At 72.7% G+C, this 55,789-nt stretch carries 54 protein-coding genes, 1 tRNA gene, 2 pseudogenes and 1 riboswitch (1 of these 58 cut by a window edge); of the genes and pseudogenes, 35 read left to right on the top strand and 22 right to left on the bottom strand.

Annotation, left to right across the window (positions count from 1 at the left end; translation table 11 throughout):
* The 7 genes from ACIRNI_RS09900 to ACIRNI_RS09870 form a co-directional block, all read left to right on the top strand.
* Positions 1–173: the final stretch of a hypothetical protein gene (locus tag ACIRNI_RS09900; protein WP_403550003.1), read on the top strand. The gene continues 703 nt to the left of window position 1, outside the view; 173 of the gene's 876 nt are visible here — the last part of the coding sequence; its start codon lies beyond the left edge, outside the window; its stop codon occupies positions 171–173.
* A gap of 88 nt (positions 174–261) precedes the next feature.
* On the top strand, positions 262–555 hold the full coding sequence (locus ACIRNI_RS09895; RefSeq protein ID WP_403550001.1) for a hypothetical protein: 294 nt from the start codon (positions 262–264) through the stop codon (positions 553–555).
* A 155-nt stretch (positions 556–710) separates the two neighbouring features.
* Positions 711–5,444: a DUF6531 domain-containing protein gene (locus ACIRNI_RS09890; protein ID WP_403549999.1), complete on the top strand. Its 4,734-nt coding sequence runs from the start codon at positions 711–713 to the stop codon at positions 5,442–5,444.
* 9 nt (positions 5,445–5,453) lie between these two features.
* Positions 5,454–6,458, top strand: a complete 1,005-nt coding sequence (locus ACIRNI_RS09885) for a hypothetical protein (RefSeq protein ID WP_403549997.1) — start codon at positions 5,454–5,456, stop codon at positions 6,456–6,458.
* A gap of 21 nt (positions 6,459–6,479) precedes the next feature.
* Positions 6,480–7,010, top strand: a complete 531-nt coding sequence (locus ACIRNI_RS09880; RefSeq protein ID WP_403549995.1) for a hypothetical protein — start codon at positions 6,480–6,482, stop codon at positions 7,008–7,010.
* A gap of 21 nt (positions 7,011–7,031) precedes the next feature.
* Complete coding sequence (locus ACIRNI_RS09875) at positions 7,032–7,505, top strand: hypothetical protein (protein WP_403549993.1); 474 nt, start codon at positions 7,032–7,034, stop codon at positions 7,503–7,505.
* Positions 7,502–8,092 (top strand): hypothetical protein, encoded by a 591-nt coding sequence (locus ACIRNI_RS09870; RefSeq protein WP_403549991.1) that lies wholly within the window; start codon positions 7,502–7,504, stop codon positions 8,090–8,092. The genes ACIRNI_RS09875 and ACIRNI_RS09870 overlap by 4 nt, the downstream gene beginning before the upstream one ends.
* 19 nt (positions 8,093–8,111) lie before the next feature.
* On the opposite strand, the gene ACIRNI_RS09865 is transcribed toward ACIRNI_RS09870, so the two are convergent.
* From ACIRNI_RS09865 to ACIRNI_RS09855, 3 genes are all read right to left on the bottom strand, one after another.
* Positions 8,112–9,188, bottom strand: coding sequence for a prenyltransferase (locus ACIRNI_RS09865; RefSeq protein WP_403549989.1), 1,077 nt, complete (start codon positions 9,186–9,188; stop codon positions 8,112–8,114).
* Positions 9,185–9,919 carry a class I SAM-dependent methyltransferase gene (locus ACIRNI_RS09860; RefSeq protein ID WP_403549987.1) on the bottom strand — a complete coding sequence of 245 codons (735 nt, stop codon included), beginning with the start codon at positions 9,917–9,919 and terminating at the stop codon, positions 9,185–9,187. The genes ACIRNI_RS09865 and ACIRNI_RS09860 overlap by 4 nt, the downstream gene beginning before the upstream one ends.
* 73 nt (positions 9,920–9,992) lie before the next feature.
* Entirely contained in the window at positions 9,993–11,336 is a 1,344-nt protein-coding gene (locus ACIRNI_RS09855) for a glycosyltransferase family 4 protein (RefSeq protein WP_403549985.1), read from the bottom strand.
* 203 nt (positions 11,337–11,539) lie between these two features.
* Between ACIRNI_RS09855 and ACIRNI_RS09850 the strand changes: the two genes are divergently transcribed.
* Positions 11,540–12,172 carry a TetR family transcriptional regulator gene (locus tag ACIRNI_RS09850; RefSeq protein ID WP_403549984.1) on the top strand — a complete coding sequence of 211 codons (633 nt, stop codon included), beginning with the start codon at positions 11,540–11,542 and terminating at the stop codon, positions 12,170–12,172.
* A gap of 27 nt (positions 12,173–12,199) precedes the next feature.
* On the opposite strand, the gene ACIRNI_RS09845 is transcribed toward ACIRNI_RS09850, so the two are convergent.
* Both ACIRNI_RS09845 and ACIRNI_RS09840 read right to left on the bottom strand, forming a co-directional pair.
* Positions 12,200–12,739 (bottom strand): hypothetical protein, encoded by a 540-nt coding sequence (locus tag ACIRNI_RS09845; RefSeq protein ID WP_403549982.1) that lies wholly within the window; start codon positions 12,737–12,739, stop codon positions 12,200–12,202.
* A gap of 8 nt (positions 12,740–12,747) precedes the next feature.
* Positions 12,748–13,017: pseudogene (locus ACIRNI_RS09840) on the bottom strand (VOC family protein); the annotation flags it as partial.
* A gap of 83 nt (positions 13,018–13,100) precedes the next feature.
* A riboswitch (cobalamin riboswitch) is annotated at positions 13,101–13,173 on the top strand.
* Between the two features lie 157 nt (positions 13,174–13,330).
* On the opposite strand from ACIRNI_RS09840, the gene ACIRNI_RS09835 reads away from it, so the two are divergent.
* The 9 genes from ACIRNI_RS09835 (at position 13,331) to ACIRNI_RS09795 (ending at position 22,078) form a co-directional block, all read left to right on the top strand.
* Positions 13,331–14,641 carry a prenyltransferase/squalene oxidase repeat-containing protein gene (locus ACIRNI_RS09835; RefSeq protein ID WP_403549980.1) on the top strand — a complete coding sequence of 437 codons (1,311 nt, stop codon included), beginning with the start codon at positions 13,331–13,333 and terminating at the stop codon, positions 14,639–14,641.
* Complete coding sequence (locus ACIRNI_RS09830; RefSeq protein ID WP_403549978.1) at positions 14,641–15,339, top strand: SCO2322 family protein; 699 nt, start codon at positions 14,641–14,643, stop codon at positions 15,337–15,339. The genes ACIRNI_RS09835 and ACIRNI_RS09830 overlap by 1 nt, the downstream gene beginning before the upstream one ends.
* Positions 15,340–15,349: 10 nt before the next feature.
* On the top strand, positions 15,350–16,435 hold the full coding sequence (locus ACIRNI_RS09825; RefSeq protein WP_403549977.1) for an energy-coupling factor transporter transmembrane protein EcfT: 1,086 nt from the start codon (positions 15,350–15,352) through the stop codon (positions 16,433–16,435).
* 7 nt (positions 16,436–16,442) lie between these two features.
* Positions 16,443–18,161: an ABC transporter ATP-binding protein gene (locus tag ACIRNI_RS09820; RefSeq protein ID WP_403549975.1), complete on the top strand. Its 1,719-nt coding sequence runs from the start codon at positions 16,443–16,445 to the stop codon at positions 18,159–18,161.
* On the top strand, positions 18,158–18,973 hold the full coding sequence (locus tag ACIRNI_RS09815) for an ECF transporter S component (protein WP_403549973.1): 816 nt from the start codon (positions 18,158–18,160) through the stop codon (positions 18,971–18,973). Before ACIRNI_RS09820 ends, ACIRNI_RS09815 begins: the two co-directional genes overlap by 4 nt.
* Before the next feature lie 356 nt (positions 18,974–19,329).
* Positions 19,330–19,731, top strand: coding sequence for a transglycosylase SLT domain-containing protein (locus tag ACIRNI_RS09810; RefSeq protein WP_403549971.1), 402 nt, complete (start codon positions 19,330–19,332; stop codon positions 19,729–19,731).
* A gap of 70 nt (positions 19,732–19,801) precedes the next feature.
* A complete protein-coding gene (locus tag ACIRNI_RS09805) occupies positions 19,802–20,488 on the top strand; it encodes an O-methyltransferase (protein WP_403549970.1) in 687 nt (228 codons plus the stop codon).
* Positions 20,489–20,490: 2 nt separating this feature from the next.
* Positions 20,491–20,982, top strand: a complete 492-nt coding sequence (locus ACIRNI_RS09800; RefSeq protein ID WP_403549968.1) for a GNAT family N-acetyltransferase — start codon at positions 20,491–20,493, stop codon at positions 20,980–20,982.
* Positions 20,983–21,049: 67 nt separating this feature from the next.
* The gene (locus ACIRNI_RS09795; RefSeq protein ID WP_403549966.1) at positions 21,050–22,078 is read left to right on the top strand and encodes an NAD-dependent epimerase/dehydratase family protein; all 1,029 of its coding nucleotides are present in this window, start codon (positions 21,050–21,052) and stop codon (positions 22,076–22,078) included.
* 15 nt (positions 22,079–22,093) lie between these two features.
* Here the strand turns inward: ACIRNI_RS09795 and ACIRNI_RS09790 are convergent.
* Positions 22,094–24,178: pseudogene (locus ACIRNI_RS09790) on the bottom strand (MFS transporter); the annotation flags it as partial.
* A 237-nt stretch (positions 24,179–24,415) separates the two neighbouring features.
* On the opposite strand from ACIRNI_RS09790, the gene ACIRNI_RS09785 reads away from it, so the two are divergent.
* Together ACIRNI_RS09785 and ACIRNI_RS09780 are read left to right on the top strand one after the other, a co-directional pair.
* Positions 24,416–25,351: a peptidoglycan-binding protein gene (locus ACIRNI_RS09785; RefSeq protein WP_403549963.1), complete on the top strand. Its 936-nt coding sequence runs from the start codon at positions 24,416–24,418 to the stop codon at positions 25,349–25,351.
* 147 nt (positions 25,352–25,498) lie between these two features.
* Positions 25,499–26,170 carry an HAD-IA family hydrolase gene (locus ACIRNI_RS09780; protein ID WP_403549961.1) on the top strand — a complete coding sequence of 224 codons (672 nt, stop codon included), beginning with the start codon at positions 25,499–25,501 and terminating at the stop codon, positions 26,168–26,170.
* 19 nt (positions 26,171–26,189) lie between these two features.
* Here the strand turns inward: ACIRNI_RS09780 and ACIRNI_RS09775 are convergent, their stop codons facing one another.
* Positions 26,190–26,774: a TMEM165/GDT1 family protein gene (locus ACIRNI_RS09775; RefSeq protein WP_403549960.1), complete on the bottom strand. Its 585-nt coding sequence runs from the start codon at positions 26,772–26,774 to the stop codon at positions 26,190–26,192.
* A 245-nt stretch (positions 26,775–27,019) separates the two neighbouring features.
* Positions 27,020–27,760 (bottom strand): ABC transporter permease, encoded by a 741-nt coding sequence (locus ACIRNI_RS09770; RefSeq protein ID WP_403549958.1) that lies wholly within the window; start codon positions 27,758–27,760, stop codon positions 27,020–27,022.
* A 188-nt stretch (positions 27,761–27,948) separates the two neighbouring features.
* On the opposite strand from ACIRNI_RS09770, the gene ACIRNI_RS09765 reads away from it, so the two are divergent.
* The 5 genes from ACIRNI_RS09765 to ACIRNI_RS09745 all read left to right on the top strand — a co-directional run bounded on the left by ACIRNI_RS09765 (position 27,949) and on the right by ACIRNI_RS09745 (position 33,760).
* A complete protein-coding gene (locus tag ACIRNI_RS09765; RefSeq protein WP_403549956.1) occupies positions 27,949–28,605 on the top strand; it encodes an HNH endonuclease family protein in 657 nt (218 codons plus the stop codon).
* A 91-nt stretch (positions 28,606–28,696) separates the two neighbouring features.
* Positions 28,697–30,364 carry an alkaline phosphatase D family protein gene (locus ACIRNI_RS09760; protein ID WP_403549954.1) on the top strand — a complete coding sequence of 556 codons (1,668 nt, stop codon included), beginning with the start codon at positions 28,697–28,699 and terminating at the stop codon, positions 30,362–30,364.
* A 270-nt stretch (positions 30,365–30,634) separates the two neighbouring features.
* The gene (locus ACIRNI_RS09755) at positions 30,635–32,527 is read left to right on the top strand and encodes an FAD/NAD(P)-binding protein (RefSeq protein ID WP_403549952.1); all 1,893 of its coding nucleotides are present in this window, start codon (positions 30,635–30,637) and stop codon (positions 32,525–32,527) included.
* 43 nt (positions 32,528–32,570) lie between these two features.
* Complete coding sequence (locus ACIRNI_RS09750) at positions 32,571–33,110, top strand: DoxX family protein (RefSeq protein ID WP_403549950.1); 540 nt, start codon at positions 32,571–32,573, stop codon at positions 33,108–33,110.
* 65 nt (positions 33,111–33,175) lie between these two features.
* Positions 33,176–33,760, top strand: coding sequence for a DedA family protein (locus ACIRNI_RS09745; RefSeq protein WP_403549949.1), 585 nt, complete (start codon positions 33,176–33,178; stop codon positions 33,758–33,760).
* On the opposite strand, the gene ACIRNI_RS09740 is transcribed toward ACIRNI_RS09745, so the two are convergent.
* Both ACIRNI_RS09740 and ACIRNI_RS09735 read right to left on the bottom strand, forming a co-directional pair.
* A complete protein-coding gene (locus ACIRNI_RS09740) occupies positions 33,732–33,977 on the bottom strand; it encodes a DUF2277 domain-containing protein (RefSeq protein ID WP_403549947.1) in 246 nt (81 codons plus the stop codon). The two genes, ACIRNI_RS09745 and ACIRNI_RS09740, sit on opposite strands and share 29 nt — an antisense overlap.
* A 22-nt stretch (positions 33,978–33,999) precedes the next feature.
* Positions 34,000–34,200 (bottom strand): hypothetical protein, encoded by a 201-nt coding sequence (locus ACIRNI_RS09735; protein ID WP_403549945.1) that lies wholly within the window; start codon positions 34,198–34,200, stop codon positions 34,000–34,002.
* Positions 34,201–34,439: 239 nt separating this feature from the next.
* On the opposite strand from ACIRNI_RS09735, the gene ACIRNI_RS09730 reads away from it, so the two are divergent.
* The 4 genes from ACIRNI_RS09730 (at position 34,440) to ACIRNI_RS09715 (ending at position 36,427) form a co-directional block, all read left to right on the top strand.
* On the top strand, positions 34,440–34,763 hold the full coding sequence (locus ACIRNI_RS09730) for a hypothetical protein (RefSeq protein WP_403549943.1): 324 nt from the start codon (positions 34,440–34,442) through the stop codon (positions 34,761–34,763).
* Between the two features lie 108 nt (positions 34,764–34,871).
* A complete protein-coding gene (locus tag ACIRNI_RS09725) occupies positions 34,872–34,946 on the top strand; it encodes a 50S ribosomal protein bL37 (protein WP_403550818.1) in 75 nt (24 codons plus the stop codon).
* A 43-nt stretch (positions 34,947–34,989) separates the two neighbouring features.
* Positions 34,990–35,637 carry a hypothetical protein gene (locus ACIRNI_RS09720; RefSeq protein WP_403549941.1) on the top strand — a complete coding sequence of 216 codons (648 nt, stop codon included), beginning with the start codon at positions 34,990–34,992 and terminating at the stop codon, positions 35,635–35,637.
* A gap of 73 nt (positions 35,638–35,710) precedes the next feature.
* Complete coding sequence (locus ACIRNI_RS09715; protein WP_403549939.1) at positions 35,711–36,427, top strand: pentapeptide repeat-containing protein; 717 nt, start codon at positions 35,711–35,713, stop codon at positions 36,425–36,427.
* Positions 36,428–36,481: 54 nt separating this feature from the next.
* Here ACIRNI_RS09715 and ACIRNI_RS09710 read toward each other — a convergent pair whose 3' ends face one another.
* Both ACIRNI_RS09710 and ACIRNI_RS09705 read right to left on the bottom strand, forming a co-directional pair.
* Positions 36,482–37,018, bottom strand: coding sequence for a DUF6584 family protein (locus ACIRNI_RS09710; protein ID WP_403549937.1), 537 nt, complete (start codon positions 37,016–37,018; stop codon positions 36,482–36,484).
* Positions 37,019–37,089: 71 nt separating this feature from the next.
* The gene (locus ACIRNI_RS09705; protein WP_403549935.1) at positions 37,090–38,367 is read right to left on the bottom strand and encodes a WS/DGAT domain-containing protein; all 1,278 of its coding nucleotides are present in this window, start codon (positions 38,365–38,367) and stop codon (positions 37,090–37,092) included.
* Between the two features lie 193 nt (positions 38,368–38,560).
* Between ACIRNI_RS09705 and ACIRNI_RS09700 the strand changes: the two genes are divergently transcribed.
* Entirely contained in the window at positions 38,561–38,653 is a 93-nt protein-coding gene (locus ACIRNI_RS09700) for an integrase (protein WP_403549933.1), read from the top strand.
* Positions 38,654–38,721: 68 nt separating this feature from the next.
* Here the strand turns inward: ACIRNI_RS09700 and ACIRNI_RS09695 are convergent.
* Positions 38,722–38,796 (bottom strand) — tRNA-Val (locus ACIRNI_RS09695).
* A 220-nt stretch (positions 38,797–39,016) separates the two neighbouring features.
* Between ACIRNI_RS09695 and ACIRNI_RS09690 the strand changes: the two genes are divergently transcribed.
* The 4 genes from ACIRNI_RS09690 to ACIRNI_RS09675 all read left to right on the top strand — a co-directional run bounded on the left by ACIRNI_RS09690 (position 39,017) and on the right by ACIRNI_RS09675 (position 42,209).
* Positions 39,017–39,805, top strand: coding sequence for a DUF4097 family beta strand repeat-containing protein (locus ACIRNI_RS09690; protein ID WP_403549932.1), 789 nt, complete (start codon positions 39,017–39,019; stop codon positions 39,803–39,805).
* A gap of 72 nt (positions 39,806–39,877) precedes the next feature.
* Positions 39,878–41,254: a hypothetical protein gene (locus ACIRNI_RS09685; protein WP_403549930.1), complete on the top strand. Its 1,377-nt coding sequence runs from the start codon at positions 39,878–39,880 to the stop codon at positions 41,252–41,254.
* 45 nt (positions 41,255–41,299) lie between these two features.
* The gene (locus ACIRNI_RS09680) at positions 41,300–41,527 is read left to right on the top strand and encodes a zinc ribbon domain-containing protein (RefSeq protein WP_403549928.1); all 228 of its coding nucleotides are present in this window, start codon (positions 41,300–41,302) and stop codon (positions 41,525–41,527) included.
* 67 nt (positions 41,528–41,594) lie between these two features.
* The gene (locus tag ACIRNI_RS09675) at positions 41,595–42,209 is read left to right on the top strand and encodes a DedA family protein (RefSeq protein WP_403549926.1); all 615 of its coding nucleotides are present in this window, start codon (positions 41,595–41,597) and stop codon (positions 42,207–42,209) included.
* Here the strand turns inward: ACIRNI_RS09675 and ACIRNI_RS09670 are convergent.
* From ACIRNI_RS09670 to ACIRNI_RS09660, 3 genes are read right to left on the bottom strand one after another with little or no spacing between them, the layout of a single operon-like run.
* Positions 42,175–42,996, bottom strand: a complete 822-nt coding sequence (locus tag ACIRNI_RS09670; RefSeq protein ID WP_403549925.1) for an HAD family hydrolase — start codon at positions 42,994–42,996, stop codon at positions 42,175–42,177. The genes ACIRNI_RS09675 and ACIRNI_RS09670 overlap by 35 nt on opposite strands.
* On the bottom strand, positions 42,993–45,536 hold the full coding sequence (locus ACIRNI_RS09665) for a phosphoribosyltransferase (RefSeq protein WP_403549923.1): 2,544 nt from the start codon (positions 45,534–45,536) through the stop codon (positions 42,993–42,995). Before ACIRNI_RS09665 ends, ACIRNI_RS09670 begins: the two co-directional genes overlap by 4 nt.
* Positions 45,537–45,541: 5 nt before the next feature.
* Complete coding sequence (locus ACIRNI_RS09660; protein WP_403549921.1) at positions 45,542–46,705, bottom strand: HpcH/HpaI aldolase/citrate lyase family protein; 1,164 nt, start codon at positions 46,703–46,705, stop codon at positions 45,542–45,544.
* A 178-nt stretch (positions 46,706–46,883) separates the two neighbouring features.
* Between ACIRNI_RS09660 and ACIRNI_RS09655 the strand changes: the two genes are divergently transcribed.
* Positions 46,884–47,816, top strand: coding sequence for a TerD family protein (locus ACIRNI_RS09655; protein WP_403549919.1), 933 nt, complete (start codon positions 46,884–46,886; stop codon positions 47,814–47,816).
* A gap of 27 nt (positions 47,817–47,843) precedes the next feature.
* Here the strand turns inward: ACIRNI_RS09655 and ACIRNI_RS09650 are convergent, their stop codons facing one another.
* The 6 genes from ACIRNI_RS09650 to ACIRNI_RS09625 form a co-directional block, all read right to left on the bottom strand.
* On the bottom strand, positions 47,844–48,584 hold the full coding sequence (locus ACIRNI_RS09650; protein ID WP_403549917.1) for a Tellurium resistance: 741 nt from the start codon (positions 48,582–48,584) through the stop codon (positions 47,844–47,846).
* A gap of 106 nt (positions 48,585–48,690) precedes the next feature.
* Positions 48,691–49,833: a DUF475 domain-containing protein gene (locus ACIRNI_RS09645; protein ID WP_403549915.1), complete on the bottom strand. Its 1,143-nt coding sequence runs from the start codon at positions 49,831–49,833 to the stop codon at positions 48,691–48,693.
* Positions 49,834–49,918: 85 nt separating this feature from the next.
* Entirely contained in the window at positions 49,919–50,494 is a 576-nt protein-coding gene (locus tag ACIRNI_RS09640; RefSeq protein WP_403549913.1) for a TerD family protein, read from the bottom strand.
* 127 nt (positions 50,495–50,621) lie between these two features.
* Positions 50,622–51,197 (bottom strand): TerD family protein, encoded by a 576-nt coding sequence (locus tag ACIRNI_RS09635; protein ID WP_361414016.1) that lies wholly within the window; start codon positions 51,195–51,197, stop codon positions 50,622–50,624.
* Between the two features lie 112 nt (positions 51,198–51,309).
* Complete coding sequence (locus tag ACIRNI_RS09630) at positions 51,310–51,795, bottom strand: peroxiredoxin (protein ID WP_355355693.1); 486 nt, start codon at positions 51,793–51,795, stop codon at positions 51,310–51,312.
* Between the two features lie 174 nt (positions 51,796–51,969).
* Complete coding sequence (locus ACIRNI_RS09625; protein WP_403549910.1) at positions 51,970–52,413, bottom strand: DUF3052 domain-containing protein; 444 nt, start codon at positions 52,411–52,413, stop codon at positions 51,970–51,972.
* A 431-nt stretch (positions 52,414–52,844) separates the two neighbouring features.
* On the opposite strand from ACIRNI_RS09625, the gene aceE reads away from it, so the two are divergent.
* Positions 52,845–55,577, top strand: coding sequence for a pyruvate dehydrogenase (acetyl-transferring), homodimeric type (aceE, locus tag ACIRNI_RS09620; RefSeq protein WP_403549908.1), 2,733 nt, complete (start codon positions 52,845–52,847; stop codon positions 55,575–55,577).
* Positions 55,578–55,789: the final 212 nt, after the last annotated feature.

Below are 55,789 nucleotides of genomic sequence, written 5' to 3'. Positions count from 1 at the left end.
TCCCGGTCGCGCGCCCGCTGTACGCGGAGGACGGCTCGCCCACGCCGATCGCCGAACTGGCGCCCGGCACCTGGTACCTGGCGGTGGAGCAGCGCGGCCAGGGCCTGGTGGCCCAGACGCAGGACGGCCGTCGCGGCGTGCTCCAGGACACGACGGGCATCCAGCGCGGCTGACCGGCCCGATCCGTACGTGAACGGCCCTCGCCCTTGCGGGCGGGGGCCGTTCACGTTTGGGGCGGGGCCGAGCGGCAACCCGTACCGCATGTCTCCCCGTCATCGGAACGGAAGCACGCAGGCGGCGACCGCCATAGCGGTCCTCGCGGATGTCCTGGCCGCCATCATCGCCCTGTGGATCCTGATGTACCTGCTGGAGGCCAACCGGGCCAACGACCTGGTGCAGTTCGTCCAGGGCGCGGCCCGCTGGCTCGCCGGCTGGTCCCATGACCTGTTCACCTTCGACGCGGCCTGGCTGCGCGTCGTCACGGGGTACGGCCTCGCGGCGATCGTGTACGTCTTCGCCGGGCACCTGCTGGCGGGCCGGCTACGCCGGTACTAGGTCGTGTCCGGCTCCGCCGAACTCTTCACTTTAGGGAACCGCTTCGAGTCCCTTGCACGTCACATGGCATGCTGAAACGATCTGCCGCGGCATGACAGTGCGTGAAACGGGGGCTTTGCGCTGTGGGTTACACCATTCCCGAAGGCGTCGACACGATGCTCGACATCGTTGGCGTGGGCTGGCCGAACGTCGACGAGGACGCCTACCGCGACATGGCCACGGCGCTGCGGGAGTTCGCCGAGGACGCGGACGACGACGGCCACGCGGCCCACCAGCACATCCAGCGACTGCTGTCCACCGGGCAGAGCGAGTCGCTGACCGCCCTCGACAAACACTGGTCCAAGGTGCAGGGCAAGCACGCGGACCTGGCGAAGGCCGCCCGGCTCGTCGCGGACGCCCTGGACCGGGTCGCCGACATCATCGTCGCCCGCAAGATCGCCGCGGTCGGCGAACTGGCCGACCTGTGCGCCACCGTCGGCATCACCCTCGCCTTCGCCCCGGTCACCGCCGGCCTGTCCACCCTGCTCGCCGGTGCGAAGATCGCCGCCACCCGCATCGCCTTCAAGAAGATCCTCAAGGAGATGGCCGAGGCGGCCGTCGCCGAGATCGTCGCGGTGCTCACCCAGCCCGCGGTCGCCGCGATCGAGAACGTCGTGGCGGACCTGGCCATCCAGACCGCGCTGAACGTCACCGGCGTCCAGGACGGCTACAACACCGGCCAGACCGTCCAGGCCGGCAAGGACGGCCTGCAGATCAACTCCGCCGGCGGCGCGGGCGGCGGACGCGGCGGCGGCCCGGTGATCGACCACGACGCCCACGGCAAGGCCGGCGGCAACCTCACCGACGTACAGATCGCCATGCAGGGCAAGACGCGCGGCAAGCTCGGCAAGGCCAAGTCCCACCACGGCCGCGCCAAGGGCAAGGACTCCCTCACCGCCGTCCTGGACACCACCATCGAGGGCGTGACCGAGAAGCTCGGCAAAGCCCTCGACGACCTCGGCGACCACATCGGCAAGAAACTCCCCGACGCCATCAGGGGCGGCTCCAAGACACACCGGGACACCGACCAGGGCGTCCACGACGCCGCCAAGCGCGTCAAGTCACCCACCGGCAAGGACGACGGCGGGCTGGACGGCAAGCGGGGCACGTCGGGGCCAGCACGCCGCAACCAGGGGCCCGAGTCGATGCGCAAGGCGCAGGACAGCCCCCGCGAGGCGGGCATCTCCCTGGCCGCGCGCCGCTGCGCGACCGACCCCGTCGACGTCGCGAGCGGCGAGATGGTGCTGCCGCAGACGGACCTGGAACTCGCGGCGGTGCTGCCGCTGGTGCTGCGGCGGACGCACATCTCGGGTTACCGCCACGGCCACTGCTTCGGGCCCAGCTGGGCGTCGACGCTGGACGAGCGTCTGGAACCGACCGGCACCGGTGTCGCCTGGGCGCGCGAGGACGGCTCGGTGCTCGTCTATCCGCGCTTGCCGGGTGACGACGGCACGGAGGTCCTGCCCCTCGAGGGCGACCGCGCGCCGCTCGCCTTCGTCGACCGGAACGAACTGGGCCGCGTCACCTACGCCGTCAGCGACCCCGCGTCGGGCCTGACGCGGCACTTCACCGGCAGCCCGTACTCCGGTGGTGGCCTGTACTGGCTGTCGGAGGTGGAGGACCGCAACGGCAACGCCTTCCACATCGGGCGCATGGAGGACGGCCTGCCCTCCGCGGTGGTCCACGAGGGCGGCTACCGCGTCCTGGTGTCCTCGGACCCCGAGCTGGGCCGCGTGACGGGGCTCGCCCTGCAGGCCCCCGGAGGCCCGGTGCCGATCGTCTCCTTCGGCTACGACGCCGACGGGAACCTGGACGCCGTCACGAACTCCTCCGGCCTCCCCCTGCGGTTCACCTACGAGAGCGAGGGCCGCATCACCTCCTGGACCGACCGGAACGACTCCACCTACCGGTACGTCTACGACGACGCCGGCCGGGTCGTCCGCACGATCGGTCCCGACGGCTTCCTCTCCTCGACCTTCGCCTACGAGACGGAGCCGCGCCTCACCCGCTTCACCGACTCCACCGGGGCCACCACCGTCTTCCACCTCAACGCGCTGCTCCAGGTGGTCGCCGAGACCGACCCCCTGGGCCGCACGGTCACGCAGAGCTGGGACCGGTACGACCGCCTCCTCAGCCGTACGGACGCCGAGGGCGGGACCACCACGTGGACCTGGGACGACCGGGGCAACCTCATCGCCGTACAGGAGGCGGACGGCACCGTCTCCACCGCCGAGTACGACGAGTCCGGCATGCCCGTCGTCGTCACCGGCTACGACGGCGCCGTGTGGAGGCGCGAGTACGACGCCGCGGGCAACAACACTGCACTCATCGCTCCGGACGGCAGCACGACCCGCTACGAGCACAACGCCCGCGGCGGCATCGTGGCGATCACGGACTCCGCCGGCGCCACCGAGACGTTCGAGCCCGATCGGGCGGGGCTGCCCATGGCGTGCACCGACGCCCTGGGCAACACGCACACGTTCACCCGGGACGCCTTCGGCCGGCCCGTCACCATGACCGACCCCCTGGGCGCCGTCACCACGTTCGAGTGGAGTGTCGAGGGACGGCTGCTGCGACGCGTCGCCCCGGACGGGACCGAACAGACGTGGACGTACGACGGGGAAGGCAACTGCCTCACCGAGACGGACGCCAACGGCGGGGAGACCCGCTTCGCCTACACGCACTTCGACCTGGTGGCGGCCCGCACCGACCCCGGGGGCGCCCGCTACGAGTTCGGCTACGACACCGAGCGGCGCCTGACGGAGGTGCGCAACTCGGCCGGCCTCACCTGGCGGTACACCTACGACAGTGCCGGCCGGGTCGTGCGCGAGACGGACTTCGACGGCAGGGTCCTCACCTACACGCACGACGACGCCGGCCGGCGCCTGAGCCGTACGAACCCGCTGGGCCAGACCGTCACGCACCACATGGACGCCATGGGCCGACTGGTGGCGAAGGAGGTGGACGGAACCGTCACCACCTTCACCTACGACCGCGCGGGGCGGCTCACCGGCGCCCGTTCGCCGCAGTCCACCATGACGATGGAGTGGGACGTCCTGGGCCGCCTCGTCGCCGAGACCGTCGACGGCCGCACCACCCGCTACACGTACGACGCCGTCGGGCGCCGCACCGGGCGCGTCACCCCGAGCGGTGCGACGACCTCCGAGGTGTACGACGCGGCGGGCAACCGCACCCGCCTGGACCTCGCCGGCCATGCGCTGACCTTCGGCCATGACGCCCGGGGGCAGGAAGTGGCTCGCGTCTTCGGCCTGCCGGACCGCCCCGTCACGCTGACCACGTCCCGCGACGCGCTCGGCAGGATCAGCGAACAGTCGCTCGTCGCCCAGAGCCGGACGCTGCGCTCCAGGGCGTACACCTACCGGGCCGACGACCACCTCCAGGCCGTCACCGACCGGCTGACGGGCCGGACGCGGCAGTTCAGGCTGGACCCGGACGGGCGACCGCTCGGCGTGGAGGCACGGGGCTGGAGCGAGCGGTACCTCTACGACAGCGAGGGGAACCAGACCGAGGCGGCGTGGCCCGACGCGTCACCGCACCCCGAGTCCCGTGGCGCACGCGCCTACGGCGGGACGCGCCTGCACTCCGCCGGTGGCCTGACGTACACCTACGACGCGGCCGGTCGCGTCGTCGAGCGCCGCAAGAAGCGACTGTCCCGCAAGCCCGACGTATGGCGCTACGACTGGGACGCGGAGGACAGGCTGGTCTCGTGCACCACACCCGACGGGGTGCTGTGGACGTACGTGTACGACGCCTTCGCCCGGCGCACCGCCAAGCGCAGGCACGCACCCGACGGGCAGGTCGTCGAGGAGACGGTCTTCAGCTGGGACGGCGGGCAGCTGGCCGAACAGACGGACCGGCACACGGGCATCACGCTGACGTGGGAGTACGACGGGTACCGGCCGTTGGCGCAGGCCGAGAAGCGCACGCGCACGCCCTCGGTGCCGCCGCCGGGCCAAGGCGATGGTGGCGCGAGCGGGGTGGGCGGTGTCGGCGGCGCGGGCGGCGACAGTGGCGGTGAGGGCGACCAGCGGGACATCGACGCGCGCTTCTTCGCCATCGTCACCGACCTGATCGGCACTCCCACCGAGCTCGTCGACGAGACCGGCGACATCGCCTGGCACAGCCGCGCCACCCAGTGGGGCGCCACCACCTGGAACCGCGACGCGACCGCCTACACACCGCTGCGCTTCCCCGGCCAGTACGCCGACCCGGAGACCGGGCTCCACTACAACCACTTCCGCCACTACGACCCCGAGCCGGGCCGCTACGTCACCCCCGACCCGCTGGGGCTGGCCCCGGCGCCCAACCCGGCCGGGTACGTGACCAACCCGGCGACCGTCTCCGATCCCATGGGGCTGGCGCCGTGCATGCAGCAGCTCCAGGACCTGGCCACCCAGATCAACAACCTCAAGCAGGGAATCGCCCGGGAGAAGCAGACCGTCGCCGTCATCCACGCGATGACGCCGGAAGGCCCCGCGACGTTCGTCGCAGGAACGAGCAAGTCGAAGCTCACCAAGGAGCAGGTGAAGCTCGCCCAGTCCCTGGGCCTCACTCCCCTGCCCAACGACGAGTACATGAAGGTTCCCAAGGGCGACAAGGGCGGTCACGCCGAGCAGAACATCCTTGCCTTCCTTTCCCGCATGAACAGCGGGAAGGAGGTGCCCACCTGGCTTCCCACGCACGGCGCGGCCTCGAACGTCGTGTGCGACAAGTTCTGTTCACCCGTCATCCGCGGCAGTGGCGGAGCCATGTTCGGCAAGATGGAACCAGGCACCCAGGGGACGCAGCAGAAGATGTTCTATTGGCCCGCGCGGCACTCACCGTTGTAAACAAGACGCATGGACTACACACCCCTTGCCGCCGAACTCGTCGCCGAAGAGGAATTCCCCGGAATCGACCTCTACGCCCATGACGCCTGGCTGGTGCGCCACGGCGCGATCTGGCTGGTGGCGGAGGCCGACGGCGAGATCGTCGTGGGACGTGTCGACGGGGGCCCGGCCCGCGTCTTCGCCGAGCGGCGCCGCTGGCCGGTTCCCCGTCCGGGGCGGGGTCATGGTTTCGCCTCCCCGCTGCCGGACGGCGGTCTCGCGGTGAGCGGCAGCGACGCCATCACGGTGTACGAGGCGGACGGGCAGGTGCGCTGGACGTACGAGCACCAGCCCTGGGCGGATCAGCGCAACGCCTCCGCCGCCTGCACCGCCGACGCGTCGGGGCACCGGCTCGTCGCCACCGTGCCCGGTCCCATGGAGGCGGGTTCGCCCTACGGCGGCGACCTGTGCATGGCCCTGGACCTGTCCGACGGCCGACGGCTGAGGGAGACCGTGCTGCCGTCGGCCTCGGCGGGCTACGTCTTCCAGCAGTCCCTCACCGATCCGGGACACCTCCTGCTGAACGCGGCGCAAGGGGACACGTTCTTCTCGCTCGTGGTCACCTCCACCCAGGACGACCTGCGCGCGGAGCCGCTGGGCCTGGACGACGAACTGTTCGCCGGAGTCGGCATGAACGGGGCCGTTCTCAAGCTCGACGTGGGCGGGACGTGGCTCAGTCGCTACGAGCCGGGCCGGGCCGACGTCAGCGTCGATGCCGAGGACGTACTTCCCGAGGACCTGATCTTCGTCGGTTACCGTCCCGGATTCCTCGACAAGGACCGCGTCCTCGTAGCCGTCGCCGAGGAACAGGATTCCGACGAGAACCGGCACCTGGTCCTGGACGGCCACACCCTGCAGCCGGCCGCCGAACTGGACTACCCCGGCACGGAGTGCTTCGACCCGCTGGCGCTGGGCGACGGCACGTGGCTGACGGTGGAGGACGGAACCGTCCGGCGCTGGCGTTCCGGTGCCTGAACTCCTTGTCCGGGGTGAGCTGTGAACCCGCACGTCGAGCACCTCGCCAGGGTCATCCCGCCACCCGACACACCGGAGCCGACGAACTGGCCGGACGTCGAGGCCGCCTTGGGCGGCACCTTGCCCAGCGACTACAAGGTCCTGGTCGACGCCTTCGGCGGTGGCGTCTTCGACGACGCCGTCTGGCTGCTCGCGCCCCACGGCGTCAGCCCGTCGTACGACCTGCTCAAGGAGAACGCGGGCAGCCGCCGTGGGGCGCTGGAGCGCAGCGGCTCCACGCCCCCGGAGCTGGACGAGGAAGGCAGCGACGTCATCGCCTGGGCCCTGACGGAGGACGGCGCGACCCTCTACTGGCTCCTCCGCCCCGGCCAGGACCCGGACGACTGGACCGTCATGGTCCACGAGGGCCGCGGCCCGGACTGGGAACGCTTCCCCATGTCCTGCACCGAGTTCCTGGAGCGGCTCCTGGTCACCGGGGACATCGAGTCGGACATCCTCTGCGACCTCCCCGCCGACAGCCACGGCTTCCGGCCGAGCTCCGGCTTCCTGTAGGCACCCTCAAGGACGGCACGCATGGACATCGAACTTCTGCCGCACGTCGGCGCGGGGCCGTTCCGGCTCGGCATGCCGGTCGAGGAGGCGCGGCAGGCGGCACGGGAACTCGGCCACCTCACGCACGGCGGGGAGGAGAACGCCGAGCCGGGACAGATCGTCTTCACACACGAGGAGTCCCGGTCCCATGTCGTGCTCGGATTCACCAAAGGGCTCCTGAGCCAGGTGGAACTGTGGCGGTTCCGCAATGAGGACGCCGATGTGCGCGTCACGCTGGAGGCCATCGACGTCTTCCGCACACCGCACGAGGAGCTGCAGCAGCGCCTCGCGGAGCGGGGGCACCCGGTGGAGGAGGACGACCTGGGATTCGACGCCGTGCCCGACCTCGACATCATCTTCGCGAACGAGAGCAGCTACGAATACCCCACCGACGAGGAGGGCTACCCCCTCTATTACGACTACGTCCTGGTCTCCGCCGGAACTCACGCCCGATGACCGCGTACGAAGACCCTCGCCGGGTGTACCGGTTGCTGCCCGCCCTCGGCGAGTTCCGCACGCTGCTGTTCGACAGCTCCGTGCGAAAGATCATGCGTTGGCAGCGCACCGGTAACTCCGGGGATTGCCCTCGGGACATGAGAGCGGAATGGAACGGAGACCCGGCCCTGCGGGTGGCCGACTTCCCCTCGGGTTACCCGAGTGCCCCGGTGCTGAGCCGGCGCATCACAGACGCCTTGCACGGCGATCTGACGGCCGCTGGAAGGTTCGTGCCTGTTCGTACCGACGACCCGAAGGCCGGAGAATTTCTTCTCTACGCCGTCGAGGCCGTCGTGGACTGCCTGGACACGCGACGGTCTTCGAAGGCGAAGAAGACGACCGGAGACATCAAGAAGGCCGTCTTCCGGGCGAATGCCGTCTCCTATGCCCTCCCCGCCTTCCGCGTCCCGGAAGCACCCAAGGCCGTCTACTGGAACGGCTGGGTCGCCGACCGGCTGCGCGAGCTCCTCGGGGACGACCTCGAAACCCGCCTGGTGTGGTCGGAGGACCCCGGCCTCACGCCGCACCCCGACCCCATGGGGTTCTAGATCCCCCGGCCTACGGTGGCTACCCGCAGCAGTCCGGTTCCAGGCCGCGCGGGAGGCGTTCGCCGCCGAAGACGGCGGTGGTCGCCTCGTCGCCGCCCAGGGCGGCCACCGCGAGGAGCAGGGAGCCCGCCGTCCAGGTGGTGAGTTCCTCCGGCCAGACCGCGCGCTCGCCCTCGAAGACGTACCCCGTCCAGTACATGCCGCCCTCGGCGCGCAGGTGGCCGATGGACTGGAGGATCTCCAGGGCCCGGTCGGACTCGCCGATCGCCCAGAGGGCGAGGGCCAGTTCGCAGCTCTCGCCGCCCGTGACCCAGGGGTTCGGCACGACGCAGCGCACGCCGAGGCCGGGGACCACGAAGGCGTCCCAGCCTTGCTCGATGCGCTCCTTGGCGGCCGGGCCCGTGACGGCGCCGCCGAGCACGGGGTAGTACCAGTCCATGGAGTAGCGGCTCTTGTCGAGGAACCGCTCCGGGTGGCTGCGGATGGCGTGGCCCAGCGCGCCCGCCGCGAGCTCCCAGTCGGGCTGCGGCTCCTCGCGCTCCTCGGCGATGGCCAGGGCGCAGCGCAGCGCCTGGTGGATGGAGGACGAGCCGGTCAGCAGCGCGTCGGTGACGGGCGTGCCGTCCGCCTCGCGCTTCCAGCCGATCTGGCCGCCGGGCTGCTGGAGGCGCAGCACGAACTCGACCGCCGCGTAGACGGTCGGCCACATGCGGTCGAGGAAGGTGTCGTCGCCGGTGGCGAGGTAGTGGTGCCAGACGCCGACGGCGATGTACGCGACGAAGTTGGACTCGCGGCTCGCGTCCGTGACCTGGGTGTGGTCGCCGTCGTGGTACGCGGCGTACCAGGAGCCGTCGTCGTTCTGGTGCCGGGCGAGCCACGCGTAGGCCTGGGCTGCGGCGGCGTGTTCGCCGGCCGCGTCCAGGGCCATGGCCGCCTCGGTGTGGTCCCAGGGGTCGAGGTGGTGGCCGCGGAACCACGGGATGGCGCCGTCCTCGCGCTGGGCGGCGAGGATCCCGGCGACGGTCTCGGCGGCCTGCTCGGCGGTGAGGACGCCGGGCAGGACGAGGTGTTCGGCGACCCTTTCCGGTGAGGTCACTTGGCGTCCGCCGCCGGGAGGTGGGGCTTGGTCGCGTACGCCACGAAGCTCTTGCCGAGGATGGGGTTGAGCGCCTGCTCGGCGAGGCGGGTGGCCAGCGGCTTCTTCATGATGTCCCAGACCAGCAGCTTGTGGTACGCGCGGACGGGCAGCGCCTTGTCGTTGTCGACGCCGAACGCGCACTTCAGCCACCAGTACGGCGAGTGCAGCGCGTGCGCGTGGTGGGTGCCGTACGGCCTGAGCCCGGCCTCGCGGATCTTGGCGAGCAGCTCGTCGGCCTTGTAGATGCGGATGTGGCCGCCCTCGACCTCGTGGTACGCGTCCGAGAGCGCCCAGCAGACCTTCTCGGGGCCGTAGCGGGGGACGGTGACGGCGATGCGGCCGCCGGGCTTGAGCACGCGGACCATCTCGGCGAGCACGCCCTTGTCGTCGGGGATGTGCTCCATCACCTCGGAGATGATGACGACGTCGAAGGACTCGTCGGGGAAGGGCAGGTTGAGGGCGTCGCCCTCCATGGCGGTGGCGGTGGCTCCGGCGGGTGCCTCGCCGGCCTCCTTCATCGCCGCGAACCACTTGGCGACCTCGCGGATCTCGTCGCCGTTCTGGTCGAGGGCCACGACCCGCGCCCCGCGCCGGTAGCACTCGAACGCATGCCGCCCCGCCCCGCAGCCCAGGTCGAGCACACGGTCGCCGGGGGCGAGCGGGAAGCGGGTGAAGTCGACGGTCAGCACGGGGACGGCCTGCTTTCACGGAGGGTGCGGAGGAGGGGGGAGCGGGGGGTGAGAGGGGTCGGGCGGGGGTGGGTCACCGGCGGGCTCCGCGCGCCGCGATGGCCTCGCGGTACAGCTGGGCCGTGCCCTGGGCGGCGCGGGCCCAGGTGAACCGGTCCAGGACCCGGGCCCGGCCCGCCGCGCCGAGGCGGGTGCGCAGCGCGTCGTCGCCGAGGAGCCGGCCGAGGGCGGCGGCGAGCGCGCCCGCGTCGCCGGGCGGCACGGCCAGGCAGGTCTCGCCGTCGGGGCCCGCGACCTCGGGGATGGCCCCGCCCGTCGTGGCGACCAGCGGGGTGCCGGTGGCCATCGCCTCGGCCGCGGGCAGCGAGAAGCCCTCGTACAGGGAGGGCACGCACGCCACCTGGGCGCCCCGGTAGAGGTCGACGAGCTCGGCGTCGGTGACGCCCTTGACGAAGCGCACCGCGCCGTCGAGGCCGTACCGCTCGATGGCCCGCGCGACGGGGCCGTCCTCGGCGCGCTTGCCGACGACGACGAGGTGGGCGTCCGGCTGCTCGGTACGGAGCTTGGCGAGCGCCTCCACGAGGTGGACCAGGCCCTTGAGGGGGACGTCCGCGCTGGAGGTGGTGACGATGCGGCCCGCGACCTCGGGGACGGACGGGTCGGGCGACCACAGGTCGGTGTCGGCGCCGATGTGCACCACCCGGATGCGGTCCTCGCGCACGCCGAGGTGCTCCACGATCTCGTCGCGCGAGGAGCCGGAGACGGTGAGGACGGCGGGGAGGCGGCGGGCGACGCGCTTCTGCATGCGGGTGAAGGCGTACCAGCGGCGCACCGAGGCGCGGCGCTTCCAGTCCTGTGCGGCGTCCAGCTCCAGCTGCCGGTCCACCGTGATGGGGTGGTGGATGGTGGTGACGAGGGGCGCGCCGAGGTCGCCAAGGAGGCCGTAGCCGAGGGTCTGGTTGTCGTGGACGACGTCGAAGTCGCCGCGGCGGGCGGCGAGGTGCCGGCGGGCGCGCAGCGAGAAGGTGAGCGGCTCGGGGAAGCCCCCGGTCCACATGGTGGCGACTTCGAGGGCGTCGATCCAGTCGCGGTACTCGTCGCGCTTCGGCGTACGGAAGGGGTCGGGCTGCCGGTACAGATCGAGGCTCGGCAGCTCGGTGAGGGTCAGGCCGGTCAGCTCGTCGCCCTCGTCGAGGACGGGGTAGGGCTGGGAGCCGATCACCTCGACGGTGTGCCCGAGGCGGGCGAGCTCGCGCGAGAGGTGCCGTACGTAGACGCCCTGGCCGCCGCAGAAGGGGTTCCCCTTGTACGTGAGGAGGGCGATCCGGAGCGGACCGTCGCCGTCTCCGTCGGCGCGCGGGGCGGCCCCGTCGAGGGCGCCGGCGCGGGGACCTGCCTCTATGGCCTCAGCGGTCACTCGGGCCCCCTTCTGGCTGCGTTTCGCCGGAGCGTAACCGCTCGCGCTGATCTAGAACAAGTTACAAGTGCATCGCTGCGGGAGCCTCGAATCTACCCGCAGGTAGCGCCGCCGTAAGAGCCGGAACAGGTGATTCGCGCCACGGCGCGAAGCCCGGCCATACTGACGCGCACCACCCTCACGGAACGGGGCCACGGGGACACATGACAGCGGAAGACAGACGACCGGCGTCGACGCCGCCGGCCGAGCGCCGGGCGCCGCTGACCCAGCGCCAGGAGGCGCGCCGCCGCCGGATCCTGCACGCCAGCACGCAGCTGGCGAGCCGGGGCGGCTTCGACGCCGTTCAGATGCGCGAGGTCGCCGAGGCCGCCGGGGTCGCGCTGGGCACGCTGTACCGCTACTTCCCGTCCAAGATCCATCTGCTCGTCGCCACCATGCAGGACCAGCTGGAGCACCTCCACGCGACCCTGCGCAAGCGCCCGCCGGCCGGCGAGACCCCGTCCGCGCGGGTCGCCGAGACCCTGATGCGCGCCTTCCGGGCCCTGCAGCGCGAGCCGCAGCTCGCGGACGCGATGGTGCGGGCGCTGACGTTCGCGGACCGGGGCGTGAACCGCGAGGTGGACACGGTCTCGCGGCGGACGACGGCGATCATCCTGGACGCGACGGGCCTGGAGCGCCCGACCCCGGAGCAGCTCTCGGCGGTGCGGGTCATCGCGCACACCTGGCACTCGGCGCTGATCACCTGGCTGGCGGGGCGGGCGTCGATCGCGCAGGTGAGGCTGGACATCGAGACGGCGTGCCGTCTGATCGACGTAACCTCACCCGACGCGGGCTGACAAGGCCGCCTGACCGGGCGGCGGCTCCTACTGGCCCGTCTCCTTGCCCTTCGCCAGGTCCTCCGCGAAGAGCTTCGCGCACACCGGCCCGTTGTCCACGGCCACGAAGGAGACCGACACGAAGGCCTTCTGCTGGCCGTGGTAGCTCGCCTTGAGGGTCCAGCCGCTCTTGTCGAGCGACTTGACCACCGAGCCCTGCTGCTCGAACTTCTGCGACTCCTTCCAGCCACCCGTGGTGAGGGCCGTCACCGTGGCGTCGTAGGACCCCTTGGCGTCGGTGGCCTTCTTGGCGTCCGGGCTCCAGTCGACCATGCAGGCCTTGAGGGCCGCGGGGACCATGTCGTCGCCGGCCTTCTCGGCGAAGCCCGCCGCCGTCGCCGCGGTCTCGATCTCCTTGGTCACCGCCGCCGCGTCGAGGCTGCCGCCACCGTCGCCGCTGCCGGCGTTGCCGCCGCTCGCGCCGACCTTGCCCGCGTCCGTCTTCTTGCCGCCCTCGCCGCCGCAGCCCGCGACCAGCAGCACCGCACTGGCGGCCGCGGCCACGGCCACCCACTTCGCCTTGCGCACGAATCTCCCTATGAAGCGTGCACGCGGGCCCGATCGCCCCCGTGATCAAGAAGGCAGTCTCGCAGACGAGCCGTCCCCGCCCCGCCCCTGTCCCCGTCCCGCAGGTAGCTCGCCCGGCCGCCGTCGTCCACGTCGAAGGAACCCTCCGGGATGACGCAGAACTCGTTCCCCTCCGGATCGGCCATGACGAGGAAGCCGCCGGACGCGTACGCGTCGAGCCGCCGGCCGCCCGGCGCCTCGATGCGCTCCCGCTCGGCGGCCGGGTCCGGGTCCTTGATCTTCGGGCGGGTGTCCGTCATCCCCCGATGCCCGCAGACGGGCACCCCGGTAAAGTGGGCGCGTCGTCATCACGCCCGTACGGGGGGAAGCCGGTGCGAATCCGGCGCTGACCCGCAGCCGTGAACCGCCGTCACCGGCGGTGAGCCGGATTGCCCCGTACGCGTACGTGTTCGGCTCGTGCCACCGGGAGCGACCGCCCAGGTGGCCGGCACCGTCGAGGAATGCGGAGCCGGAGCCTGGTGCCCTTCCGTGTGCGCCGGTCCCCCGCCCCGCCCGTCCCGGACCAGACCGCGCAGGAGAGGCCACCCCGCCATGACCACCGTTCGCCGCCGCAGCATCGCCGCAGCGCTCGCCGCCACCGCCGTGCTGTGCGGGGGTGGCGCCGGGGCTCTCGCCGTGGCCCCCGCCGCGCAGGCGGCACCGTCGCCGTCGCCGTCCGCCCCCGCTCTGCCCGCCGGGCTGTACGGCACGAAGGACCCGACCTACGACGGCGTCTGGCGGCAGTCGTTCGCCTTCCTGGCCCAGGAGACGAGCGGCGTCGAGCCGGCCGACCAGGCCGTGGACTGGCTGCTGAGGCAGCAGTGCGACAACGGCGGCTTCGCCGCGTACCGCCCGGAGCCCGGCAAGCCCTGCGACGCCTCGACCATGCTGGACACCAACGCCACCGCCGCCGCCGTGCAGGCGCTCGCCGGGCTCGACAAGCCGGAGGCGGCGGACGGCGGCACCGACCCGGTCACCCAGGCCATGCGGTCGAGCGTCCACTGGCTCAAGGGCGTACAGAACAAGGACGGCGGCTGGAGCTACAACCCGGGCGGGGCCAGCGACGCCAACTCCACCTCGATCGTCATCGGCGCCCTCGCCGCGGCGGGCGAGAAGCCCGGCACCGTGAAGTCGGCGGACGGCAGGAGCCCGTACGACGCGCTGATCGGCTTCGCGATCCCGTGCTCCGCCAAGGACGCGGGCGCGGGCGCCTTCGCCTACCAGCCCGACCGGAACGGCAAGCTCGTCGCCAACGCCGACGCCACCGCCGCCGCCGTGCTCGCCGGGCTCGGCAAGCAGGCCCGGACGCGCGGCGCCGAGCCCGGCCAGCCGCCGACCTGCGAGGCCGCGGCCAAACCGACCGCCGAGCGGGTCGCCCGCAACGGCGCCGCGTACCTCGCCACCGCCCTCGCCAAGACCGGGCACCTGGACCTGCCGCCGATGCCGGGCGCCGAGACCACCGCCCCCGCCCCCGACTTCGGCAACACCGCGGACGCGGTCGTCGCCCTCGCCGCCGCCGGGCACGGCGACAAGGCCGCCGGCGCGGTGACGTGGCTGAAGAAGAACGGGCCCGCCTGGGCCGCCGAGAACGGCCCCGCCGCCTGGGCGCAGCTGATACTCGCCGCGCACACGGTCGGCGCCGACACCCGCGACTTCGGCGGCGTCGACCTCGTGCAGCGGCTCAACGCGACCGGGCCGAAGCCGGATTCGACCGTCGAGACGCGGGCCGAGCAGGAGCACGAGAACAAGGAGTCGGGCGAGAACAGCGGCTTCGGCGTCTGGCTCGTCGTCGGCGTCTTCCTCTTCGCCGGTATGGGCATCGGCTTCCTGATCAGCGGCCGCAACAAGAACCGGCAGCTGTGATGCGCACCGTCGCACGGCCGCTGCGGCTGCTGCTCGCGGTCATGGCGCTGAGCCTCGCCGTCGCCGCTCCCGCCCACGCGGCCGACTACCGCTACTGGTCGTTCTGGCGGACCGGCCCGGGCGCCGGCTGGGCGTTCGCGACCGAGGGGCCGGCCACCGCCCGGCCCGTCGACGGCGAGGTGAACGGCTTCCGCTTCGCGGTGAGCTCCGACTCCGCGACCTCCGCGGCCCCGCGCCACGCGCCGGACTTCGCCGCCGTCTGCGGTGACACGCCCCGCGAGGAGGGCGCCAAGCGGGTCGCCGTCGTCGTCGACTTCGGCACGGCGGCGGACGCCCCGGAGGGCTCCCGTCCGCCGTCCCCGGACCAGCGGGCGGCGTGCGCGCGGGTGCCCGAGGACGCGACGAGCGCGGAGGCGCTGGCGGCGGTCGCCAAGCCGCTGCGGTACAGCGGCGACGGGCTGCTGTGCGCGATCTTTGGGTATCCGAGGACGGGCTGTGGCGAGCAGGTCGCGCCGGACCGGACGGCGCGCGGGGACGTGACCGCGTCCGCCCGCCCGGAGCAGGAACCGAATCAGGAATCGACGCAGGAGGACGAGGCGGAGGACGGCGGGCCGTCCCTCGGACTGCTCGCGGGGGCCGCCGCCGTGCTGGCGCTGGGCGCCGCCGCCGTCGTACAGGCCCGCCGCCGGCGCCGGTGAGGCGTCGCCGATGACGCTGCGCGCACCCGAGGCGCACCGGAGCAACGCGCTGCACGCGGGGGCCTGGTGGCTGTGGGCCCTGGGCCTGGCCACCGCCGCCTCGCGCACCACCAACCCGCTGCTGCTGGGTCTGCTCGTCGGCGTGGCCGGCTATGTGGTGGCGGCCCGCCGCACCGACGCGCCGTGGGCCCGCTCGTACGGCGCCTTCGTCAAGCTCGGTCTGGGCGTGCTCGCCATCCGCCTGCTCTTCTCGGTGCTGCTCGGTTCGCCGATCCCGGGGACGCACGTGCTGCTCACGCTGCCCGAGGTGCCGCTGCCCGACTGGGCGCGGGGCATCCGCGTCGGCGGCCGGGTGACGGCCGAGCAGCTCGTCTTCGCGCTGTACGACGGGGCCAGGCTCGCCACGCTGCTGATCTGCGTGGGCGCGGCGAACGCGCTCGCCAACCCCTCCCGGCTGCTGAAGTCGCTGCCGGGCGCGCTGTACGAGGCGGGGGTCGCGGTGGTCGTCGCGATGACGTTCGCGCCGAACATGGTCGCCGACGTGGCCCGGCTGCGCACGGCGCGGCGGCTGCGCGGGCGGCCGACGGGCGGGGTGAAGGCGCTGCTCCAGATCGGGCTGCCGGTCCTGGAGGGCGCGTTGGAGCGGTCGGTCGCCGTCGCGGCGTCGATGGACGCGCGGGGGTACGGCCGTACGGCGCGGGTGCCGCGCGCGGTGCGCCGCGTGACGGCGGTGCTGACGCTGGGCGGGCTGCTGGGCGTGTGCGTCGGCATGTACGGCCTGCTCACCGCCGAAGGCGACACGTACGGCGTGCCGTTCGTCGCCGCCGGTCTGCTGGCGGCGCTCGTGGGTCTGCGCCTGGGGGGCCGGCGCTCGGTACGGACCCGGTACCGGCCCGACCGGTGGGGGGTGCGCGCCTGGCTGGTGGCGGGTTCGGGCGCGGCGGTCGGCGGTCTGCTGGCCGTGTGGGACGAGACGGTCCTGCGCCCCGGGGTCGTCCCGCTCGTCGCGCCGGAGCTGCCGGTGTGGCCGGCGCTGGTCGTCCTGCTGGGCCTGCTGCCCGCTTTCGTAGCCCCCCTTCCCAAGAGGATGTCGTGATGCGCTCGTGATCCGCTTCGAGAACGTCTCCGTGACGTACGACGGCGCCCCGGACGCCACCCTGCGGGACGTGGACCTCACCGTCCCCGAGGGCGAACTGGTGCTGCTGGTGGGCCCGTCCGGTGTCGGCAAGTCGACGCTGCTGAACGCCGTGTCCGGGCTCGTGCCGCACTTCACGGGCGGCACCCTGCGCGGCCGGGTCACCGTCGACGGCCGCGACACGCGCACGCACCGGCCGCGCGAACTGGCCGACGTCGTCGGCACGGTGGGCCAGGACCCGCTGGCGCACTTCGTCACCGACACGGTCGAGGACGAGCTCGCGTACGGCATGGAGTCGCTGGGCCTGCCGCCCGCCGTGATGCGCCGCCGCGTGGAGGAGACGCTCGACCTGCTGGGCCTGGCGGAGCTGCGGGACCGCCCGATCGCCACCCTGTCGGGCGGGCAGCGCCAGCGCGTCGCGATCGGGTCCGTGCTCACCCCGCACCCCCGGGTGCTGGTGCTCGACGAGCCGACGTCGGCGCTGGACCCGGCGGCCGCGGAGGAGGTCCTCGCGGTCCTCCAGCGCCTCGTGCACGACCTGGGCACGACGGTGCTGATGGCCGAGCACCGCCTGGAGCGGGTGGTGCAGTACGCCGACCGGGTGGCGCTGCTGCGGGCGCCGGGCGAGCCGGTGCTCCTCGGCCCCCCGGCGGAGGTGATGGCGGTGTCGCCGGTCCATCCGCCGGTGGTCTCGCTGGCGCGGGTGGCGGGCTGGTCGCCGCTGCCGCTGTCGGTACGGGACGCCCGGCGCCGCGCGGCGGACCTGCGGGAGCGGCTGGCGGGCGCGGAGCCCCGGGCCGGGGAGGCGCGGGCCGTGGCCTCGACCGCACGGACCCCGGCCGGTGCCGGCGCCGGTTCCGGTGCCGGTGTCCCGCGGACCGCGCGCTTCCGGTGGGGGCGGCGCCGTGCCCCCGAGGCACCCGCCGAGTCGGCGGCGGCCGGGCTCGTCGCCGCCGAGGGCCTGCGGGTGCGGCGCGGCCAGGCGGAGGTGCTGCGGGGTGTGGACCTGGTCGTGCGGGGCGGCGAGACCGTGGCGCTGATGGGGCGCAACGGCGCCGGGAAGTCCACGCTCCTCGGGGCGCTCGTCGGGATGGTGGAGCCGTCGGGCGGCCGGGTGCTCGTGGGCGGGCGCGTACCGCACCGCACGGCGCCGCGCGAGCTGGTCCGGCAGGCCGGGCTCGTACCGCAGGAGCCGCGCGACCTGCTGTACGCCGACACCGTCGCCGCCGAGTGCGCGGCCGCCGACGCCGACGCGGGCGCGGCGCCCGGGGCGTGCCGGGCCCTGGTGGCGGAGCTGCTGCCGGACGTGGGCGACGACACGCATCCGCGCGACCTCTCCGAGGGGCAGCGGCTCGCGCTCGCGCTGGCCGTCGTGCTCACCGGGCGGCCGCCCCTGCTGCTGCTCGACGAGCCGACCCGGGGCCTCGACTACGCGGCCAAGGCGCGGCTGGTCACCGTCCTGCGCGGGCTGGCCGCCGACGGCCACGGCATCGTGCTCGCCACGCACGACGTGGAGCTCGCCGCCGAGCTGGCGCACCGCGTGGTGATCCTCGCGGACGGCGAGATCGTCGCGGACGGCCCGGCGGCCGAGGTGGTGACGTCGTCGCCGGCCTTCGCGCCGCAGGTCTCCAAGATCCTGGCCCCGCAGAAGTGGCTGACGGTCGCGCAGGTGGAGGCGGCGCTGTGAGCCCCCGCCCGCAGCGCGCGCTGCGCCTCGGGGTCCGTTCCGCCGCCGCGCTCGCGCTGATCACCGTCATCGGCGTGATCGCCCTGGGCTGGCCGCTGCTCGCGGACGGCGCCTCGGGCCTGGCGACCCGCGCCGACGACGCGCCGTGGCTCTTCGCCGCGCTGCTGCCGCTGCTGGTCGCGGTCGTCGTGGCGACGATCGCCGACCAGGGCATGGACGCCAAGGCGGTGGCGATGCTCGGCGTGCTGGCCGCCGTGGGGGCGGCGCTGCGCCCACTGGGCGCGGGGACGGCGGGGCTGGAGCCCATGTTCTTCCTGATGGTGCTGAGCGGCCGGGTCCTCGGCCCGGGCTTCGGCTTCGTCCTGGGCGCGGTGACGATCTTCGCGTCCGCGCTGCTCACGGGCGGGGTGGGCCCGTGGATGCCGTTCCAGATGCTGTCGATGGGCTGGTTCGCGATGGGCGCCGGGCTGCTGCCGGGCCCGGACCGGCTGCGCGGCCGGGGTGAGCTGGCGCTGCTCGCCGGGTACGGGGCGCTGGCGTCGTACGCGTACGGCCTGGTCATGAATCTGCAGGGCTGGGTCATCCTCCAGGGCCTGCACAGCGGGATCTCCTTCCACGCCGGTGACCCGCTGCACGAGAACCTGGTCCGGTTCCTCGCCTACTACGTGGCGACCTCGCTCGGCTGGGACCTGGGGCGGGCGGTGCTCACCGTCGTCCTGACGGTCACCATCGGATCGACGGTCCTGAAGGCGCTGCGGCGCGCGACCCGGAGGGCGAACTTCGAGGCCCAGGTCACATTCGAAGGTCCCTGAAGGCCCCGAAAGCGGCATAAAGGGGGCCTCTCCGGGTGAGGTGCCCCATAGGACCCAGATCACTTACGACGGACGATAGTGGCCGGATCCAGGGGGCCGGCCGGGGTGCTTTTGCCCGTGGCGACGTGCGCGGACGGCTCCGCGCGCCGAGCGGGCTCCCGGCCCCCGTGTCCGGTGTCGCCTAGTACAAGGGGGCGTTGCACCGGCCCCGCCCCGGCTGCTTCTCTGGTGGACGTCGCCGGGCGCCGCTCGCATCGCAGCGGGTCGCAGCGCCCAGGCATCCCACTCCCCCGCCCTTCCGGCGCGGTACCGGTGTGCCCGGGCGACGCCCCCGTCCCCGACGTTAGGTCTCTTACGTGTTCCGCTCGATCGCCAGCCGCTTCTCCGCCCGCAAGAAGTCCGTCGCCGCCGGTGCAGCCGTGCTGCTGGGCGCGACCGGCGCGGTGCTGGGTACGACTGCCCCGGCTTCGGCCGCCTCCGCGCAGGACATCGCCAAGAAGATGGTCCCGGCGGGCCAGTACCAGTGCTTCAGCAAGATCGTGGAGCACGAGTCCGGCTGGAACCCGTCCGCCACGAACGCCTCCTCCGGCGCGTACGGCCTGGTCCAGGCGCTCCCGGCCTCGAAGATGGCGTCCGCCGGCGCGGACTGGAAGACGAACCCGGCCACCCAGATCGAGTGGGGCCTGGACTACATGAACGACCGCTACGGCAGCCCGTGCGGCGCCTGGAACTTCTGGCAGGCCAACCACTGGTACTAAAAGAGCCAGCAGGTTCGGACAGGCCCCGGTGCACCCGCACCGGGGCCTTCCCGCGTGTACGTTCGGCGCCATGACACAGGATCAGACACAGGACCCGCAGGCCCGGTGGAGCGCCGTGGGCGACTACCTCGCCGACATGCTGGCACCCCCGGACGAGGCGCTGACCGCCGCGCTCGCGGCCGCCCGGGAGGCGGGGCTCCCGGCCATCGCCGTATCCCCGACCGAGGGGAAACTGCTGCACCTCCTGGCCCGCACGCTGGGCGCGCGCACCGTCCTGGAGATCGGCACCCTCGCCGGGTACAGCACCATCTGGCTGGCCCGGGCGCTGCCGTCCGACGGACGGCTGATCACGCTGGAGTACGACCCCGCCCACGCGGACGTGGCCCGCGCGAACCTGGCCCGCGCCGGGCTCGACGCCATCGCCGAGGTGCGCACGGGCGCCGCCCTGGACACCCTGCCGAAGCTGGCCGAGGAGGGCGCGGGCCCCTTCGACCTCGTCTTCGTCGACGCCGACAAGAAGAACAACCCGCACTACGTGGAGTGGGCGCTGCGCCTCACCCGGCCGGGCAGCCTGATCGTCGTCGACAACGTGGTGCGCGGTGGCGCGATCATCGACGAGACGTCCACGGACGAGGCCGTACGCGCGACCCGCGAGATGCTGGACCTGGTCGCGCGCGACCCCCGGCTGGACGCCACGGCGCTCCAGACGGTGGGCAGGAGCTACGACGGCATGCTGCTGGCCCGGGTGGTGGCCTGATCATGACGACCACCACCCTGTGGACCATAGCCCCCGAGCGGTACGACACCGCCGACGCCACCGCGCTGCGGCGCGACTACTACGACGAGGTCGCCAGCCGCTACTGGGGGCGGCCCGCCACCGCCGCCGAGATCGACGAGGGGCTCGCGGGCGACGGTGTGGAGCTGCTCACGCCGCCCACGGGCCGGTTCGTGGTCGGCCGCCCGGCCGGCGAACCGGCGGCCTGCGGCGGCGTGCTGATGCTGGACGCCGAGCGCGCCGAGCTGACCCGGGTCTTCGTCCGGCCCGCCTTCCGGGGCACCGGCGGCGCGGGCCTGCTGCTCGCCGCGCTCGAGGCCGCCGCGCGAGAGCTGGGGGCCTCGCGCACGGTCCTCAACACCCGCCTGGACCTGGTCGAGGCCCGCGCGCTGTACACGCGCAACGGCTACCGCGAGATCCCGGCGTACTGCGAGGGCCCGTACATGGAGATCTGGTACGGCAAGGAGCTCGGCTGAGTCCTCCGGATCTCCGCTGACGGCGAAACCGCACGCGTGTGCGGGAGTGCGGTGCTTGGGTGGCGGGATGGAGATCTTGGTACTGGGCGGAACGGCATGGGTGGGGCAGGAGGTGTCGCGCCAGGCGCTCGCGCGCGGTCACCGGGTGACGTGCCTCGCCCGCGGCGAGAGCGGCAAGGTGGTGGACGGGGCGGAGCTGGTCGCCGCCGACCGGCGTGATCCGGCGGCGTACGCGGCGCTGCCGGACCGCGCGTGGGACGCGGTGGTCGAGGTGTCGTGGCAGCCCGCCTTCGTCCGGGCGGCGCTCGACGCGCTGGGCGACCGGGCCCGGCACTGGGCCTACGTCTCCTCCATCAGCGCCTACGCCTCCCATGCCGAGCCGGGCGCGGACGAGTCCGCCGCCCTCCTCGCCCCGACGGACCGCGGCGAGGTCGACCGGGCGCTGTACGGGGAGGCGAAGGTCGCCTGCGAGCAGGCGTCGAGGGCCGCCGTGGGCGACCGCCTGCTCGTCGCACGCGCGGGGCTGATCGGCGGCCCCGGCGACCACACCGGGCGCACCGGCTACTGGGCGGCCCGCGCCGCCCGCGACCCGCGCGGGCCGATGCTGGTGCCCGACGCACCCGGCCTGCCGACCCAGGCGGTCGACGTGCGTGACCTCGCCGCCTGGCTGCTCGACGCGGCGGAGAGCGGGCGCAGGGGGACGTACGACGCCGTCGGTCCGGTCGTTCCGTTCGCCGAGTGGATCGAGCTGTCCCGTGCCCTCGGCGGGCACACCGGCCCGGTCGTCACCGCCGACTCGGCGTGGCTGCTGGAGCAGGGCGTGGAGGAGTACATGGGCGAGGAGTCGCTGCCGATGTGGCTGGTGGACCCCGACTGGCGGGGCTGGCAGGACCGGAGCGGCTCGGCGGCGCGTGCCGCCGGACTTCGCCACCGCCCCCGGGCGGAGCTGCTCGCCGACACGCTGCGCTGGGAGCGCGAGCAGGGCCTGGACCGGGCCAGAGGCGCGGGCCTCAGCGCGGCGCGGGAGCGCGAGCTGCTGGCGGCGCTGGGCGCGGGGGACGGCGGCCTGGGCGCGGGGGACGGCGGCCTGGGCTGAGGGGCCCGGACTCCCTCAGCCGCCCTGCGCCCGCGACGCCGCGTGGTTGCGGCGCGGCTCCGCGGAGCGCGGGCGCTCGCGGGTGGAGCCGCACAGCTCGGACGTCAGCTGCTCGACCAGCTGCACCAGGTCCGTGGGCCGCTCGGGTCCCCACCAGTCGCCGAGGAGCTCCGCGAGGGACTCCTCGCGGGCGCGTGCCAGGCGGGCCGCGACGTCCACGCCCTCGTCGGTGAGGATCAGCTGGAGGCCCTCGCGGCGCACCAGGCGCCGTTCCTCGAGCTGACGGGCGGCCTCGGTGATGGCCCTGATCGGTACGGGCGTGGTGTCGGCGAGCCGTGCGGGCTCGACGGTGCCGTGCCGCCGGACCCGCAGCAGCAGCCAGCTCGCCGCGGGCAGCAGGTCCAGGCCCGCGCGGGCGGTGATCTTCTCGTAGACCGCCTTGCGCCCCTCGCGGGAGCCGAGCACCGACAGGGCGCGGGCGCACTCCTCGTACGAGGACCGGGTCACCGGGTTGGAGGCGAGGGTCTCGCTCGCGTCGGGCGCGGTGACCGAGCCGCGCAGCCGGTCCTCCTTCAGCAGCCAGGCGACGAGGAAGGCGAGGAGCACGACGGGGGACGCGTACAGGAAGACGTCCGTGATGGACGTGGAGTAGGCGTCCAGGACGCCGGTGCGCAGGTCGGGCGGCAGTTCGGCGAGGGCGCGCGGGTCGGCGGCGAGCTGGTCGGGCCCGGCGCCGGGCGGCAGCTCCTGTCCGGCGAGGGCGTCGCTCAGCTTGCCGGTGAGGCGGTTGGTGAAGACCGTGCCGAAGATGGCCACACCGAAGGAGGCGCCGATGGAGCGGAAGAAGGTGGCTCCGGAGGTGGCGACGCCGAGGTCCTCGTACCCGACGGCGTTCTGCACCACCAGCACCAGGACCTGCATGACCAGGCCGAGCCCGGCGCCGAAGACGAAGAAGTACAGGCTCATCTCGCCCTCGGAGCTGTCCCGCTCCAACTGGTGCAGCAGGAGCAGCCCGAGGGCGGTGACGGCCGTCCCGGCCAGCGGGAAGACCTTCCAGCGGCCGGTGCGGCTGACGAGCTGGCCGGAGAGCGTGGAGGTGAGCAGCATGCCGAAGACCATCGGCAGCATGTGCACGCCCGACATGGTCGGCGACACGCCCTGCACGACCTGGAGGAACGTCGGCAGGTAGGTCATCGCGCCGAACATCGCGAAGCCGACGATGAAGCTGATGACCGAGACGAGCGTGAAGGTGCGGATCCGGAACAGCTTCAGCGGCAGCACCGGTTCCGCGGCGCGCTTCTCGACCCGCAGGAACCACAGGAGCAGCACCGCGCCGAGCACGGCGAGGCCGATGATCTGCGGCGAGCCCCACGCCCAGGTGGTGCCGCCGAGCGAGGCCACGAGCACCAGGCAGGTGGCGACGGAGGCGATGAGGAAGGTGCCGAGGTAGTCGATGGTGTGGCGGGTGGGGCGCGCCGGGATGTGGAGGACGGCGGCGATGACGAAGAGCGCGACGATACCGACGGGGATGTTGATGTAGAACACCCACCGCCAGGACAGGTGCTGCGTGAACAGCCCGCCGAGGAGCGGCCCGAGGACGCTGGTCGCCCCGAAGACGGCGCCGAAGAGGCCCTGGTAGCGGCCGCGTTCGCGCGGCGAGACGATGTCGCCGACGATCGCCATCGACAGCACCATCAGACCGCCGCCGCCCAGGCCCTGGACGGCGCGGAAGAGGATGAGCTGCGGCATGTTCTGCGCGATGCCGCACAGCGCCGAGCCGATGAGGAAGAGGACGATCGCGGACTGGAAGAGCTTCTTGCGGCCGTACTGGTCACCGAGCTTGCCCCAGAGGGGCGTCGCGGCCGTGGAGGCCAGCATGTAGGCGGTGACGACCCAGGAGAGGTGCTCCATGCCGCCGAGTTCGCTGACGATCGTCGGCAGGGCCGTGGAGACGATGGTCTGATCGAGCGCGGCCAGCAGCATGCCGAGCAGCAGGGCACCGATCGCGACCAGGACGGCGCGGTGGCTGAGGGCCTCCCCCGGGGCGGGGCCGGGGCTGGTGGCCGGGGTGCTCACTTCCTGTGCCATCGACATCGTCTCCCTCGTGTACGCCGCGTCCGTCCGGCCGGCGGGGACAACCGGCCGGCCGAGTCAGTCGGGTCCGTCGCGTACCCCCTCTTTTCTCTCCCATCCTGGGCGTTCTGGCCCGTTATGGCCTGCCGAGCGTCACGCGGCCGGATTCCGGCGGCCGGAAGTGGCTGCATAATCGCTGGCAGTTTCAAGGGGAGGGGACCCACGTTGACGGGACAGGAGTGTCCTGAGTGCGGTGCGGCGACGGTGACGGCGCAGCGCGAGAGCTGCGGTTGCGCCGGCGACGGTTTCGAGCTGCGCATAGGCCCGTACGTGAACCTCGACGCCGCCGAGCCCGTGGCGACGACGATGCCGCTGCACACGGCGACGCCGGCGCCGTACACGGAGCCCGGCGCTCCGGTGCCCTACGCGCCCCCCGCGTACGGACCGGAACCGGAACCGGAACCGGCGTTTGAGCCGGTGTACGAAACGGCGTACGAACCGGAGCTCGGGCCGCGCCGCTCCCGCGCCCGTGAGCGGCGCCGGACCCGGAACCGGAGCCCTCAAGCGGCCCTCGGCGCGGCGGTGGCCGTGGTGGCGGTGGCGTGCGTGGCGGCGCTCGCGAGCGGCCTGTTCGAGGGGGACGACGAGTCCGACCGCGTCCTGCCCGACCTGGACGTGAGCGCGCCCGCGTGGCCCAGCGCCCTGCCGCACGGGCCGTCCGCCGACCCGTCCGTCTCCGCCCTCCGGTCCGGCTCCGCGTCCGGTACGGCCTCGGCGTCACCGTCCGCGTCCGCCTCCGCGTCCCGGTCGGCGTCCGCCTCCGCCTCCGCGTCCGCGTCCGCCCGTACGCCCTCGGGGACGGCCTCCGCCACGGCCCCGGGCGCGCCGGGTCAGGAAGGCGGCACGCGCCCCTCGGCGGCCCGCACCAACGGCCCGGCCCAGCCGGATCCGGAACCCGAACCGGAGCCCGAGGAGGCGCCGACCCTCCGCCGCGGCGACCGGGGCCCGGAGGTCAGCGAGCTCCAGTACCGGCTGCGCCAGGCCGGCCTGTACGACGGCCCCATGAACGGCCGCTACAACGAGGCCGTGGAGGAGGGCGTGTACCGCTACCAGTGGGCCCGGGACCTCGACGAGGACGAGTGGGGCGTGTACGGCCCGGCGACCCGGGAGGCCCTGGAATCGGAGACCACCGGCCGCTGAGGCGCGGGGTCCGTACCCGTGCGCACCCGGGCTGGCGCTGGGCCACCTCCTTTTGTATCGTGGAGGAACAAAGTGGTCCCGCCCGTACTCCCTGACCGGCGGGCGGGCCACTTCGTACCCCACCCCCCACTCTCGCGGAGCCCCTCCATGACGACGCCCGCCGCCACCTCCCTGACCGCACGGGCCCTCCTGCTCGACATGGACGGCACCCTCGTCAACAGCGACGCAGTCGTGGAGCGCTGCTGGCGCCGCTGGGCGATCCGGCACGGGCTGGACCCCGAGGAGGCGCTGAAGGTGGTGCACGGCCGCCAGGGCTACGCGACCATGGCCGCCCTGCTGCCCGACCGGCCCATGGAGCAGAACCACGCCGACAACCGCGCCATGCTCGCCGAGGAGACCGCGGACCTCGACGGCGTCGTGCCCATCGGCGGCGCCCCCGCCTTCATGGACGCCATCGCCGCGCTCCCGCACGCCCTGGTGACCTCCGCCGACGAGAAGCTCGCCCGGGCCCGGATGGGCGCGGCCGGGCTGCGCATGCCGGACACGCGCGTGACCGCCGAGTGCGTGGGCGCGAGCAAGCCGGACCCGGAGGGCTTCCTCAAGGGCGCCGCCGAGCTGGGCTTCGACCCGGCCGACTGCGTGGTGTTCGAGGACTCCGAGGCGGGTATCGCGGCGGGCCGGGCCGCCGGGATGCGCGTGGTGGGCGTGGGCCCCCGCGCGGGCGCCTTCGCCCCCGACGTCCTCGTACCGGACCTGTCGTCCATACGCGTGGAGGCGGACGGCGCCGACGGCACCATCCGCCTCCACTTCACGGGGTAGCCGCTTCACGGGGTAGCGGTCAGGGCGCGAGCGCCTCGTACAGGCTGAAGCCCGCCAGGGCCAGCATCAGGCAGGCGGCGACCTTGGTGATCAGGCGCAGCGGCACGTACTTCATGAGCGTGCGCCCGCCCAGGATGCCGATGCCGGCGACCGCCCACAGGGCCAGTACGGCGCCGAGGCCGACGGAGAGCGGGCTGTCGTAGCGGGCGGCGAGGTTCGCGGTCATGATCTGCGTCAGGTCGCCGAACTCCGCGACCAGGATCAGCATGAAGCCCGCCCCGGAGACCTTCCAGAAGGACTGGTCGGCCGGGGCCTTGATCTTCTCCTCGTCGCCGTCGTCCTTCTTCAGCAGCAGCACCGCCGCCCCGCACAGGAACAGCACGCCCACCAGCGCCTGCACCAGCCGGTGCGGCAGCAGGGTCAGCACGCTGCCGGCGGCGACGGCCAGGGCGACGTGGACGGCGAAGGCGGCGGCGACGCCCGCGAAGACGTAGGAGGCGCGGTACCGCGTGCCCAGCATGAGCCCGGCGAGCGCGGTCTTGTCGGGAAGCTCGGCGAGGAAGACGACGCCGAAGGTGATCGCCGTGATGGTGAGGCTGAGCACGGATGGTTCCTCAATCGGTCGGGCGCCGCCGTACCGAGAAGAGACGTGTCAGGGGTCGCTCCGGCACGGCGGCACCATGGGCATGTCGGACATGGCATGGCGCTGCTGTTGCCGAAGGTCTCGCTGGCGGGCCCCTGACGAGGCCGCCTCCGGGCGCCGGCCGGGCGCGTGGCCCAGCAGTATGTCGACGTTCCGGCGAAGAGCTACTCCCCTTCTGCTCCGTCCAGGGTACGGGATCCCTCCGCTCACGCCTCCTCCCGGTGCAGCTTCCCGCGCGCGATCAGCTCCAGCACCGCCGCCACCGCGACCGCCTGCACCGCCATGAGCCCCACCAGCACGAACAGCTGCACCGCCCCCGCCTCCAGCGGCGCCGCGCCGCCCAGCAGCATGCCCACGAAGGCGCCCGGCAGTGTGACGAGCCCCACCGTCCGCGTCTGGTCGAGCCCCGGCAGCAGGGCGTCCGCCGCCGCCTCCCGCGCCACCTCCAGCCGCGCGTCCCGTTCCTGCAGCCCGAGCGCGAGCCCCGCCTCCACCTCGCCGTGGCGGGTGCCCAGCTCGTCCAGAGCGCGGCGCCCGCCGAGCACGGTCGCGGTGAGCGCGCCGCCGATGAGGATGCCGGTGACCGGGATCAGCGCGATGCCCTTGACCGGTACGAGCCCGGTGAGCAGCAGCGCGGCGACGACCGGGACGACCCCGGCGGCGATCGGCACGGCCGTCCACCACCAGGTGCCGTTCGGCGTGATGCGGCGCCCGGCGGTGCGGACGGCGACGGCGTACATCAGCAGCAGGAAGGCGAGCAGCAGGGGCACGGCCCGGACGACCCAGCCGATGGCGAACGAGACGGCGGCGAGCTGCACCGCCGCCCGGACGCCCGCGGTGACGGTGTCGCGCGGCGGCCGGAGCCGGGCGACGGCCACGACGGTGGCGGCGACGGCGAGCAGGACGGCCAGAACAGCCGCGAACGTGGCGTTGACGGGCAGCAGCACACGTCAACCCTAAAGCCGGACAAGGCAGGTGCCGGGACGTCAGAAACCGGGCACACCCCTTGATGTGACGTGCACACGTCGCCACTCTGTAACCCGGCGCATCCCCCGGGGAAACCTGGCGCCACCACGATGACCGAGCGCCCGAACGGGCGATCGGCCAACACCCCCACATCCCAAGGGAGTCACCCATGTCCGGTGTCTACGCGCGTCGAATAGCCCGTCGAACCGCCGTGCTCGCCGCCTCCGCCGCTCTCACCGCCACCGGCGTCCTGGCCACCGCCCCCGCCGCCCAGGCCGCCCCGCCGACCCCGATCAGCGCCGCCACCGCCCGTACGTACCTGGGCCAGCTCACGGTCAAGGCGGAAGGTTCCTCCAGCGGTTACAGCCGCGACCTGTTCCCGCACTGGAGCACCCAGTCCGGCACCTGCAACACCCGCGAGGTCGTCCTCAAGCGCGACGGCGTCAACGTCGTCCAGGACTCCTCCTGCGCGGCGGTCAGCGGAAGTTGGTACTCCGAGTACGACGGCGCGACCTGGCGGGCCGCGTCCGACCTGGACATCGACCACGTCGTCGCCCTCGCCGAGGCCTGGCGCTCGGGCGCCAGCGCCTGGACGACCTCGCAGCGCCAGGCGTTCGCCAACGACCTCGCCCGCCCGCAGCTCATCGCCGTCACCGACGACGTCAACCAGGCGAAGAGCGACCTCGACCCGGCCGAGTGGCTGCCGCCCCGCACCGCGTACCGCTGCACGTACGCCCGGATGTGGGTGCACGTGAAGCACCACTGGAACCTCAGCGTGGACTCGGCCGAGAAGAGCGCGCTCCAGTCGGTCCTGAACGGCTGCTGAGCCGCCGCGACACCGCCGGACCGCCTGGACCGCCGGACCTCCGTCGTTCCGTACCGTGGATGTACGGGCGGGGCGACGGAGGAGGTCGGGCATGGCAGCCGGACTACGACTGGGACCGGTACTGCGGTACGTCGACGGGAACGGCGGCGGCCGCGCCACCGTCTGGGCCGAGACGGACCGCCCCTGCACGGCCGAGGTGCGCTGCGCCGACGGGGCCGGCGGGGAGACACGCACGTTCCAGGTCGCCGGGCACCACTACGCGCTGGTCCAGGTCACCGGCCTGACCCCCGGCTCGACCACTCCGTACGAGGTGCTGCTGGACGGCCGCCCGGTGTGGCCGCCCGCCGACTCGCGGCACCCGGCGAGCACCATCACCACGCCGGACCCCGGAGACGGCGCCGGGGGCGGGGGCGGGGGCGCCCTGCGCGTCACCTTCGGCTCCTGCCGCTGGTCCGCGCCGCCTGGCGACGGCAAGGACCCGGTGGGCCCGGACGCGCTGGACAGGCTCGCCGCCCGCCTGGCCGCCGACCCCACCGCGGTACGCCCCGACGTGCTGCTCCTCCTCGGCGACCAGGTGTACGCCGACGAGACCTCCGCCGCGACGCGCCGCCGGCTGGCCGCCCGCCGCGACCTGAGCGAGCCGCCCGGAGCCCAGGTGGCGGACTACGAGGAGTACACGTACCTCTACGACGAGTCCTGGCAGGACTCGGGGGTGCGCTGGCTGCTGTCCACCGTGCCCAGCTGCATGATCTTCGACGATCACGACGTCGTCGACGATTGGAACACCAGCGCCGCGTGGGTGGCGGACATGCGCCGCACGGGGTGGTGGCGGGAGCGGATCCTGAGCGGGCTGATGTCGTACTGGGTCTACCAGCACCTCGGCAACCTCTCCCCCGACGAGCTGGACGCCGACCCGCTGTACGCGGCGGTGCGTGCGGCTCCGGACGGTACGGACGTGCTGCGGCGGTTCGCGGAGGAGGCGGACGCGGACCCGGCGAGCGTGCGGTGGAGCTACCGGCGGGACTTCGGGCGGACGCGGCTGCTGATGGTGGACACCCGGGCCGGCCGGGTGCTGGACGAGCGGCACCGGGCCATGCTCGACGAGGCGGAGGAGCGGTGGCTGCGCGAGGAGGCCCTCGCGGACCGCGCGGGCTGCGACCACCTGCTGATCGGCACCTCGCTGCCGTGGCTGCTGCCGCCCCTCATGCACGACGCGGAGGCGTGGAACGCCGCGCTGTGCCGGGGCGCGCGGGGCGCACGCTGGGCGCGGTTCTCGGAGGCCGTGCGCCGGAAGGCGGACCTGGAGCACTGGTCGGCGTTCCCGGCCTCGTTCGAGCGGCTGGCCCGGCTGCTGGCGGAGGCGGGCAGCGGGCCGGACGCCCCGGCGACCGTGTGCGTGCTGTCGGGCGACGTGCACCACGCGTACATCGCGGAGCCGGTGTGGCCCGAGGCGGCCCCGCGCTCCCGGGTGCTGCAACTGACCTGCTCGCCGGTGCACAACCGCATCCCGGGCTCGCTGCGCCGGGGGTTCCGGTTCGGCTGGAGCGGGGCGGGGCGGGTGCTCGGGCGCGTACTGCGGCGCCACGGGCGGGTGGGGCGCCCGGTGGTCGAGTGGCGCCGCACGGGCGGGCCGTGGTTCGGCAACCAGCTGATGACGCTGACGCTGCGCGGGCGCTCGGCGCGGCTGCGGCTGGAGCACGCGCGGGAGGCGGGCGGGCTCGTGACCGTGCACGAGGAAGCGGTGACGCCTGAGGCGTAAGTGCGTGCCGGCACGCCTGTGAACGTCCGGTGAATGTCCCGTACAGGCATGCCGCGATCCCGCCCACAGCGGACAGTGAAGCCCTGCCCAAGGCTTCGGTGAGGGCTGCGTCACCGGCATGATGAGCGTTCCGCTTGCCGCACACGGCACCCGTCCGCACCCGCCCACGCCCGCCCGCACCCACCGCATCGAGCCCGCACCCGTCTGCCCCCACCGCACCGAGTCCGCATCCGCCCGCACCCGCCTGCACCTGCCCCGGGAGTCCGCGCCTTGTTCGTCTCGCCCGTCCCGCCCGCACTCGCCCCTGCCATAGCCCTGGTCGGCGCCGGCCCCCGCGGTACGTCGGTGCTGGAAAGGCTCTGCGCCTCCGTACCGGAGCTGGCCCCGGGAGCCCGGCTGACGGTCCACGTCGTCGACCCCGCCCCGCCGGGCCCCGGCCGCGTCTGGCGCACCGACCAGCCCGCCGAGCTGCTGATGAACACGGTCGCCTCCCAGGTGACGGTCTTCACCGACGACAGCGTGCGCTGCGAGGGCCCGATACGCCGGGGGCCGAGCCTGTACGAGTGGGCCGCCACCCGCTCGTACGGGCTCGGCCCCGACGACTACCCGACGCGGGCCTGCTACGGCGCCTACCTGGAGTGGGCGTTCACGCACACGGTGCGCGAGGCGCCGCCGGAGGTGACCGTACGGGTGCACCGGGCCCGCGCCGTACGCCTGGAGGACGGCCCGGAAGGCCCCGACGGCCCGCAGATCCTGGAGCTGGACGACGGCACGGCGCTCACCGGCCTCTCCGCGGTCGTCCTCGCGCAGGGCCACCTGCCGTCGGCCGCCGGGCGGGTGGAGGCCGAGCTGGAGGTGTACGCGGAGCGCCACGGGCTGCGCTACCTGCCGCCCGCCAACCCGGCGGACCTCGACCTCTCCGGTGTCGCGGCCGGGGAGCCGGTGCTGCTGCGCGGCCTCGGCCTCAACTTCTTCGACCACATGGCGCTGCTGACGGAGGGCCGCGGCGGCACGTTCGAGCGGACGGACTCCGGGCTGGTGTACCGCCCCTCGGGGCGGGAGCCGCGCCTGTACGCGGGGTCCCGGCGCGGTGTGCCGTACCAGGCGCGCGGCGACAACGAGAAGGGCGCCTCGGAGCGGCACGAGCCGGTGCTGCTGACGGCGGACGTCATCGAGACGTTCCGCAAGCGGGCGGAGGCGGGCGATCCGCCGGACTTCCTGGCCGAGATCTGGCCGCTGGTGGCGCGGGAGGTCGAGACGGCGTACTACGAGAGGCTGCTCCCGGCCGCCCTCGGGTTCCGCACCCGCTACCTGGCCGACCCCGACGCGGCCCTGGACGCGTACGGCGTGGCCGACGCCGACCGCTGGTGCTGGGAGCGCCTCTCACGCCCGTACGGTGACGAAACGTTCCGGTCGCCGGCCGAGCACCGGGCCTGGCTGCTCGCGTACCTGCGCCGGGACGCGGCCCAGGCGGCGCTCGGCAATGTCACGGGCCCGCTGAAGGCCGCGCTGGACGTGCTGCGCGACATCCGCAACGAGCTGCGGCAGATCGTGGACCACGCGGGCCTGTCGGGCGCGTCGCGCCGCGACCACCTCGACCGCTGGTACACCCCGCTGAACGCCTTCCTCTCGATCGGCCCGCCGCGCCGCCGCATCGAGGAGATGGCGGCGCTGATCGAGGCGGGGGTGCTGGAGGTCGTCGGCCCGCGCCTGCGCGTACGCGCCGAGGGCGGCGCCTTCGTCGGGGAATCGCCGGACGTGCCCGGTTCCACCGTGGCGGCGACCACCCTGATCGAGGCGCGGCTGCCCGAGCCGGACCTGCGCCGCACCGGCGACGCGCTCCTCGCGGGGCTGCTGGCGACGGGCGCCTGCCGTACGCACGTGGTCGACGGGTACGACACCGGCGGCCTGGACGTCACGCCGCGCCCGTACCGCTTGATCGACCGTCAGGGGCGGGCCCATCCGCGGCGCTTCGCGGTGGGCGTGCCGACCGAGGGGGTGCACTGGGTCACGGCGGCGGGCGCCCGCCCGGGCGTCGACTCGGTGACGCTGTCGGACGCGGACGCGGTGGCCCGGGCGGCGCTGGCGGCCGCCACGGCCCCACCCCGCCGACCTGACGAAGAACGAATGTTGAACTTGCAAGTAATGGTTAGGGGAGCCTAACGTGGGGCCGCATCGGTACGTCCCCGCCGAATGGAGTTCCCCCATGTCCACACCCCTGTCCACGCCCACGCTCACCGTCCGTCTCGATCGGGCCCGCCCCTACGCCCTCGGCCTGTTCCGCGTGGTCGTCGGCCTGCTCTTCCTCTGCCACGGCGCCGCCTCGCTCTTCGGCGTCCTCGGCGGCGCGGCCGGCAGCGGCGGCACCGTCCCGGCCGGCGCCTGGCCCGGCTGGTACGCGGCCGTGATCCAGCTCGTCGGCGGCGCCCTGGTGCTGCTGGGCCTGGGCACGCGGGCGACGGCGTTCCTCGCCTCGGGCTCGATGGCGTACGCGTACTTCTCGGTCCACCAGCCGATGGGCCTCTTCCCGCTGGAGAACGGCGGCGAGGCGTCGGCGCTCTTCTGCTGGGCGCTGCTGCTGCTGGTGTTCACCGGCCCGGGCGCACTGTCCCTGGACGCGCTCTTCACCTCGCGCAGGACCGGAGGTGCGGCGCGGGAGCTCGGCAAGGCGGAGACGCGCGAGGCCGTGGAGACGCGCGAGGACGCGGGCGACCGCGGCGAGAAGGGCGCCCCGGTCGCCGTCTGACACCCCGCCGGGCGTACGCTCTGGGCCTGTGCAGCCGCCCTGCGGCGCCGGACCGGGGAGTGAAGGTGCTCGAAAGCGTGGGGTCGCTGACCGCCGGCCCATGGGTCTACGCGGCCGTCGCCGTGTCCGTCCTCCTGGACGTGTTCCTGCCGGTCCTGCCGAGCGGCATCCTCGTCGTCACGGCCGCGACCGCCGCCGCCACCGGCACCGGTTCCCTGCTCACCCTGATCCTCTGCGCGGCCGCCGCCTCCCTGGCCGGCGACCTCGCGGCGTACGCCCTGGCCCGGCGCGGCGGCGCCCGCCTCGACCGGGCCATCGCCCGCTCACGCCGCCTGACCACCGCGCAGGAACGTCTCGGCACGGCGCTCGCGCGCGGTGGCGGCCTCCTGGTCGTCATCGCGCGCTTCGCCCCGGCGGGCCGCTCGGTCGTCTCCCTGGGCGCGGGCGCGGCACGCCGGGAACCCGGCGAGTTCCTGCCGTGGTCGGCGCTGGCCGGAGCGGCCTGGGCCACGTACAGCGTGGGCCTCGGCTACCTCGGCGGCCAGTGGCTCGGCGCGACCTGGACGGCCGTGGCGGTCTCGGCCGTGGCACTCGCCCTGGCCGGCAGCCTCGCGGCCTACGTCATGCGGCGCCCTGCTCCTGCTTCCTAGGACTCTTCGCACCGCGCACCTCGAGGTCGTCCAGGAGCGCGCGGGTCGCCTCGGCGACCTGGTCCACGGCCCGCTCGAACACCTCGCGGTTGTGCGCGGCGGGGACGTGGAAGCCGGAGACCTTGCGTACGTACTGGAGGGCGGCGGCGCGGATGTCCTCGCCGGTCGCCTCGTGGGAGAGCGCGGGCGGGCGGAGGGTCTTGATGCTGCGGCACATGCCTCCAGTCTGCCCCCGTCCCTCATGTCGCGAGGCGCTCCTTGCGACGCTCCCGCTCCTGCTGCCGCTCCCACCGTTCCCGCTGCTCCCTGAAGCGTTCGACCGGGTACGTGGCCCAGTCCGCGCGGTGCAGGTTGCACCGCCAGGCCCCGACCATGGCCAGCCGCCGGCACGTGCCGCCGCTCTTGGTCCGCGCACCGCACGGGGACTGCGTACGAGCCATGACTCTCGCCTCCTGCTCTCGGGTCCACTCCCCCTGCACGCAGCGTGGAACCCGCGCCTCCGCCCCGGCAGGGCGCGCACCCGGTCCCGCCGCGGCACGCTCCGTCGCGCACGCGGACCCCGCGTCGCGTGCGCGACGGCGGCTACGGAGGCCGCCTTGGGGCGGGTTTAAGGTGGCCCGATGCGACGATCATGGCGCGTCCACCGGGGCCGCACCCCCGGTACGAGGACCGGCGCCGAGTGAAGCCCGACCTGCCGCACCTCCCCTACGACCCGGAACAGGACCGGCGGGCCCTGCGCTGGGTGCTCGGCGTCCCGCTCGTGATCCTTCACGTCCTGATGGCGGGTTTGTGCTTCGCGGTCTACCGCACCGAGCCCCAGGGCGTCTGGGACGACGGCGCCTACGCCGGAATCGACGCCGTCTGCCTGGTCGTCCTGTTCCTCGGCTCCTGGGCCGCCCTCCTCACCCTGCTGCCCTCGCGGCGCCGCGTGCTGGGCCTGTGGTGGCTGGCGCCGCCCCTCGCGCTGATGTTCCTCACGGTGGTGCGGGCGGCCACGGTCTGACGGCGGCCGGGACTCTACCCATGCGAGACGGACAGAGCGGACCTAGACTCTCGAAAGGACTGACGGGACTGACAGGACGGCCCGCCCCGACCCAGGGAGACAGACATCATGTCCAAGCGAGGAAACAAGCGCCGCGCCCGCAAGAACCGCAAGGCCAACCACGGCAAGCGCCCCAACTCCTGACCGCGTCGGCGGCGTTGTCAGTGGTGCCTGCCACCATGGCCGCATGAGCCACGTGATCACCCGCAAGACCCTCACTCTGAGCAGGATGTACGCCTATCTGCGGGGCGGCGAGCCGACCGACCAGCAGAAGCACTTCCTCGACGAGATGCGGCAGCACGCGCAGGCCACCCAGCGCCGCCTGGACTACCAGGACATCGACCTGGGCCTCACCATCCCCGAGGCCTTGGAGCACCTGGTCTCCGGACGGGCCGACGCGGAGGGCCCGTACGTGGGCAACGCCTACTACACCGCGCTGCTGTCCGTCATCGAGTGCACCGGCTCCGACCCCATCGACGTGGGCGTGTACTCCAAGCCGTCCACGTTCTTCGGCCTCATGGACGACGAGCTCGCCAGGCTGGGAGTCCCCGCCGACCTGCTGCCGCACCGCATCCTCTTCGCGGACCTGCCCGACGGGATCCCGTTCCACATCCCGGGCCCCGTGGACGGCTACCCGGCCTTCGGCCACCTCCCCCTGGCCAAGGCCAAGGAGGTCGCCGACGCGTACAGCGCCGTACTGGACCGCCTGGACGACGCCTTCACGTACGACGCCAAGCACCTCATCGACATATTCGAGAACGAGCACGAGGAGTGGCAGACCGCCCTGAAGTACGGCCACACCATGGACACGTTGCTGTTCTGGATCACCGGCTGACCCCTCGCGCGAGCACCTCGCGCGGCACCTCTCGGGGCACCGATTGTCAGACCCGTGCGGCACAGTAACGGACATGGCACGAAAGACGGACAGGAGCCGAGAGCCCCGGCTCCCCGACATCCGGCTGCCTCCGCTGCGGCCGTACGCGGACGGCGCGCTCGCGGCGGACGCAGGGTACGACGAGCTGCAATTCGAGGACCTCGACCTCACCGGGCAGAACGGCCGGGGTGCCCGATTCCTGGAGTGCGCCCTCACCCGGTGTGCGCTGGACGAGACCTCGCTGCGCCGGGCGCGCTTCATGGAGTGCCTCCTGACGGGCGTCCGCGGGGTCGGTGCCGACCTCGCCGAGGCGTCGCTCCGGGACGTCGAGCTGACCGACGTGCGGTTCGGCGGACTCCAGATGCACGGCGCGACGCTGGAGCGCGTCGTCGTACGCGGCGGCAAGATCGACTACCTGAACCTGCGCCGGGCCCGGCTGAAGGACGTGGTCTTCGACGGTTGTGTGCTGGTCGAGCCCGACTTCGCGGGGGCGCGGCTGGAGCGGGTGGCCTTCCGCGACTGCGCACTGCGGGGGGCCGAGTTCAGCGACGCCCGCCTGACGGACGTGGACCTGCGGGCAGCCTCCGAGCTGGACATCGCCCGGGGCATCGACCGCCTCTCCGGTGCCGTGATCAGTCCGACCCAACTGCTCGACCTCGCGCCGGTGTTCGCGGCGCAGCTGGGCGTGCGCGTGGAAGCGATGCCGGCCGACCGCTCCCGGGAGCACGGTAGGAGCCGGCCACCGCGGTGACCCGGACGGCCGGAGCCACGAGGGCAGTGACCAGTGACGACGACGCCGAGCGGGTCAGTCGAAGAGGGCGACGAGCCCGTTGACCCAGACCGCGAGGAAGGCGAGGACCCCCACCAGGCAGCCGGCCCCGGCCAGGAAGCCGGAGAGGGAGAATCCGCCGCTGTCCGCCTCCCCGTCGGCCGCCTTCCGGTCGGCCACGTCCTCGTCGAACGGCACCGAGTCCCAGTCGACCTTCCACCCCACGGCCTCGGAGCAGGCCTCTCGTACCGCCACCAACTGCTCCCTCGCGAACGGAGAAGAGGCAAGGGCCTCAGGGCCATGCCAGGCAAGGGCGCGCATACGCCGCGGAGCCGTGCGGTACCGCTCCTCGAAGGCCGCGGTCTCGGCTTCGTCCCGGTCCTCTTCGAGGTACATCCAGCGCCCCGCCTCCGCGGGCTCGCCGTACAGCCGGTACACCTCGGCCAGGCGCCGGCGCAGCGTCAGGTCGCTCGGGAAGGACGACACGAGGCTGCGCAACCGCTGGCGCGCGACGGGAACACGGCCGGCGGCCAGGTCGGCCTCGACCCGGGCAAGGGTGTCTCTCAGGGGCATGAGCGCATGATCGGACACCGCGGCGGCCGCTGTCGACCCGGTTCTTACGCCCGCCTGACGGCAGGGCTGGGTCAGGTCGGGCGGCCCGGCTGCCGCGACACCAGCCGGCCCACCTCACGCGCGAAGCTTTCGGCGAGTCGGACGACGTGGGTCCCGCTCTCCCCGTCGGCCGTCACGGAGAAGGTATGGGTGCCGGCGTACGAGGTGAAGGCGGCGAGGGTGCTCATCCGGGGCGGGAGGCAGGGCACCACGTGCAGCGTGTCGACCCGCCGGCCGGCCAGCCGCAGCGGGGCATCGCTGAGCCGGAAGTTGGAGCAGGAGACCGTGACCATCCGGGGGTTCGCCATCAGCCACTCGCCCGCGGTGTCCAGCGCCCGCGGCCCCAGACGCGAGAGCGCCGTCGCCAAGGACATCCCGCCTCTCGCGCGCCCGCGGGCCTTGTTCACGGCCATGGCCCGGTGCACCGCGCGCAGACGGCCGACGGGGTCGTCCACGTGCAGGGGAAGTCGCAGCCGAACCGACGACACCACATTGCCCAGCCGGTGCTCCAGACCGAGGTGCGGGCGCAAGTCGACCGGCACCGCCGCGTACACCCGCGCCGGCGGCCGCGACCCGCGCCAGAAGTCCGGCACGGCGCGCAGGGCTCCGGCGAAGGCGGCCAGCACGACGTCGTTCACGGTCACCGCTTCCTCGCCCGTGGCCTGCCGCGCCCGCCGCACCACGTCGTGGCCCACCGTGGACCAGGCCACCGACCGGCCCGCCCCCGCGGGGTGGCGCGAGACGGACGCGGGGACGATCACCCCGCGCAGGCACTCGACCTCCTCCACGAGGCGCCGTACGAACCGCGGCGCGAACACGGTCTCCCCAGCGGCGGCGACCTGGGCACCGGTGAGTCCACCGGCGTCGTCACACAGCAGACGCATCACCGTCCCCACCGACGAGCCGTCCAGCAGGGCGTGATGCGCGAGGAACACGAGCGCCTGCCGCCCCTCCCGCCAGGGCAGCACGCGCACCTCCCACAACAGTCCACCGGGCCGCTCGGGCAGAGCCCGCTCCAACAGCGACGCTACGACCCCGCGCACAGACGCACCCGGCGGAACGTTCAGCGCGTACACCGGCGGCGGCTCGTCCCCGCGCCCCGCCACACGCCAGCGATACGTCCCGTCCTCCGCGGCGCTCCACCACAACCGCCCGGCGTTCCTCCACCGCCGCGACACCAACGCCGCGACCTCCGGCACCGACAGAGGCGCCCCCTCCAGGGAGAGGACCGCGGCAAGGGTCCACGGCGTTCCATGCCGCCGCTGGATCCCGGCCAGCATCGCGTCGACCGGCGACATCGCCACGAACATCCCTGCTCCGCCCCGATCCGCCCCGCCTGGAACGGCAGCAGCTGAGATCCGTCCGCGAAGGCACCATCGACTCTGGGGTGAGCCACTCTATGGCCGAACCGGGGCAAAGACGGCGTGGGCCGGCTCGCGGAGAAACTCTTACCGCGTGAGCTCGGGGCGCGGTCAGGGGTGTCACGTGCAGATGGCGGTGACCATGAACGTGTACACGTACGTCGTCCGGGACGCGCAGCGCGAGGCGGTCAGCCACATGGGCCGGTTGCTCAGGAGGCGTCCCGGCCGCCAGTGACTACGGCCGTCGATGTCGGGTACGGACGTCAAAGACCCCCAGCCATGATCGACTGGGGGCCTTCGTACTGGTGGGCGCGGACGGTTTCGAACCGCCGACATCTGCTTTGTAAGAGCAGCGCTCTACCCCTGAGCTACGCACCCGTGGAGTGAGGCAACAGCGTACATGGCTCCCTGGTGTGTCCTGCAAACCCATGGCCTGAGGCGGGGCATGAGGCGTGGCATAAGGCGTGGCATGAGCTGGCCGGCGACAGCGGGATACGGGGGTTGTCCCCACCCCGGGAAGGGTGGGTCCCCGGATCGCGGGCGGATGTGCGGTTACGTAGCGTTAAGGGGACACAGCAGCTCTACCTGGGGGTTCATCGTGGCCGGACGCCGTACGCGCCGCCGTATCCGTACGTTCATCGCCGTCGGCGGAGCCGCGCTCGTCGCGGTGGGGGTCACCGGGTGTGGTGAGGCCGATCTGGCGGGGGCACCGGTCGAGAGGAAGGTGTTCGCGTTCGAGGGGGAGGCGCTGACCATCGACTCGGAGGACTCCGAGCTGGTGCTGGTGCCGGCCGATGTGGAGGACGTGGAGGTCAGCCGACAGGTCGACGGGTGGGTCGTCGCAGGTGAGGGGCCCACGGCGAGCTGGCGGCTGGAGGGCGGGAAGCTCACGCTGCGCCTGGAGTGCCGCGCGATGATCAGCGACTGCCGGTCGCGGCACGAGGTGAAGGTGCCGCGCGGCGTCGCCGTCACCGTGCAGGGCGACAACGGGACCGTGAGCGCCGACGGGTTCCGTACGGCGCTGAAGGTGCAGGCCGACAATGGCCTGATCAAGGTGGAGGACGCCACCGGGCCGCTGGAGCTGCAGAGCGACAACGGCGAGATAGTGGTGGATCGGGCCGCGTCGAAGAGCGTGATCGCGCGGGCCGACAACGGGGCGGTGCGGCTCGCGTTCGGGGCGGTGCCTCAGCGTGTGGAGACCACCAGCGACAACGGCGAGATCACCGTCGAGCTCCCGCGCGGGAAGACCGCGTACGCCGTCGAGACGCGCAGTGATAACGGCGAGGTGAAGGTCGACGTGCCCCACGACGGGAGCAGCGCGCACATAGTCAAGGCGCGGAGCGACAACGGGAACATCACCGTGCGGACGGCGGACTCCGCGAACTGAACGGGCCGTGTGTTCGTCCTTACCTGGTGGGAGAATGACCGGGCAGGGGCGGACACGGCACGGGAGCGGGATGTGACGGCGACACACGCGCGGCGGTACGCGGCGGACGTCCTCGCGCTGGTGCTGCTGCCGGTGCCGCTTCTGATCGCCGCCGCGCCGGCCGCCTTCGCGGGCGGCGGCACCCGGCGCTGGTTCGGCGGGCGTGGCGACAACGGGCGGGCCGATGCCCAAGCGGCCAAGGACGCAGCGGCCGCGGCGTTCTACGACCTGGACAGCGCGCAGCGGGACCTGCGGATCTCGGTGGAGACGATCACGGCGGTCGACGGATCGCCGGCCGCGCGGCGGGCCGTGGACGATTTCGCGGCGCTCGGGCGGCGCATCGACGAGGTGAGCCACGCGTACATCACGGCGGTGGACGCGTACGACCTGGACCGGGACGATCTCGACGGCTCCACCGCCGCCCGGGCGCGGGGCGAACTGAACCGCGCCAAGGACGAGCTCGTACGGGTCAAGGGCGAGCTGGACCGGTTCGAGCAGGGGCTGCGGCCGTTGCTGGACCAGGCGGAGACGCAGCTGTCGCGGCTGGCGCCGGCGGTGGAGCGCGCGCGGGCGGCGCTCCTGTCCGCGAGCACCGCGCTCGACGCGGTGCGCGCCTCCGGTATGCGGGCGGACGATCTGGCGGCGCGGCTCGCCTCCCTGGCCCCGGAGCTGACCAAGCTGAACGAGGGCGCGGGCCGGCACGGCGTCGCCGAGACGCTGCAGCGTGCCGACCGGGTCGTACGCGACGCCGAGGCGGTACGCGGGGAGGCCGAGCGGCTGCCCGAGCGTGCCGCCGAGATGGCCAAGCGGCTCGTCTCCCTCCGCACCCGCGCTCAGGCGCTCGCCACCCGCACGGCCGCCGTGGAGCCGGTCCTCAGCGAGTTGCGCCGCCGGTTCACCGTCGCCTGCTGGCAGGACCTCCAGCCGGTCCCCGAGCAGGCGGCGCACAGTGTCCGGCAGGCGGAGGAGAGGCTGGAAGAGGCGGCCAAGGCTCACGCCGAGCAGCGCTGGGCGGACGCCACCGCGCTCCTCGGTACGGTACGGGCGCTGCTGAACAGCACCGACGAAGCCGTATCGGCCGCCGGTGAGCGGCTGCGGCGGCTCGATGCCGTGGCGGCGGACCCTCAGCAGGAGATCGAGCGCACGCGCTTCGCGATCCGCGACGCCCAGCGCCTCGCCATGGCCGGCCGCACCACCCCGGACCCCCGCCACGCGCGCCCCCTGGACGACTCGGTCGCCCGGCTGGAGCGGGCCGTCGCCGGGCTGGAGGCGGGCCGCCACCCCGACTACTGGCACTTCCTGAAGGAGACCGAGGCCGTGCGGGCTGCCGTGGCGCGCGTGGTGGAGCTGATCAGGGAGGAGCGCGCCGGGGGCGGCGGGGCCGCGGGCGCGGGCAGGCGCGGGGCCTGAGCCGGACGGGCTCCGCTCGGGCGTGCACCTCGTTAACCTGGGTCCATGCCTCGTTATGAATACCGCTGCCGCAGCTGCGGCGACACCTTCGAGCTCAACCGGCCCATGGCCGAGTCCTCCGCTCCCGCCGCCTGCCCCGCCGGGCACGACGACACCGTCAAGCTGCTGTCGACCGTCGCCGTCGGCGGCGTCGCCTCGAAGGGCGCCGCTTCCGCGCCCGCACAGGCCGCCGGCGGTGGCGGAGGGTGCTGCGGCGGCGGGTGCTGCGGCTAGCGGGCGGCTCCCGGCCGGCGGGTACGGCTTCAGGATCCCTTCAGGCGCCGGTCCCTAGCGTGGCTCCATGGAACGCTGGATCAACAGCCTCATGGACACGCTGGGCGCACCCGGCGCCGGACTGGCCATCGCCTTGGAGAACCTCTTCCCGCCGATCCCGAGCGAGGTGATCCTCCCGATGGCCGGCTTCGCCTCCGCCACCGGCCGGATGAGCCTCGCCGCCGCGCTGCTGTGGACCCTCGCCGGCTCGGTGATCGGCGCGCTCGCGCTGTACGGGGCCGGGGCGGCGCTCGGCCGGGACCGTACGGTCTCCCTCGCCGCCCGGCTGCCGCTGGTGAAGGCCGCCGACATCGAGCGGACGGAGGCGTGGTTCGCCCGGCACGGCGCCAAGGCGGTGTTCTTCGGGCGGATGATTCCGGTCTTCCGTTCCCTCATCTCCGTGCCCGCCGGGGTGGAGCGGATGCCCCTCCCCCTCTTCCTCGTGTTGACGACGGCCGGCAGCGCGATCTGGAACACCGCCTTCGTGCTCGCCGGTTACGCCCTCGGCGACAACTGGGCCGACGTCACCCGCTACGTCTCCCTCTACTCCACCGCCGTGCTGGTGGCGGCAGCGGGCGCGGCCGTCGTCTTCGTGACCGTACGGCTGCTCAGGCCGGGTAGGGGAGCGCGGCGGAGCGGATGAAGCGGCGCAGGATCTCCTCGCCCGCGACGACGCCCTTCTCCTCCAGCACGTCGACGTGTTCCGCGCTCCAGCCCGTGTCGGCGAGCTCCCCGTGGCCCGGCCGCCAGGCCCGGTCGGCGGCGAGCAGCAGGTCCGCGTCGAGGAGGGAGTCCCCCGCGGCCAGGACGCGGGACGCGCCGGTGCGGCGGGCCACTTCCCGCATGGCCGCGCTCTTGGTGAGCGGCTTCGGCACGGCGTACACCTTCCGGCCCTGGAGGGAGACCGTCCAGCCGCGCGCCTCCGCCCACTCGGCGAGCTCCTTCACCCAGCCCGCCGGCAGCAGGGCGCGTTCGACGACGAGGTAGGCGAAGAGGTCCTCGGCGACCCGCTCCTTGAGCAGCCAGGCGGGGTCGGCCGCGGCCAGCAGATGTGAGCGGACCTCCTCCAGCGTGGCGCACTCGTCGGCGAGGCGGCCGGCGACCGTGCGCTGCCAGCCCGCGTCGGTGACGCCGTCGACGAGGAGGTGCCCGCCGTTGGCGCAGATCGCGTACGCGGGCGCCGGGCCGGGGAGTTTGATCCGGTGGTACTGCTCGCGCGTGCGCGTGGTGGTCGGGACGAAGACGGCGTGCCGGGGCAGGTCGGCGAGGAGCGTGGCGGCGGCCTCGGTCATGTACGACAGCGGCTTGTGCTGGTAGACCTCGACGCAGAGCAGGCGCGGCGTCTCTGCGTCCGGCATGGTCAGGCCGAGGGCGGCGGGCGAGTAGATGAGGGTGCGGTCGAGGTCGCTGGCGACCATCGTCACGGTCATCGGCCCGAGACCGCCTTGCCGTCGGCGCCGGTGGCGCCCCGCGTGTACTGGGGGTGGATGAGGCCGACGCAGGTGTACGGCAGGCCGTCGACCTCCTCGACCGGTACGCCGCGCTGGTGGGCGAGGAGGCGTACGTGGTCGAGGTCGGCGCCCGCGCCGCGCTGGGCGAGGATCTTCCAGGGGACGCGGCGCAGCAGGACGCGCGTGGTCTCCCCGACGCCGGGCTTGACGAGGTTGACGTCGTGGATGCCGTACTCCTCGCTGATCCGCTCGACGGCCGCCCAGCCCGCCCAGGTCGGGGTCCGGTCGGTGGCGAGGAGCTCCTTGACGTCGGCGTCGACGGCGTCGGTGACCTCCTCGAAGCGGGCGGCGACGGTGTCGAGGAAGTCGTGGGAGACGTCCGCCGCGGCGAGGTCGCGGTAGTACTTGGCGCCGTGGTAGTCGGCCGGGCCGACCAGGTCGGCGCGGAGCACGGTGCGCGATATCAGCCCCGACACGGTGGAGTTGAGGCAGGCGGAGGGGATGAGGAAGTCCTCACGGGTGCCGTAGGTGCGCACGCAGGAGCCGGGGTCGGCGAGGACCGCGATCTCCGGGTCGAAGCCCGGGAAGTCGCGGAGGGCCTCGGCCAGTTCGCGGGTGATGGCGCCCTTGCCGGTCCAGCCGTCGACGAAGACGACGTCGGCGGGGTTGTGGTGGGCGGCGAGCCAGCGCAGGGCGTTGGCGTCGATGCCGCGGCCGCGCACGATGGAGACGGCGTAGTGGGGCAGGTCCAGGCCGTGGCGGTGGTGCGCCCAGCGGCGCATGAGGACGCCGACGGGCGTGCCGGCGCGCGCGAGCGAGACCAGCACCGGCCGCGGCGACCGCTCCGCGAGGACGGTCTCGGTGACGGTGCCGACGGCGCGGGCGATGCGCGCCGCGGAGGTGGTGAGCGCGGCCCGGTACAGCTCCTGGTACTGCGGTGTCGGCTGGTACTCGACGGGCAGCGACTCGGCGTAGTGCGCGCCGCCGCTCTGGATCGCCTCCTCGCGCTCCTCGGTGGGCGCCTCCAGCTCGACGTCGGAGAGGTCCTGGAGGAGCCAGCCGACCTCGTCCGGGGCGTAGGAGGAGAAGGCGGGGCCGCGCAGGGGCTCGGGCAGCATGGGGACCGTTTCGGATTCGGGTGCGGTGTCGTACGACGGTACGTGCGAAGGAACGGGCGGGGTTACGGGCGACGGTACGTACGACGGTACGACGGCGAGGACGACGCGCGGTATGTGCGCGGCGAGTTGGGCCAGCAGCCCGTCCGGGGCATGCAGGGCGGGCGTGTCGGCGGCGGAGTCGACCACGGCGACGACGGCATCGAAGCCGGCGCCCGCGACGTTGTAGGCGTACCGGTCGCCGGGCCCGTCGGCAGGGTCGTCGTGGGCGGGGAAGACGAGCCGGGTGCGTATCGCGTAGCCGGGGTCGTCGACGGCGAGCACGGGCGAGCGGGTCGTGGTCGAGTACCGCACCTCGGCGTCCCCGCCCCGCCGCTCGAGGGCGACGGCGAGCGCGAGGGGCGCGTACATGAGCTCCTCGGAGCCGAGGACGAGCACGCGGCGCGGCCGCGCACCGGCACCGGCATCGGCGCCAGCCGCTGCGGGGGCCCCGGCCGCCGGCAGGTCCAGCCCCTCCGCGAGGCGTTCCGCCATGGCGGGGAGCGCCGCGTCGAGGCGGGCGCGGTGTTCGGGGGTGAAGCCATGGCGGCCGCCGTCGGGTACCCCGGCGGGCCAGCCGAGGTCCACGCGGCGCACCGCGCCGGTGCCCACCGCGCCGGGGCTCACGGTGCCGGGCGCCGCCGACGCGGTCGGGTACGCCGCGACGAGCGCCTGGCCCCGTTCCAGTACGCCCTCCGGCAGGCGCACGGTGCCCGAGGCGAGCGCCACCAGGTCCACCCGGGCGCCGATCTCGGTGGCGAAGGCGGACAGCCGGGCACGGTCGGCGGGCGAGCGCATGTCGACCAGGGCCACGATCACGTAGCGGTCGCGCGGGTGGCTCTCGTGGAGGGCCCGCACCGTGTTGAGCACGGTGTTCCCGGTGGAGAACTCGTCGTCGACGAGCACCAGCGGCCCGCCGCCCGCCAGCAGCTCCGGGTCCTCGGGCAGCAGGAGGTGCGAGGTGGCGTGCGAGTGGGACTCCTCGAAACCGCCCGCGCGCGGGACGCCAGGCACCGGGCGGCGCGTGGAGTGCAGGTACGGCGCGACGCCCAGCCCGTCCGCGACCGAGTGGCCGAGGCCGGTCGCGGTCTCCGCGTAACCGAGGACGACCGCGCGCCGGGCCTCGTCAGGCCCGAGCAGGTCGCGGACGCGGACGCCGAGGTCGTAACCGGAACGCCACACCACGGTCGGGCTCTGCGGTACGTGCTTGCCGAGCACGTTCGAGACGAGCAGGTGCGCCCGCTTGGGGTTGCGGCGCAGGGCCAGGCCCAGCAGCTCGCGCAGCGCGGGGTCCCCGTCCAGCTCGACGCCCAGCCGCTCGGCCACCCACGTGCCCGTCCACACCACGTCGTCGTTCCCCCTCACGGCCCTCACAGGCCCAGTCCGGCGGTGAGCAGCTCCACGAAGCCGACGTCCTCCTTCGCGACGCCGAACACCTCGGCGCGCTGGAGGGTCCGCTCGGCCCAGGCGCGGTGCGGCTTCACCTCGTTCATCTTGTTCGTGTACGCGGAGCGCAGCACTCCGCCGCCGCCCCGCTCCGGTCGCAGGATGTCCTGGGCGTCGCTGAACTCCTCGTGGCTGACGACGGACAGCGCGTGCACCGGCATCACGTGCGACGGGTGGATGCAGGTCTTGCCGAGCAGGCCGTTGGCGCGGTCCAGCTCGATCTCGCGCAGCAGCCCGTCCAGGTCGTGCTCGATCAGCGCCGTGCGCAGCTCGTCGGCGCGCTGCTCCATGAAGGGGCTGCGGCGCAGCTGTGGCTTGAACATGCGCTCGCCGAGCCGGAAGTACTCCCACACCGGCCCGGTGATGGTGAAGCCGGTGCCGTCGGAGCGGCCCAGCACGTTCACCACGTCGCCGATCACGCCCGCCACGATCTGCACGTCGTACGCGGTCATGTCGGGCGAGCGGCGCAGCCCGTAGGCGGAGCAGAAGTCGGTCACCCCGAGCCGCAGTGCCAGCACCCGGTCGCGGTACTTGTCGACGATCCGGCCGATGCCGGTCAGCGTCTCGGCGCGGGTCTCCAGATGGAGCAGCTCGGGCGATTCGAGGACGGGCATGGCGAACAGCCGCCGCCCGCAGGCGACCTCGGCGTCCGTGAGCGCCTCCAGGAACGCCGCGCCACGCTCCTCCGTGAACTTCGGTAGTACGAATCCGGACAACAGTCGGCCGGCGTCGCCGAGCCGCCGCGCGAGGTCCGGAATCTGGGCGGGCTCGCGGACCCGGACGAAGAGGAGGGGTGTTTCCGCGCCACGCGCCTGGAGGGCGGTGAGCTGCCGGACGAGGTTCTCCTCAGCCGCTTCGACCTCACCGTCATCAATGGAATCTTCCAGGCACAGCACCATCGATACGACCCCGCGCCCCACCTGTTTCAGTACGTCGTCGGCGAGGTGCGGACGCGTGGCGGGACTGTAGAGGGTGGCCCCGAGCGCCGCCGCCAGCACCTTCGCCGGGGAGTCCGCGGTGAACTCGCACGGCTGCCGGTGGAAGAGTCCGGCCCGGGCAGCGGGCGGGATGTGCCCGAAATGACGCATATAACTCCCCGAACTGCCCTGAGGGCCGTGATGACATGTGGCCGGTAATAGTACGTAGAGACGGGTGTCGTGGGTTCCCCGCCGGCATGAACTTCAGGTAACTCGTCTGCTTATCGCCCCTCTGTGCGTCCGCACTCCCCCGCCCCCGCGTTGTCCGGTCCGTGGGACGCCAGGCAGGATGGCGGGCATGACGCACGCCATGCTGAAGGGCTCGAACGTCCCGCTCGACGCCGCGGCCGTACGGGCCGTACTGTGCTGGACCCCCGGTCCCGGGGTCCCCGATGTGGACGCCTCCGCCCTGCTGCTCGGCACCGACGGTCGGGTGCGTTCGGACGAGGACTTCGTCTTCTACAACCAGCCGCGCCATCCCTCCGGCCTGGTCAGGCGGTTGCCGAAGAAGCGTGTGGCGGAGGGCCTGACCGACACGGTGGAGGCCGATCTGTCGGGGCTGGACGCGTCGGTGGACCAGGTGGTGCTGGCGGCGTCGTCGGACGGGGACACCTTCGACCGCGTACGGGACCTGCGGATCCTGCTGTACGACGCGGGCGCGGGCGCGGCCGGGGAGCCGCTGGCCGTCTTCGAGGTGAAGCCGGAGACGGGCGAGGAGACCGCGATCATCTGTGGTGAGCTGTACCGGCGCGGGGATGGCTGGAAGTTCCGTGCGGTGGGGCAGGGTTATCCGACGGGTCTGATCGGCCTGGCGACGGCGTTCGGCATCTCGGTCGACGAGGAGGAGCCGGCGGGTGCGGAGCCGGCGGCGGCGAGCGAGCAGCCGGAGCCCCGGGCGGCGACACCGGAACCGGCGGCATCCGCGGCGGCACCCACCCAGGTGCAGGCCCCCGTACCCGTACTCGATGCGCCTCCGGCGCCGAGCGTGCCCCCGGCTCCCGCCTCGCCCCCGGCGTACGGCTACCCGCAGCCGTCTTCGGCCCCTTCGCCCCAGCCGACGTCGGCTCCCGCCCCGGCCCCGGCTTACGGGTATCCGCAGCCCGGCTCGGCGCCCTCGCCGCAGCCCGCGCATGGCTATCCGCAGCCGGCCGCCGCCGCGGCCCCCGCGCCGGACCCGGGTTTCCGGCTGCCGCCGATGGGGCCCCAGTTCGTACGGACCTGAGATGAGCGGGACCTGAGAGGAGCGGCTTCAGGCCTTGCCTGCCTTGAAGCCGCGACCCCACTGCAGGCCCCACCCGTACAGCCGGTCCAGCTCGGCCTGGAAGCCGTACACGAACCGCACCTCCCGCCGTACCGTCAACTCGCCCTTGACGTTCTCCAGCAGGAACACCGCGCAGGAGCGGGCCTGCGGGGCCCGCTCGTCGAGCTCTATCTCGATGCGCGGGCCGTTGCTCGGGTAGAGCGTCATCTTCGCGTGCGTACGGTCGAAAGCCGGCGTCTGGTCGTAGATGTAGACGAAGAACAGCAGCCGCTTGATCGCGTCGCGATGGTCCAGGTTGACGAAGATGGTCTCGCCGGACGGCGCGCCGAAGCGGTCGTCACCGCTGAGCTTCACGTACGGCGCCGCGTTGAGGTCGCCGAAGAAGCTGCCCAGCGGCTGGACGACGCCCTTGCTGCCGTCGGCCATCTCCCACAGGCAGCCGATGTCGAGGTCCACATTGGCCACGCCCTGGGTGTGTGCCTGGACCACCTCCGGCTTGAACAGCTTGGACGGGTGCCGCAGCAGCCGGCCGCTCTGCTTGGAACGGCCCTCGATGTCGGAGGTGCGCATCCGCCAGGAGAGGTTGACGCGCAGGTTTCCGGTGGCGGCGCCCTGCTTGGTGAGCGAGACCGACGGGCGCCGCTTGGTCAGGTCGATGGAGTTCGTCGCGGCGCTGCCGGAGTCGAACTGCGCCGCGTTGTTCCGCCACAGGTTGTCCCAGAAGGCCATGCCCCGCCCCTCGTCGTCACTCGTCGTCGCCAACCCCTGCATACGCCGCGGGGCGGCCGGGAGCACCCGGCCGCCCCGCTCAGAGCGTTCCTCGTTGCCGCGGTCGTCACACTCCGGACGGGACCTTGGCCTTCTTGTCGTCCGGTCCCGCTCCCCCTTCGGCCGCCAGCCGCTTGTTGCGGCGGACGGAGGAGAGGAAGGAGGCGGCGATCAGGAACACACCCACGGTGCCGGTGATGAGCTCGCTGATCTCGTGCTGGATGGTGATGAGCAGGATCACGGCGAGGGCGCCGATCGCGTAGTGCGCGCCGTGCTCCAGGTAGACGTAGTCGTCCAGGGTGCCCTGGCGGACCAGGTAGACGGTGAGCGACCGGACGTACATGGCGCCGATGCCGAGGCCGAGCGCCATCCAGAAGATGTGGTTGGTGATGGCGAAGGCACCGATGACGCCGTCGAAGGAGAACGACGCGTCCAGCACCTCCAGGTACAGGAAGAGGAAGAAGGCGGCCTTGCCGGCCAGGCCGACCGCGGAGACCGGCTTGCCCGCCTTCTTGGCCTTCTCCTCTTCCTCGTGCTCGCGCTCCTCCTCTTCCTCCAGCTTGTTCTCGAAGTAGCCCGAGAGACCGCCGACCACCAGATACGTGATCAGGCCGGCGACGCCGGAGAGGAGCACCGTGGCGGACTTGTCGACATGGCCGGTGCTGGTGTGCGCCTGGGTGGCGAAGGTGATGGCGCTGAGCAGAAGCGCGATCAGCGCGATGCAGACCGACAGCATGTCGACCTTGCCGAGCTTGGCGAGCGGGCGCTCCAGCCAGCCGAGCCACTTGATGTCACGGTCCTCGAAGATGAAGTCGAGGAAGATCATCAGCAGGAACATGCCACCGAACGAGGCGATCGCGGCGTGCGCGTCGGTGACGAGGTCCTCGTACCGCTCGGCGTCATTCATGGCCAGCTCGACCGCTTCGATCGGACCGACCTTGGCGCTGATGGCGACGATGACGACGGGGAAGACCAGCCGCATGCCGAAGACCGCGATCAGGATGCCGATCGTCAGGAAGATCTTCTGCCAGAAGGCGTTCATCTTCTTGAGGATTCCGGCGTTGACGACCGCATTGTCGAAGGACAGCGAGATCTCGAGGATCGACAGGATCAGTACGACCCCGAACGCCTCCCACCCCCACTGCCAGGCGGCGAATGCAAGGCCGAGCGCCGTGACGGCGAACGACCAGCCGAAGGTTTTCAGAACCACTGGCTACCCCATCGTGATTTAAGTACGGGTACGGGACTCCCCCGCGCCGTGCGCGCCGGGTTTTGAACCGACCCGGAGCAGTGCTTTAGGAAACATTGACGCCGAAGTCTAGAGCGATGCCCCGGAGCCCCGACGCGTACCCCTGCCCCACCGCACGGAACTTCCACTCGCCGCCGTACCGGTAAAGCTCGCCGAAGATCATCGCGGTCTCGGTGGAGGCGTCCTCGCTGAGGTCGTAACGCGCCAGTTCCTGGCCGTCGGCCTGGTTGACCACGCGGATGAACGCGTTGCTCACCTGACCGAAGGTCTGGCCGCGGTTGTCGGCCTCGTGGATCGAGACCGGGAAGAGGATCTTGTCGCAGTGGGCGGGCACCTTGGAGAGGTCCACGATCAGGGACTCGTCGTCGCCGTCTCCCTCGCCCGTCAGGTTGTCGCCGGTGTGCTCGACGGAGCCGTCGGGGCTGGTGAGGTTGTTGTAGAAGATGAACCACTCGTCGCCCAGCACCCGGCCGTTCTGGCAGAGCAGCGCGCTGGCGTCGAGGTCGAAGGGCGCTCCGGTGGTGGAGCGCGCGTCCCAGCCGAGCCCGACCAGCACCTGGGTGAGGTTGGGTGCGGCCTTGGAGAGGGAGACATTGCCTCCCTTGGCGAGCGTGACGCCCATGACGGTGGTCCTCCCCTGAGGTGTACTGCCGTGTACTGCCTGTACTGGTGCGTGAGGCACGTGCGGCGCCGCACGCGGAAGAGCGTGCGGCGCCGGACGAGACTGCGCGGCGGGTGTCGGCGCGGACTCAGACGTTGACGCCGAAGTCCTGTGCGATGCCGCGCAGGCCCGAGGCGTAACCCTGGCCGACGGCGCGGAACTTCCACTCGGTGCCGTGGCGGTACAGCTCGCCGAAGACCATGGCGGTCTCGGTCGAGGCGTCCTCGCTGAGGTCGTAACGGGCGATCTCGGCGCCGCCGGCCTGGTTCACGACGCGGATGAACGCGTTGCGGACCTGGCCGAAGGACTGCTGGCGGTTCTCGGCGTCGTAGATCGACACCGGGAAGACGATCTTGGCGACGTCGGCGGGCACGCCCGCGAGGTTCACCTTGATCTGCTCGTCGTCGCCCTCGCCCTCACCGGTGAGGTTGTCACCGGTGTGCTCGACGGAGCCGTCGGCGCTCTTGAGGTTGTTGAAGAACACGAAGTCCTGGTCGTTACGGACCTTGCCGTCCTCGCCGGTCAGGATGGCGCTGGCGTCGAGGTCGAAGTCCGTCCCGGTGGTGGTGCGGACGTCCCAGCCCAGACCGACGGTGACGGCCGTCAGGCCCGGGGCCTCCTTGGTCAGCGAGACGTTGCCGCCCTTGCTGAGGCTGACTCCCACGAGTCCCTCCATTGGTTTCCAGGGGCAGCGCCCCCGTCGTGCGTTGGCATCGGATCAACGACTGGATCCTAGTGACCGGTTCCCGAGACGAGCAGGCTCTTGGCCTGAAGAATCAGAGGGTGTCGAGCGCCTTGATGTACTCGTTCAGGTCACGGGCGTCGGGCAGGGCGTTGACGACGGTCCACCGCACCACGCCCTCCTTGTCGATGATGAAGGTGCCGCGCAGTGCGCACCCCTTGTCCTCGTCGAAGATCCCGTACGCGCGCGACACCTCGCCGTGCGGCCAGAAGTCCGACAGCAGCGGGTACTCCAGGCCTTCCTGCTCGGCGAAGACCCGCAGCGTGTGGATGGAGTCGTTGGAGACGGCCAGCAGCTGGGTGTCGTCGTTGACGAAGGCCGGCAGCTCGTCGCGGAGCGCGCAGAGCTCACCCGTGCACACGCCGGTGAAGGCGAACGGGTAGAAGAGCAGCACCACGTTCTTCTCGCCGCGGAAGTCGGACAGCCGCACGGTGCGCCCGTGGTTGTCCTTCAGCTCGAAGTCGGGGGCCTTGGTGCCGACGGTGAGCGCCTCGGCGGCACGGGTCGCCTCGATCGTCATGAAAACGCAATCCCTTCCAGTGGGCTGCCTGTGGGCTGCCGGTGACTTCCGGGTGGCTTCCGGTAAGCGGGGCCAGGCCGGGCGGAGGGCTCCGGCCGGGTCCAGCCTACGCACAGGGCCCCCGGCCGACGGTGTCGGCGGGGGCCCTGAGAGCTCTCGAGTGATCGGGGGGGGTCAGCGCTTGGTGCCGGTCTTCGCCGCCTTCGGCGTGATCAGCCGACTGCCGGTCCAGTCCTTGCCCGCGCTGATGCTCCGGGTCTGGGAGAGGCCGGCGGTCTGGGCGGCCTCATTGATGTCGCTGGGCTCGATGTAGCCGTCCCGGCCGGTCTTGGGCGTCAGGAGCCAGATCTCCCCACCCTCGTCGATCAGACCGATGGCGTCCACCAGCGCGTCCGTGAGGTCGCCGTCCTCGTCACGGAACCACAGCAGCACGACGTCGGCGACGTCGTCGTAGTCCTCGTCGACGAGTTCCTGGCCGATGACGGCCTCGATTGCCTCACGGAGCTCCTGCTCGACGTCGTCGTCGTAGCCGATCTCCTGGACCACCTGTCCGGGCTCGAACCCCAGCTTCGCTGCCGGGTTGGTCCGCTCCTCCGCGTGGTCCGCGGTCGCGCTCACGGCTTGCCTCCTGATCGTATTTTGGAAAATGCTTCGGCCGCGCGCGTACGCGAGGCGTTGGCCGTAGTCCACACGTGCTGGGCGGATCGCGCAAGTACCCGGCGGTCGAGACCGCCGAAACGGTGACTTTTGGGGCCGTCTCGCCCCAACTCCAGGTACCGCTCCACCCGCGCCCGTCATGCAACCGCGACTCTTGACCCACTTTAGGGGCTTCTGCTCCCTCCTGGCGCCCGCGGTGGATCGATCACCGCGCCGAACGCGGGACCGAATCGGGCGTAAGGTTGCGATTCACCCCCGGATCTTGGTCCGGGAGTCCCCCTGGGGTTACCTCACAGTAGAGATGACGATTGCCTCCACGGGGTAGACGATGGTGGCGGCGCGACCGTACTACCGGCTCTCCCCCGTAGGCTCCACCGACCAGAAGGAACAGCGTGGCTTCCGGATCCGATCGCAACCCGATCATCATTGGCGGCCTTCCCAGCCAGGTCCCGGATTTCGATCCCGAGGAGACCAAGGAATGGCTGGACTCGCTCGACGCCGCCATCGACGCGCGCGGCCGTGAGCGGGCCCGCTATCTGATGCTGCGCCTCATCGAGCGGGCCCGCGAGAAGCGCGTGGCCGTGCCCGAGATGCGCAGCACGGACTACGTGAACACCATCGCCACCAAGGACGAGCCGTTCTTCCCCGGCAACGAGGAGATCGAGCGCAAGATCCTCAACGCCACCCGCTGGAACGCCGCGGTGATGGTCTCCCGCGCCCAGCGCCCGGGCATCGGTGTCGGCGGGCACATCGCCACCTTCGCCTCCTCCGCGTCCCTCTACGACGTGGGCTTCAACCACTTCTTCCGCGGCAAGGACCAGGGCGACGGCGGCGACCAGATCTTCTTCCAGGGGCACGCGTCGCCCGGCATCTACGCCCGCGCGTTCCTGCTGGACCGGCTGAGCGAGACGCAGCTCGACGGCTTCCGCCAGGAGAAGTCGAAGTACCCCAACGGCCTGTCGTCGTATCCGCACCCGCGGTCCATGCCGGACTTCTGGGAGTTCCCGACGGTCTCCATGGGCCTCGGCCCGATCGGCGCGATCTACCAGGCGCGGATGAACCGTTACATGCACGCGCGCGGGATCGCGGACACCTCCAAGTCGCACGTCTGGGCGTTCCTGGGCGACGGCGAGATGGACGAGCCGGAGTCGCTCGGCCAGCTGTCGATCGCCGCCCGCGAAGGCCTGGACAACCTGACCTTCGTCGTCAACTGCAACCTCCAGCGCCTCGACGGCCCGGTGCGCGGCAACGGCAAGATCATGCAGGAGCTGGAGTCGCAGTTCCGCGGCGCCGGCTGGAACGTGATCAAGCTGATCTGGGACCGCTCCTGGGACCCGCTGCTGGCCCAGGACCGAGACGGCGTCCTGGTCAACAAGCTGAACACCACACCCGACGGACAGTTCCAGACGTACGCGACGGAGACCGGCGCGTACATCCGGGAGCACTTCTTCGGCGGCGACCACCGGTTGCGCGCGATGGTCGAGAACATGACCGACCACCAGATCCTGATGCTGGGGCGCGGCGGCCACGACCACCGGAAGATCTACGCGGCGTACAAGGCGGCCGTGGAGCACCAGGGCCAGCCGACCGTGATCCTGGCGCAGACGGTCAAGGGCTGGACGCTCGGCCCGAACTTCGAGGGCCGCAACGCCACGCACCAGATGAAGAAGCTGACGGTCGACGACCTGAAGCGCTTCCGCGACCGGCTGCACCTGCCCATCGCCGACAAGGAGCTCGAGGACGGGCTCCCGCCGTACTACCACCCGGGCCCGGAGTCCGAGGAGATCCAGTACATGCACGACCGCCGCAGGGCGCTGGGCGGGTACGTCCCGACCCGGGTCGTGCGGGCGAGGCCGCTGACGCTGCCGGACGACAAGGCGTACGCGGCGGTGAAGAAGGGCTCGGGGCAGCAGTCGATCGCGACGACGATGGCGTTCGTCCGCCTGCTGAAGGACCTGATGCGGGACAAGGAGCTCGGCAAGCGGTTCGTGCTGATCGCGCCCGACGAGTACCGCACGTTCGGTATGGACTCCTTCTTCCCGAGCGCCAAGATCTACAACCCGCTGGGACAGCAGTACGAGGCGGTCGATCGCGAGCTGCTGCTCGCGTACAAGGAGTCGCCGACCGGGCAGATGCTGCACGACGGCATCTCGGAGGCGGGCTGCACGGCCTCGCTGATCGCCGCCGGGTCGGCGTACGCGACGCACGGCGAGCACCTGATCCCGGTGTACGTCTTCTACTCGATGTTCGGTTTCCAGCGGACCGGCGACCAGTTCTGGCAGATGGCCGACCAGCTGTCGCGCGGCTTCGTCCTGGGCGCGACCGCGGGGCGTACGACGCTGACCGGCGAGGGCCTGCAGCACGCGGACGGCCACTCGCAGCTGCTCGCCTCGACGAACCCGGCCTGTGTCGCCTACGACCCGGCCTACGGCTACGAGATCGCGCACATCGTCAAGGACGGCCTGCGCCGGATGTACGGGACGGAGAGCGAGGACGTCTTCTACTACCTGACCGTCTACAACGAGCCGATCCAGCACCCGGCCGAGCCGGCGGACGTGGACGTGGAGGGCATCCTCAAGGGCCTGCACCGCATCGGCGCGGGCGAGGCGGGCTCGATCCCGGCGCAGATCATGGCGTCCGGTGTCGCCGTGCCGTGGGCGCTGGAGGCGCAGCGGATCCTCGCCGAGGAGTGGAACGTACGCGCCGACGTGTGGTCGGCGACCTCGTGGAACGAGCTGCGCCGCGAGGCCGTCGCGGTGGACGAGCACAACCTGCTGCACCCGGAGGAGGAGCAGCGCGTCCCGTACGTGACGCGGAAGCTGTCCGGCGCGGAGGGGCCGTTCGTGGCCGTCTCCGACTGGATGCGGTCGGTTCCGGACCAGATCGCGCGCTGGGTGCCGGGCCCGTACACCTCGCTGGGCGCGGACGGCTTCGGCTTCGCGGACACGCGCGGGGCGGCACGGCGGTACTTCCACATCGACGCGCAGTCGATCGTGCTGGCGGTACTGACCGAGCTGGCGAGGGCGGGCAAGGTGGACGGCTCGGCGCTGAAGCAGGCCATCGACCGCTACCAGCTCCTCGACGTGTCGGCGGCGGACCCGGGCGCGGCCGGCGGCGACGCGTAGGCGTCCCCGCGAGCGGCCCGGCTGCCCCGGCGGCAGGTGCTCCGGCGGCAGGTGCTCCGGCGGCAGGTGCTCCGGCGGCAGGTGCTCCGGCGGGGGGACCGCGTCCCCCCCCACGCCCCTAGTAGTGCTTTGTTAGCTGGTCTTGTCACGTGGGGTGTCTGGTAGTTCGCTGGCTGTATGAGGGCTGGGGAGCTTGCAGCGGTTCGGGGCCG

Source organism: Streptomyces sp. NPDC093546 (genome assembly GCF_044765045.1).
Classification (GTDB): domain Bacteria; phylum Actinomycetota; class Actinomycetes; order Streptomycetales; family Streptomycetaceae; genus Streptomyces.
This window is presented reverse-complemented; position numbering and strand designations above follow the sequence as displayed.

What these genes read in the sequence shown, in the direction of transcription:
- ACIRNI_RS09895 (WP_403550001.1), top strand. Translation starts at nt 262, where the DNA reads ATGTCTCCCCGTCATCGGAACGGAAGCACGCAGGCGGCGACCGCCATA.
- ACIRNI_RS09890 (WP_403549999.1), top strand. Translation starts at nt 711, where the DNA reads ATGCTCGACATCGTTGGCGTGGGCTGGCCGAACGTCGACGAGGACGCC.
- ACIRNI_RS09885 (WP_403549997.1), top strand. Translation starts at nt 5,454, where the DNA reads ATGGACTACACACCCCTTGCCGCCGAACTCGTCGCCGAAGAGGAATTC.
- ACIRNI_RS09875 (WP_403549993.1), top strand. Translation starts at nt 7,032, where the DNA reads ATGGACATCGAACTTCTGCCGCACGTCGGCGCGGGGCCGTTCCGGCTC.
- ACIRNI_RS09870 (WP_403549991.1), top strand. Translation starts at nt 7,502, where the DNA reads ATGACCGCGTACGAAGACCCTCGCCGGGTGTACCGGTTGCTGCCCGCC.
- ACIRNI_RS09850 (WP_403549984.1), top strand. Translation starts at nt 11,540, where the DNA reads ATGACAGCGGAAGACAGACGACCGGCGTCGACGCCGCCGGCCGAGCGC.
- ACIRNI_RS09835 (WP_403549980.1), top strand. Translation starts at nt 13,331, where the DNA reads ATGACCACCGTTCGCCGCCGCAGCATCGCCGCAGCGCTCGCCGCCACC.
- ACIRNI_RS09830 (WP_403549978.1), top strand. Translation starts at nt 14,641, where the DNA reads ATGCGCACCGTCGCACGGCCGCTGCGGCTGCTGCTCGCGGTCATGGCG.
- ACIRNI_RS09825 (WP_403549977.1), top strand. Translation starts at nt 15,350, where the DNA reads ATGACGCTGCGCGCACCCGAGGCGCACCGGAGCAACGCGCTGCACGCG.
- ACIRNI_RS09805 (WP_403549970.1), top strand. Translation starts at nt 19,802, where the DNA reads ATGACACAGGATCAGACACAGGACCCGCAGGCCCGGTGGAGCGCCGTG.
- ACIRNI_RS09800 (WP_403549968.1), top strand. Translation starts at nt 20,491, where the DNA reads ATGACGACCACCACCCTGTGGACCATAGCCCCCGAGCGGTACGACACC.
- ACIRNI_RS09795 (WP_403549966.1), top strand. Translation starts at nt 21,050, where the DNA reads ATGGAGATCTTGGTACTGGGCGGAACGGCATGGGTGGGGCAGGAGGTG.
- ACIRNI_RS09780 (WP_403549961.1), top strand. Translation starts at nt 25,499, where the DNA reads ATGACGACGCCCGCCGCCACCTCCCTGACCGCACGGGCCCTCCTGCTC.
- ACIRNI_RS09765 (WP_403549956.1), top strand. Translation starts at nt 27,949, where the DNA reads ATGTCCGGTGTCTACGCGCGTCGAATAGCCCGTCGAACCGCCGTGCTC.
- ACIRNI_RS09760 (WP_403549954.1), top strand. Translation starts at nt 28,697, where the DNA reads ATGGCAGCCGGACTACGACTGGGACCGGTACTGCGGTACGTCGACGGG.
- ACIRNI_RS09750 (WP_403549950.1), top strand. Translation starts at nt 32,571, where the DNA reads ATGTCCACACCCCTGTCCACGCCCACGCTCACCGTCCGTCTCGATCGG.
- ACIRNI_RS09740 (WP_403549947.1), bottom strand. Translation starts at nt 33,977, where the DNA reads ATGTGCCGCAGCATCAAGACCCTCCGCCCGCCCGCGCTCTCCCACGAG.
- ACIRNI_RS09735 (WP_403549945.1), bottom strand. Translation starts at nt 34,200, where the DNA reads ATGGCTCGTACGCAGTCCCCGTGCGGTGCGCGGACCAAGAGCGGCGGC.
- ACIRNI_RS09720 (WP_403549941.1), top strand. Translation starts at nt 34,990, where the DNA reads ATGAGCCACGTGATCACCCGCAAGACCCTCACTCTGAGCAGGATGTAC.
- ACIRNI_RS09715 (WP_403549939.1), top strand. Translation starts at nt 35,711, where the DNA reads ATGGCACGAAAGACGGACAGGAGCCGAGAGCCCCGGCTCCCCGACATC.
- ACIRNI_RS09710 (WP_403549937.1), bottom strand. Translation starts at nt 37,018, where the DNA reads ATGCCCCTGAGAGACACCCTTGCCCGGGTCGAGGCCGACCTGGCCGCC.
- ACIRNI_RS09705 (WP_403549935.1), bottom strand. Translation starts at nt 38,367, where the DNA reads ATGTTCGTGGCGATGTCGCCGGTCGACGCGATGCTGGCCGGGATCCAG.
- ACIRNI_RS09700 (WP_403549933.1), top strand. Translation starts at nt 38,561, where the DNA reads ATGAACGTGTACACGTACGTCGTCCGGGACGCGCAGCGCGAGGCGGTC.
- ACIRNI_RS09680 (WP_403549928.1), top strand. Translation starts at nt 41,300, where the DNA reads ATGCCTCGTTATGAATACCGCTGCCGCAGCTGCGGCGACACCTTCGAG.
- ACIRNI_RS09675 (WP_403549926.1), top strand. Translation starts at nt 41,595, where the DNA reads ATGGAACGCTGGATCAACAGCCTCATGGACACGCTGGGCGCACCCGGC.
- ACIRNI_RS09670 (WP_403549925.1), bottom strand. Translation starts at nt 42,996, where the DNA reads ATGACCGTGACGATGGTCGCCAGCGACCTCGACCGCACCCTCATCTAC.
- ACIRNI_RS09660 (WP_403549921.1), bottom strand. Translation starts at nt 46,705, where the DNA reads ATGCGTCATTTCGGGCACATCCCGCCCGCTGCCCGGGCCGGACTCTTC.
- ACIRNI_RS09655 (WP_403549919.1), top strand. Translation starts at nt 46,884, where the DNA reads ATGGCGGGCATGACGCACGCCATGCTGAAGGGCTCGAACGTCCCGCTC.
- ACIRNI_RS09650 (WP_403549917.1), bottom strand. Translation starts at nt 48,584, where the DNA reads ATGGCCTTCTGGGACAACCTGTGGCGGAACAACGCGGCGCAGTTCGAC.
- ACIRNI_RS09640 (WP_403549913.1), bottom strand. Translation starts at nt 50,494, where the DNA reads ATGGGCGTCACGCTCGCCAAGGGAGGCAATGTCTCCCTCTCCAAGGCC.
- ACIRNI_RS09630 (WP_355355693.1), bottom strand. Translation starts at nt 51,795, where the DNA reads ATGACGATCGAGGCGACCCGTGCCGCCGAGGCGCTCACCGTCGGCACC.